Annotated in this window: 42 protein-coding genes; 17 read left to right on the forward strand and 25 right to left on the reverse strand. The window is 67.6% G+C overall.

Annotated features, from left to right (window positions below; genetic code table 11):
- Window positions 1-110 precede the first annotated feature (110 nt).
- Together Aple_RS27530 and thrS are read right to left on the reverse strand one after the other, a co-directional pair.
- Window positions 111-1,343: an aspartate aminotransferase type Ic gene (locus Aple_RS27530; protein WP_155347620.1), complete on the reverse strand. Its 1,233-nt coding sequence runs from the start codon at window positions 1,341-1,343 to the stop codon at window positions 111-113.
- Between the two features lie 31 nt (window positions 1,344-1,374).
- On the reverse strand, window positions 1,375-2,652 hold the full coding sequence (thrS, locus tag Aple_RS27535; RefSeq protein WP_155347621.1) for a threonine--tRNA ligase: 1,278 nt from the start codon (window positions 2,650-2,652) through the stop codon (window positions 1,375-1,377).
- A 235-nt stretch (window positions 2,653-2,887) separates the two neighbouring features.
- On the opposite strand from thrS, the gene Aple_RS27540 reads away from it, so the two are divergent.
- Complete coding sequence (locus Aple_RS27540) at window positions 2,888-3,649, forward strand: SDR family oxidoreductase (protein WP_155347693.1); 762 nt, start codon at window positions 2,888-2,890, stop codon at window positions 3,647-3,649.
- A gap of 1 nt (window position 3,650) precedes the next feature.
- Here the strand turns inward: Aple_RS27540 and Aple_RS27545 are convergent, their stop codons facing one another.
- From Aple_RS27545 to Aple_RS27580, 8 genes are all read right to left on the reverse strand, one after another.
- On the reverse strand, window positions 3,651-4,469 hold the full coding sequence (locus Aple_RS27545) for an ATP-grasp domain-containing protein (protein ID WP_155347622.1): 819 nt from the start codon (window positions 4,467-4,469) through the stop codon (window positions 3,651-3,653).
- A 96-nt stretch (window positions 4,470-4,565) separates the two neighbouring features.
- Window positions 4,566-4,826: a hypothetical protein gene (locus Aple_RS27550; RefSeq protein ID WP_155347623.1), complete on the reverse strand. Its 261-nt coding sequence runs from the start codon at window positions 4,824-4,826 to the stop codon at window positions 4,566-4,568.
- Between the two features lie 58 nt (window positions 4,827-4,884).
- Window positions 4,885-5,142 carry a hypothetical protein gene (locus tag Aple_RS27555; protein WP_155347624.1) on the reverse strand — a complete coding sequence of 86 codons (258 nt, stop codon included), beginning with the start codon at window positions 5,140-5,142 and terminating at the stop codon, window positions 4,885-4,887.
- 175 nt (window positions 5,143-5,317) lie between these two features.
- The gene (locus Aple_RS27560) at window positions 5,318-6,811 is read right to left on the reverse strand and encodes a glycoside hydrolase family 3 protein (RefSeq protein WP_155347625.1); all 1,494 of its coding nucleotides are present in this window, start codon (window positions 6,809-6,811) and stop codon (window positions 5,318-5,320) included.
- Window positions 6,812-6,884: 73 nt separating this feature from the next.
- On the reverse strand, window positions 6,885-8,249 hold the full coding sequence (locus Aple_RS27565) for an alkaline phosphatase D family protein (protein WP_155347626.1): 1,365 nt from the start codon (window positions 8,247-8,249) through the stop codon (window positions 6,885-6,887).
- A 52-nt stretch (window positions 8,250-8,301) separates the two neighbouring features.
- A complete protein-coding gene (locus Aple_RS27570; protein WP_155347627.1) occupies window positions 8,302-9,786 on the reverse strand; it encodes a tripartite tricarboxylate transporter permease in 1,485 nt (494 codons plus the stop codon).
- Window positions 9,787-10,317 (reverse strand): tripartite tricarboxylate transporter TctB family protein, encoded by a 531-nt coding sequence (locus Aple_RS27575; RefSeq protein ID WP_155347628.1) that lies wholly within the window; start codon window positions 10,315-10,317, stop codon window positions 9,787-9,789. It lies immediately after the preceding gene.
- Entirely contained in the window at window positions 10,317-11,285 is a 969-nt protein-coding gene (locus Aple_RS27580) for a Bug family tripartite tricarboxylate transporter substrate binding protein (RefSeq protein ID WP_155347629.1), read from the reverse strand. The genes Aple_RS27575 and Aple_RS27580 overlap by 1 nt, the downstream gene beginning before the upstream one ends.
- Before the next feature lie 196 nt (window positions 11,286-11,481).
- On the opposite strand from Aple_RS27580, the gene Aple_RS27585 reads away from it, so the two are divergent.
- Window positions 11,482-13,053 carry an ATP-binding protein gene (locus tag Aple_RS27585; protein ID WP_246264812.1) on the forward strand — a complete coding sequence of 524 codons (1,572 nt, stop codon included), beginning with the start codon at window positions 11,482-11,484 and terminating at the stop codon, window positions 13,051-13,053.
- A complete protein-coding gene (locus Aple_RS27590; protein WP_155347630.1) occupies window positions 13,050-13,709 on the forward strand; it encodes a response regulator in 660 nt (219 codons plus the stop codon). Before Aple_RS27585 ends, Aple_RS27590 begins: the two co-directional genes overlap by 4 nt.
- On the opposite strand, the gene tmk is transcribed toward Aple_RS27590, so the two are convergent.
- On the reverse strand, window positions 13,691-14,272 hold the full coding sequence (tmk, locus tag Aple_RS27595) for a dTMP kinase (protein ID WP_155347631.1): 582 nt from the start codon (window positions 14,270-14,272) through the stop codon (window positions 13,691-13,693). The two genes, Aple_RS27590 and tmk, sit on opposite strands and share 19 nt — an antisense overlap.
- Before the next feature lie 188 nt (window positions 14,273-14,460).
- Here tmk and Aple_RS27600 point away from each other — a divergent pair, with 188 nt between their 5' ends.
- Window positions 14,461-16,740, forward strand: a complete 2,280-nt coding sequence (locus Aple_RS27600; protein ID WP_155347632.1) for a peroxidase family protein — start codon at window positions 14,461-14,463, stop codon at window positions 16,738-16,740.
- Window positions 16,741-16,752: 12 nt separating this feature from the next.
- On the opposite strand, the gene Aple_RS27605 is transcribed toward Aple_RS27600, so the two are convergent.
- The 3 genes from Aple_RS27605 to Aple_RS27615 form a co-directional block, all read right to left on the reverse strand.
- Window positions 16,753-17,589: a LuxR C-terminal-related transcriptional regulator gene (locus Aple_RS27605; protein ID WP_170321686.1), complete on the reverse strand. Its 837-nt coding sequence runs from the start codon at window positions 17,587-17,589 to the stop codon at window positions 16,753-16,755.
- A 208-nt stretch (window positions 17,590-17,797) separates the two neighbouring features.
- A complete protein-coding gene (locus Aple_RS27610) occupies window positions 17,798-19,345 on the reverse strand; it encodes a glycosyl hydrolase family 18 protein (protein WP_155347634.1) in 1,548 nt (515 codons plus the stop codon).
- A gap of 199 nt (window positions 19,346-19,544) precedes the next feature.
- On the reverse strand, window positions 19,545-19,850 hold the full coding sequence (locus Aple_RS27615; protein ID WP_155347635.1) for a hypothetical protein: 306 nt from the start codon (window positions 19,848-19,850) through the stop codon (window positions 19,545-19,547).
- Between the two features lie 197 nt (window positions 19,851-20,047).
- Here Aple_RS27615 and Aple_RS27620 point away from each other — a divergent pair, with 197 nt between their 5' ends.
- The gene (locus tag Aple_RS27620; protein WP_155347636.1) at window positions 20,048-22,039 is read left to right on the forward strand and encodes a DUF6571 family protein; all 1,992 of its coding nucleotides are present in this window, start codon (window positions 20,048-20,050) and stop codon (window positions 22,037-22,039) included.
- Window positions 22,040-22,061: 22 nt separating this feature from the next.
- On the opposite strand, the gene Aple_RS27625 is transcribed toward Aple_RS27620, so the two are convergent.
- A complete protein-coding gene (locus Aple_RS27625) occupies window positions 22,062-22,520 on the reverse strand; it encodes a hypothetical protein (RefSeq protein ID WP_155347637.1) in 459 nt (152 codons plus the stop codon).
- Between the two features lie 134 nt (window positions 22,521-22,654).
- Window positions 22,655-23,389 (reverse strand): GntR family transcriptional regulator, encoded by a 735-nt coding sequence (locus Aple_RS27630; protein ID WP_246264813.1) that lies wholly within the window; start codon window positions 23,387-23,389, stop codon window positions 22,655-22,657.
- A 135-nt stretch (window positions 23,390-23,524) separates the two neighbouring features.
- Between Aple_RS27630 and Aple_RS27635 the strand changes: the two genes are divergently transcribed.
- The 5 genes from Aple_RS27635 (at window position 23,525) to Aple_RS27655 (ending at window position 29,616) form a co-directional block, all read left to right on the forward strand.
- Window positions 23,525-24,793: an extracellular solute-binding protein gene (locus Aple_RS27635; protein WP_155347638.1), complete on the forward strand. Its 1,269-nt coding sequence runs from the start codon at window positions 23,525-23,527 to the stop codon at window positions 24,791-24,793.
- A 284-nt stretch (window positions 24,794-25,077) separates the two neighbouring features.
- Window positions 25,078-26,046 (forward strand): carbohydrate ABC transporter permease, encoded by a 969-nt coding sequence (locus Aple_RS27640; protein WP_246264814.1) that lies wholly within the window; start codon window positions 25,078-25,080, stop codon window positions 26,044-26,046.
- Window positions 26,043-26,867 (forward strand): carbohydrate ABC transporter permease, encoded by an 825-nt coding sequence (locus tag Aple_RS27645; protein WP_155347639.1) that lies wholly within the window; start codon window positions 26,043-26,045, stop codon window positions 26,865-26,867. The genes Aple_RS27640 and Aple_RS27645 overlap by 4 nt, the downstream gene beginning before the upstream one ends.
- Window positions 26,868-26,885: 18 nt before the next feature.
- Window positions 26,886-28,175 (forward strand): beta-N-acetylhexosaminidase, encoded by a 1,290-nt coding sequence (locus Aple_RS27650; protein ID WP_155347640.1) that lies wholly within the window; start codon window positions 26,886-26,888, stop codon window positions 28,173-28,175.
- Window positions 28,176-28,242: 67 nt separating this feature from the next.
- Window positions 28,243-29,616, forward strand: a complete 1,374-nt coding sequence (locus Aple_RS27655; protein WP_246264815.1) for a cellulose binding domain-containing protein — start codon at window positions 28,243-28,245, stop codon at window positions 29,614-29,616.
- Between the two features lie 45 nt (window positions 29,617-29,661).
- On the opposite strand, the gene Aple_RS27660 is transcribed toward Aple_RS27655, so the two are convergent.
- The 4 genes from Aple_RS27660 to Aple_RS27675 are packed head-to-tail and all read right to left on the reverse strand — an operon-like array spanning window position 29,662 to window position 33,835.
- Window positions 29,662-30,339, reverse strand: a complete 678-nt coding sequence (locus Aple_RS27660) for a DNA alkylation repair protein (protein ID WP_155347642.1) — start codon at window positions 30,337-30,339, stop codon at window positions 29,662-29,664.
- The gene (locus Aple_RS27665; protein WP_246264816.1) at window positions 30,336-31,031 is read right to left on the reverse strand and encodes a TetR/AcrR family transcriptional regulator; all 696 of its coding nucleotides are present in this window, start codon (window positions 31,029-31,031) and stop codon (window positions 30,336-30,338) included. The genes Aple_RS27660 and Aple_RS27665 overlap by 4 nt, the downstream gene beginning before the upstream one ends.
- A gap of 18 nt (window positions 31,032-31,049) precedes the next feature.
- Window positions 31,050-32,447, reverse strand: coding sequence for an aminobutyraldehyde dehydrogenase (locus Aple_RS27670; RefSeq protein WP_155347644.1), 1,398 nt, complete (start codon window positions 32,445-32,447; stop codon window positions 31,050-31,052).
- A gap of 20 nt (window positions 32,448-32,467) precedes the next feature.
- Window positions 32,468-33,835 (reverse strand): NAD(P)/FAD-dependent oxidoreductase, encoded by a 1,368-nt coding sequence (locus Aple_RS27675; RefSeq protein WP_246264817.1) that lies wholly within the window; start codon window positions 33,833-33,835, stop codon window positions 32,468-32,470.
- A 111-nt stretch (window positions 33,836-33,946) separates the two neighbouring features.
- Between Aple_RS27675 and Aple_RS27680 the strand changes: the two genes are divergently transcribed.
- On the forward strand, window positions 33,947-34,612 hold the full coding sequence (locus tag Aple_RS27680) for a TetR/AcrR family transcriptional regulator (protein ID WP_155347646.1): 666 nt from the start codon (window positions 33,947-33,949) through the stop codon (window positions 34,610-34,612).
- A gap of 3 nt (window positions 34,613-34,615) precedes the next feature.
- Here the strand turns inward: Aple_RS27680 and Aple_RS27685 are convergent, their stop codons facing one another.
- Genes Aple_RS27685 through Aple_RS27695 form a run of 3 tightly spaced genes read right to left on the reverse strand, consistent with a single transcriptional unit; the run spans window position 34,616 to window position 37,309 of the window.
- Entirely contained in the window at window positions 34,616-35,650 is a 1,035-nt protein-coding gene (locus Aple_RS27685; RefSeq protein WP_155347647.1) for an ABC transporter ATP-binding protein, read from the reverse strand.
- Window positions 35,647-36,423: an ABC transporter permease gene (locus Aple_RS27690; RefSeq protein ID WP_155347648.1), complete on the reverse strand. Its 777-nt coding sequence runs from the start codon at window positions 36,421-36,423 to the stop codon at window positions 35,647-35,649. Before Aple_RS27690 ends, Aple_RS27685 begins: the two co-directional genes overlap by 4 nt.
- Window positions 36,416-37,309 carry an ABC transporter permease gene (locus Aple_RS27695; protein ID WP_246264818.1) on the reverse strand — a complete coding sequence of 298 codons (894 nt, stop codon included), beginning with the start codon at window positions 37,307-37,309 and terminating at the stop codon, window positions 36,416-36,418. The genes Aple_RS27690 and Aple_RS27695 overlap by 8 nt, the downstream gene beginning before the upstream one ends.
- 286 nt (window positions 37,310-37,595) lie before the next feature.
- Between Aple_RS27695 and Aple_RS27700 the strand changes: the two genes are divergently transcribed.
- From Aple_RS27700 to Aple_RS27720, 5 genes are all read left to right on the forward strand, one after another.
- Window positions 37,596-38,504 carry a hypothetical protein gene (locus Aple_RS27700; RefSeq protein ID WP_155347649.1) on the forward strand — a complete coding sequence of 303 codons (909 nt, stop codon included), beginning with the start codon at window positions 37,596-37,598 and terminating at the stop codon, window positions 38,502-38,504.
- Window positions 38,505-38,521: 17 nt separating this feature from the next.
- Window positions 38,522-39,478 (forward strand): SIS domain-containing protein, encoded by a 957-nt coding sequence (locus Aple_RS27705; protein WP_155347650.1) that lies wholly within the window; start codon window positions 38,522-38,524, stop codon window positions 39,476-39,478.
- 61 nt (window positions 39,479-39,539) lie between these two features.
- Window positions 39,540-40,172 (forward strand): MerR family transcriptional regulator, encoded by a 633-nt coding sequence (locus Aple_RS27710; RefSeq protein WP_155347651.1) that lies wholly within the window; start codon window positions 39,540-39,542, stop codon window positions 40,170-40,172.
- A gap of 67 nt (window positions 40,173-40,239) precedes the next feature.
- On the forward strand, window positions 40,240-41,055 hold the full coding sequence (locus Aple_RS27715) for an SAM-dependent methyltransferase (RefSeq protein ID WP_246264820.1): 816 nt from the start codon (window positions 40,240-40,242) through the stop codon (window positions 41,053-41,055).
- Between the two features lie 8 nt (window positions 41,056-41,063).
- Window positions 41,064-44,396 (forward strand): NACHT domain-containing protein, encoded by a 3,333-nt coding sequence (locus tag Aple_RS27720; RefSeq protein ID WP_155347652.1) that lies wholly within the window; start codon window positions 41,064-41,066, stop codon window positions 44,394-44,396.
- 79 nt (window positions 44,397-44,475) lie between these two features.
- Here the strand turns inward: Aple_RS27720 and Aple_RS27725 are convergent, their stop codons facing one another.
- Both Aple_RS27725 and Aple_RS27730 read right to left on the reverse strand, forming a co-directional pair.
- Window positions 44,476-44,631, reverse strand: coding sequence for a hypothetical protein (locus Aple_RS27725; protein WP_155347653.1), 156 nt, complete (start codon window positions 44,629-44,631; stop codon window positions 44,476-44,478).
- Between the two features lie 21 nt (window positions 44,632-44,652).
- A complete protein-coding gene (locus Aple_RS27730; protein ID WP_246264821.1) occupies window positions 44,653-45,309 on the reverse strand; it encodes a TetR/AcrR family transcriptional regulator in 657 nt (218 codons plus the stop codon).
- Window positions 45,310-45,444: 135 nt separating this feature from the next.
- On the opposite strand from Aple_RS27730, the gene Aple_RS27735 reads away from it, so the two are divergent.
- Window positions 45,445-46,161: a DUF4386 domain-containing protein gene (locus Aple_RS27735; protein ID WP_155347655.1), complete on the forward strand. Its 717-nt coding sequence runs from the start codon at window positions 45,445-45,447 to the stop codon at window positions 46,159-46,161.
- Window positions 46,162-46,308 lie beyond the last annotated feature (147 nt).

Below are 46,308 nucleotides of genomic sequence, written 5' to 3' on the forward strand. Positions count from 1 at the left end.
GGGGCGGTACGTGTCCTGGCGGGTCCCCCACGCCCGCCAGGACACGTGTCCGTTAGAAAGAAAAACGGCTCCCCTCCCGGGCCTGGGAAGGGAGCCGTGTCTTGCTCGGATCAGCCGAGCTTCTCCGCGCCGACCAGGCGCACGCAGGTGGCCAGACCGCTGATGGCCACCTCCAGCTCGTCCAGGTCCGGATAGGTCGGGGCGATCCGGATCGTCCGGTCGGCGGGGTCGTTCCCGTACGGATGTGTGGCCCCGGCGGGAGTAAGCGCGATCCCGGCCTCCGCCGCCTTGCGCACGACCTCCTTGGCGCACCCGTCCGGCACCTCGAGGCTGATGAAGTAGCCGCCCGCCGGGCTCGACCAAGTGGCCAGCCCCGTGCCGCCGAGCTCCTTGCTCAGGATGCGGTCCACGGCCTCGAACTTCGGCCGGATCAGCTCGGCGTGCTTGAGCATGTGCGCGCGCAGCCCGTCCTCGTCCCGCAGGAACATCACGTGCCGCAGCTGGTTGACCTTGTCGGCGCCGATCGTGCCCTTGCCCAGGAAGCCGAGGAACCAGGCCACGTTGGCGGGCGAGGAGCCGAAGAGGGACACCCCGCTCCCGGCCAGCGTCACCTTCGAGGTGGATCCGTAGACGAAGACCCGGTCGGGGTTGCCCGCCTCTGCGGCCAGCGCGAGCACGTCGGCGATCTCCGCCGGATGGTCGGTGAGGTGGTGCACTGCGTACGCGTTGTCCCAGAAGATCCGGAAATCCGGGGCGGCGGTCGGCATCGCGGCCAGCCGGGCCACGGTCTGGGCGCTGTAGCTGACCCCGTCCGGGTTGCTGTACTTGGGCACGCACCAGATCCCCTTGATCCCGGCGTCGGCGGCGACCAGCCGCTCGACCTCGTCCATGTCCGGGCCTTCCGGGGTCATGGGAACCGGGATGAGCTCGATCCCGAACCGCTCGCAGAGGGCGAAATGCCGGTCATATCCGGGCACCGGGCAGAGGAACGCGACGCGCTCCTCGTCCGCCCACCGGCGCTCGCCGCCGACCGGGACGCCGAGCAGACAGTACACGATCGAGTCGTGCATCAGCGCCAGGCTGGAGTTCCCGCCGACGATCAGCTGCCCGGCCGGGACCTGCAGCACCCCGCTGAACAGGGCGCGCAGCTCCGCGAGCCCCTGCAGCCCGCCGTAGTTGCGGGTGTCGCTCCCGTCCGCCGCCGTGTGCGTCTCTCCCGGCAGCCGCAGCAGCTCCGCCGACAGATCCAGCTGCGCCGACGAGGGCTTCCCCCGGGTGAGGTCCAGCTTGAGGCCCTTTCCCCTAAGCTCCTCGTAGTCCCGCCGCGCCCGCTCGATCTCCACCGTTCCGCCTCCGCCCGTTGCCGCTGATTCGCTACGAAAGGATAGACCCGGTTTCCAGATCCCACAGATCGAGGCAGTGGGCGTTGACGAGCGCGGCGACCCTGCCGAGTGCTTCGCCGACGGGAAGCGGGGGGATGGTGCGGGAGTCGCGGAGGCGGAGTGAGACGGTGTCGGCGACGGCTTCGCGAGCGCCGATGATGGCCTGGTACGGGGTCAGGTGGGCGGCGCGGATCCGCGCGGACAGCGATCCTTGTGCGGAAATATCGGCACGTAGGCCGAGTTCGAGGCAGCGGCTGACGACTGCTTCCGCCACTGGGATCTCGTCTTCGGAGATCGGCAGGACGATCAGCTGGCGGGGAGCCAGCCAGGCGGGGAAGGCGCCGCCGTGGACCTCGATGAGGTGCGCGACCGCCCGTTCGATGCTGCCGATGATGCTGCGGTGGACCATGACCGGGCGGTGGTGCGCGCCGTCCTGACCGGTGTACTCCAGGTCGAAGCGTGCCGGTTGGTAGAAATCGATCTGCACAGTGGAAAGGGTGGACTCGCGCCCGGCGTGATCGACGATCTGAACGTCGATCTTGGGTCCGTAGAAGGCGGCCTCGCCCTCCTCCGCCTCGTACGGCACTCCGGCTTCCTTCAGCACCTCCACCAGGAGCGCGCTTGCCCTATCCCAGAGTTCGGGATCCGCGACGTACTTGCCCCCGGCCCCCGGAAGGGACAGGCGGTAGCGAACCGGCTGGATTCCCAGCGCGTCATAGGCGGCGGCGATCAAGTCCAGGGCGGCCCTGGCCTCGTCCAGGGCCTGGTCGGGGGTGCAGAAGATGTGGGCGTCGTTGAGCTGGATCGCGCGCACCCGGGTGAGCCCGCCGAGCACGCCGGACAGCTCGGCGCGGTACATACCGCCGATCTCGGCCATCCGCAGCGGCAACTCGCGGTAACTGTGACCTCGGGAGCGGAACATCAACGCGTGATGCGGACACAGACTCGGCCGCAGCACCACCTGCTCCGCGCCAAGATCCATAGGCGGGAACATGTCCTCGTGATAGTGCGCCCAGTGTCCTGAAATTTCGTACAACTCGCGTTTGCCCAGGACTGGGGAGTACACGTGCCGGTATCCGGCCTTGCGTTCGACGTCGCGGATGTACTCCTCCAGCGCCAGCCGTACAGCCGCGCCATCCGGCAACCAATACGGCAACCCCGACCCGATCAGCGGATCGGTGTCGAACAGATCGAGCTCGCGGCCGAGCTTGCGGTGGTCGTGCACAACGGTCTCCTCGCGGGAATCATGGGGCGAGCGACCGGGAAACACGAAAGCCCGGGGCGTCGCCCCGGGCTTGGCACATCAGGAGTCAGCGCGCCGGGACAACCTCCGGCGTCGTCGTCATGGCGGCACGCTTGATCATGGGCCTCACCTTAGTTCCAACTCCCCCGGCCCGCGAGCGTATTTCCGATAACCGCCACCCCAGGACGGCGACCTGTCGGATCTGCAACGCTTGTACCTGTTCAGCACCCACCCGATCATCGCCGAGCTTGGGGCTGCCCAGATGACACCGTCGTACCCACCTGCGCACGGTCTGCTCAACGGAAAGGTCGCCCTGGTCACGGCCGCCGCCGGCGCCGGAATCGGGTACGCCACGGCCAAACGCTGCGCCGAGGAGGGCGCCACGGTCGTCATCTCCGACCGGCATGCGGAGCGGCTCTCCGAGGCGGCCGACTCGCTGACCGCCATCACCGGGGTCAAACCGCTCGCCGTCTCCTGCGACGTCACCTCCGAGTCCCAGGTGCTCGCCCTGTTCGACGCCTCCCTGGAGGCGTACGGCCGGATCGACATCGTGGTCAACAACGCCGGGCTCGGCGGCGCCGCCGAACTCGCCGAGATGGCCGACGAGCAGTGGTCCGCGGTGCTGGACGTGACCCTGAACGGCACCATGCGCTGCACCCGGGCCGCCCTGCGGCACATGATCCCGCGCCGCTCCGGCGTGATCGTCAACAACGCCTCGGTGCTCGGCTGGCGGGCCCAGCGCGGCCAGTCCCACTACGCCGCCGCGAAGGCCGGGGTGATGGCGCTGACCCGGTGCGTGGCGCTGGAGGCCGCGCCGCACGGCATCCGGGTGAACGCGGTCGCCCCCTCCTCGGCCGGGCACCCGGTCACCACGGGCGACCTGCTCGCCGAGCTGACCGCCCGGGAGGCGTTCGGCCGCCCGGCCGAGCCCTGGGAGGTGGCCAACGTGATCGTCTTCCTGGCCAGCGAGTACGCGACGTACATGACGGGCGAGGTGGTGTCGGTGTCCAGCCAGCACCCTTGATTCAGCGCGCGGCCAGCAGGTCTACCAGGGCCTTGGCGAACATGTCGGGGGCGTCGAACTCGGCCTTCAGGTAGAGGTAGGGCTCGGTCAGCTCCAGCTCGATCAGCACCGGCTGGCCGTCCGGCATGCGGACCAGGTCGACCCGGGCGTAGAGCAGTTCCTCCGCCACCTGCCCGAGCACTCGCTCGGCCAGCTCGAACTGATCGTCGTCGGGGTCACGCAGAGTGAACTTGCCGTTCCCGGCGTCGCGGTCGCCCAGGTCGTGCGCCAGCATCGCGCTGCGCCGCACCGCGTGGCTGAACTGCCCGCCGAAGTAGATCAGCGACAGCTCGCCCTCGTGCTCGACGGTCTCCAGGTAGGGCTGCACCATGATGGTGCGCCCCTGACTTTCGAGTTCGACGGCGAACGCCTCCGCCTGCTGCCGGTCAGCGGTCCTGATCGTGTCCCGGGCCCCGGCGGAGATGGCGGGCTTGACCACGTACTCATCCCAGACCGGGAGATCGATGGAGCTCCAGTGCGTCGGCACGATCGGCACGCCCAGGTCGCGCAAATAGGTCTTGTCGGTGTTCCAGGTGAGCACGGTGGCCGGATTGAGCAGCCGCGTCGCCGCCCCCGCCCGCCGGGCCCAGGCCGTGAACTCGTCCCGGCGATGCACGTAGTCCCAGGTGGAGCGGACCACGGCCGCGTCGAAGGAGGACCAGTCCACATGCGGGTCGTCCCAGCGCACGGGCGCACCCTCGATGTCGGCCCCAAGCCAGGCCGCGAGCATCACCTCCCTCTCGTCGTCCCAGCCGTCCCAGGTGACATACGCGACCTTCATCGTTCTCCTCGTCGTATTCAGGACGTTGAAACACCCATGAATACAACAGCGGCGCGCGCCGGGCCCTTCCGGGTCCCGGCGCGCGCGTTCCTCCGGTTAGCGGAACCGGTAGGAGAGGCCGACGCCGCCCCCGCGGGTCGCGGTGGCCGCGATGCCGTTGATGTTGTTCACGTTGGTCGAGCCGCTGCGGCCGATGTTGGTCGCGGCGATATTGCTGAAGTTGTTGCCCGACTGGGCCGAGTCGACATTCCGGCTGCTGTTCCTGGTCCAGGTGTCGGCCTGGGCAGGGGTCGCCACCATGGCGGCGCCACAGGCGGCGGCGACAACGGCGGTGGTCACGGCGATCTTCTTGAACATGTCGTCTCCTTCGTCAGTGCTGCGGGAGTGGTTCGGCCATGCGTATCGCGTCGGGGACCTAGTAGAAGATGTAGGTGACCGTGACGCTGCCGCCCGAAGCGGTCGCGGCGATGCCGTTGATGTTGTTGACGTTGGTGGAGCCAGTGGAGCCGGCGTTCCGGGCGGCCACCCAGCCGAAGTTGTTGCCCGACTGCGCGGAGTCCCGGTTGGAGCTCCAGTTGGAGGTCCAGGTGTCGGCGTGCGCCGGGGTGGCGATCAAGCTCGCGCCGCAGGCGGCGGTGAGGATGGCGCCGGTCACGGCGATCTTCTTGAACATCTCGCTCCTTGGGGTACGCCAGAGCCGTGAGCACGAGCGAGGACGACGGGCCCAGCCATCCACGCTCTTTGACTCCCGGTTGATCTGGCCGGTCAAAGCAATAGCGAGCATATAGCTGAGCGTGGCCGAATGATAGCTCTACGTAATCAAAATCTTGGAGTCGCGCCGGACCCGGTCAGGAGAACGCCGCCACCTGACCGGTCAGCGTCTCCGCCGCCGCCTGACCGCACACCCGGGCGGCCCCATGGGTGGCGACGTGCACCGCGCCCAGGTCGGTGCGTCCCGGCAGCCCCATCTCCACCACGATCCCGTCGGGACGCCGGGCCAGCAGGTGCGCCAGCGCGTCCATCTGCCAGGCGTGCCGGTGGGCGTCCCGCACCACGATCACCAGCGGCCGGTCCACGGCCTGGGTGAGCACGTCGGCGGGCAGGCCGTCGGCCAGCTCCGGCTCGTGCAGGCGCGTCACGGTGGTCCCGGGCAGCAGCTTGCCCAGCGGCTCCCCCACCCCCCACGGCATGCCCTTGTCGATCGCCAGGTTCATCTCCGGCGAGAGCTCCACCACGTGCGGCGCCACCACGATCGGCAGCACGGAGCCGTCGTCCCTGCTCACCCGGATGGCCCGGCGCGCGGCGGCGAGTCCCACCGGCTCGCGCGTCAGCGGCGCGACCCGGGCGGGACGCCAGGCGGCCAGCGCCAGCACCCGCGCCGCCGCGTCGGCCAGCCGCTCCTCCGGCAGCCATCCCTCGAAGACCGCGTCCACGATCGCGTCCCTGATCAGCTCCACGATGGCCTCGTCGGCGTGCTCGCCGCCCACGCAGATCGCGTCGGCCCCGGCCGCGACGGCCCGCGCGCTCGCCCCGCCGATGCCGAACGGCCCGGAGACCGCCGCCATCTCGATGCCGTCCGTGATGATCATCCCCTCGAAGCCCAGCTCCCGGCGCAGCAGCTCGGTCAGGATGTGCGGGCTCAAGGTGGCGGGCGACTCCCGGTCGTACGCGGAGACGAGCAGGTGCCCGGTCATGATCGAGCGCACGCCCTCCGCGATCGCGGCGCGGAACGGGCGCAGCTCGACCGCGTCCAGGTCCTCGCGGCTCGCGCCCACCACCGGCACGCTGTAGTGCGAGTCCACCGCGGTGTCCCCGTGCCCCGGGAAGTGTTTGGCGCAGGCCGCCACTCCGGCCGACTGCAGCCCGCGCACCCACGCGGCGGTGTGCCGCGCCACCAGCTCGGGATCCGCGCCGAAGGAGCGCAGCCCGATCACCGGATTGTCGGCGTTGGAGTTGACGTCCGCGGCGGGCGCGAAGTCGATCGTGACCCCCGCCGCCGCCAGATCCCAGCCGACGTCCCGCGCGACCGCCTCGGTCAGCGCCTCGTCGTCCACGACGCCCAGCGCGTAGTTGCCGGGCCGGGAGCTGCCGGTCCTGGCTTCGAGGCGGGTCACCTCCCCGGCCTCCTCGTCGATGCCGACGACGACGTCCGGGTTCTCCGCGCGCAGCGCGGCGGTCAGCTCGGCCAGCTGGCTGGGCGTGTCCACGTTGCGGGAGAAGAGGACCGCCCCGGCGAGGCCGTCGCCGAGGCGACGCCGCAGCCAGTCAGGGGGCGTGGTTCCCAGGAAGCCGGGGAACAGGACCGTGTCTGCCAGACGCAACAGCTCCGTGCTTCGCGTCATGCGGCACCGCACTTGGACATGCCCGAAATCTAATAGGAAAGTTTCCTATTCGCTAGGGGGCTGACCTCCTATTTCACAGATCGGTTCGTTGCAGTTTGTTGTCGACGACACGGAAGCCCGCTGCTGTGACCACCGGTGCGCCGGGCTGGTCCACGAACGCGACGGCCCGGTAGTCCACCGTGAAGTCGGACATGCCGGCCGTGACCACCAGGTAGCCGCGCCGGCCGTCGAAGAACTTGAGGTGCGGGTTGAGCGCGAGCATCGCGGTCCCGTCGGTGGCCGGCGGGCGGCTGGTGACCGAACTCGTGACGAACTCCACCCCGCCACCGAGCTCCACCCCGCCGCCGAACTCCCCCGCCCACGCGTTGTGCACGTCCCCGCTCAGCACGACCAGGTCTCCGGTCGCGGCGGCGAGGACCTTCGCGCGCGAGTCCGGGAAGCCGTCCCAGGCGTCCGTGCTCGGCGGTTCCAGCGGGAACTTCCGCGGCGCGAAGAACAGCGCCTGGGCGATCACCTTCCAGCGCGCCGTCGACGCGCGCAGCCGGGCGGTCAGCCACTCCTGCTGCTCGGCCCCCAGCATGTCCTTGCCCTTCCGGTACTGCCGCGCGTCCACGAACATGAAGTCCGCCACCTTGCCGTACGGCCGCCAGCGGTAGAACTGAAGATTGTTGCCCACCGGCCGGACCCGCAGCGGCAGGTGCTCGTAATACGCCTTGTAGGCGGCGTTGCGCCGTTTCAGGAACGCGGACTGGCTGGACCCGTCCCCCGGCAGCAGCCCCGCGTAGTTGTCCCGCACCTCGTGGTCGTCCGGCATCGTGATCCACGGCGCGGCCGCGTGCGCCGCCTGGAGGTCCTTGTCCAGCTGGTAGCGCGCGTACCTGCGGCGGTAGGCGGCCAGCGTCCGGCACTCCTCCGTCGCCTCCAGCGGCCTGATGTACCGCCCCGGCTGCGGATTGGCGGGTTTCCCGTATTCGTAGACGTAGTCCCCCAGGTGGAAGACCACGTCCGGCCGCTCTGCCGCCACGTGTTTGAGCACGGTGAAGAACCCGTGCTCATACCGCTGGCACGAAACCACCGCGACCTTTATCGGCTCGGTGGAATCCGGTCCCGGAGCCGTTTTCGTACGCCCTACGGGACTTGTCTGCCCATCCACGCTGAACCGATAGAAATACTCGGTCCACGCCCGCAGCCCGCTGACGCGCACGTGCACGCTGTGCGCCCAGTCGGGCTGCGCCGGCGCGGTTCCCGACTGGATGACGCGGGTGAATTCCTCGTCTTCCGCCAGCTCCCATTTAACGGAGAACACCTGATTCGGCATGCCGCCAGGCTTACTCCCATGCAGCGGCTCAACCGCCAGCCGCGTCCACAAGATCACCCCATCAGCAGACGGTTCCCCCGAAGCCACCCCAAGAGTGAACGGAAACCCTAATTTCGCCATAGAGGGATCTTCTAGTAGGCCGATGACGTATGCGTACCAATTCGAAAGAGAATCAGGCTTTGAACGCCTTTCTGAGGAGCGGGGTGAGCAGGGCCAGCGCGGCGAGCACCAGCAGGACGACGGCGATCGGGCTGCCGACCAGGGTGGTGACGTCGCCCGCGCCGATGGCGAGCGCACGGCGGAGCTGGATCTCGGCCATCGGGCCCAGGATCAGGCCGATCACGGCGGGGGCAACCGGGAGGCCGAACCTGCGCATCGCGAAGCCGAGCAGGCCGAGCAGGTAGAGCACGATCAGGTCCACCCACGAGTTGTTCAGCGCGTAGACGCCCAGCGCGGCGAAGAGCACGATCCCGGCATACAGGTACGGCCGCGGAACGCGCAGCACCCGGGCCCAGATCGGGGCCAGCGGCAGGTTGAGCACCAGCAGCATGGTGTTGCCGATGAACAGCGAGGCCACCATGCCCCACACCAGGGCGGGGTTGTGGTCGAACAGTTGCGGGCCTGGCTGCAGGCCGTACTGCTGGAAGGCGGCGAGCATGATGGCGGCGGTCGCGGAGGTGGGCAGGCCCAGGGTGAGCAGCGGGACCAGGGTGCCGGCGGCGGAGGCGTTGTTGGCCGCTTCCGGGCCGGCGACGCCCTCGATCGCGCCCTTGCCGTACTCCTCCTTGGCGGGGCCTTTGGCTATCCGCTTCTCCACCGCGTACGACAGGAAGGTGGGGATCTCGGCGCCGCCGCCGGGCAGCGCGCCGAACGGGAAGCCGAGGGCGGTGCCGCGCAGCCAGGGGCGCCAGGATCTGGCCCAGTCGGCGCGGCCCATCCAGGCCCGGCCCACAGGCATCACCTCGGGGGGCGCGTGCCGGAGCCGGGAGGCGACGTAGAGCGCTTCGCCGAGGGCGAACAGGCCGACCGCGACGATCACCACGTCGATGCCGTCGAGGAGTTGCGGGATGCCCAGCGTGAGCCTGGCCTGGCCGGTCTGCTGGTCGATGCCGACCAGGCCGATGGCCAGGCCCAGGCTGAGCGAGGCCAGGCCGCGCACGACCGAGCGTGACAGCACCGACGAGACGGCGGTGAAGGCGAGGATCGCCAGCGCGAAGTAGTCCTCGGGGCCGAAGGAGATCGCGAAGTCCACCACCAGCGGCGCCGCGACCACCAGCAGCGCGGTCGCGATCGTCCCGGCCACGAAGGAGCCGATCGCGGCGGTGGCGAGCGCCTGGGCGGCCCGGCCGCGCCTGGCCATCTTGTTGCCCTCCAGCGCGGTGATCATCGAGGAGCTCTCGCCGGGGGTGTTGAGCAGGATGGAGGTGGTGGAGCCGCCGTACATGCCGCCGTAGTAGATCCCGGCGAACATGATGAACGCGCTGGCCGGGGGCACGTTGAAGGTGATCGGCAGGAGCAGGGCCACGGTCATGGCCGGGCCGATGCCGGGCAGCACGCCGACGAGGGTGCCGAGGGTGACGCCCATGAGGGCGTACAGCAGGTTGACCGGGGTGAGGGCGGTGGCGAAACCGTCGAGCAGCAGGTTCAGGGAGTCCACTCAGATCACCCCGGACAGCAGGCCGCCGGGCAGGGTGACCCCGAGCCCCTTGACGAACGCCAGGTAGGTGGCGACGGCCAGGATGATCGCCACCACGGCGGCTCTGAGGCGGTCCCGCGCGCCGAGCGCCAGGGCCAGGCCGAAGAAGAGCAGCGCCCCCGCGATCACCCAGCCGAGCAGGTCCAGCAGCGCGGCGAAGATCAGGAAGATCACGCTGACCAGGCCGACACCGCGCCAGTCGGCGGGGGCCCGGGCGTCCACGTCCTCGCTCTCCTCCGGGTCGCCGTGCCCGCCGCGGACCACGTCGACGACGTAGCAGACGCCGATGACGATCATCGCGGCGCCCACCAGCAGCGGGAAGAACCGGGGACCGAGGCCGAGCGTGGAGGCCGCCGCCGCCACGTTCGCGGTCCCGGCGATCACGAAGACGCCGAGCCCGAGCACGATCAGGGCGAGGGCCAGTTCGGGCCTTCGCCAGGAAGGAACGACGCCACGCGAGGTGACGTCGTTCCGCTCATCTGGTACGGACATCAGGACACGAGTCCCATTTCCGCGATGATGCCCTTCACCCGGGCCTGCTCCGCGGTGAGGAAGTCCGCGAACGGCTGGCCGGTCTGGAACGAGTCGATCCACCCGTTCTTGGCGACCGCGTCCTTCCACGCCTGCCCGTCGTGCATCTTGGTGACCAGATCGGTGAGGGACTTGACGCCCGCCTCGTCCAGCCCGGGCGCCGCGACGAAGCCGCGCCAGTTGGCCAGCTCGACGTCCAGGCCGCCCTCCTTGAGGGTCGGCGAGTCGAGCGTGGGAATCCGGGCCGGGGCGCTGATCCCGAGCGAGCGCAGCTTGCCCGACTTGACGTGCTCGGCGAACTCGCCGATGCCGGAGACGCCGATCGAGACCTTGTTGCCGAGCAGCGCGTTGAGCGCCTCGCCGCCGCCGGAGTGGGCGATGTAGTTCACCTGCTTGGGGTCGATGCCCGCCGCCTTGGCCATCAGCCCGGCCAGGATGTGGTCGGTGCCGCCCGCGGACCCGCCGGCCACCGAGACCTTCGCCGGGTCGGCCTTCCACGCCGTGACCAGGTCGCCCAGGCTCTGGAACGGCGATTCCGCCGGAACCACCACGATCTCGTACTCCTCGGTGAGCCGGGCGATCGGCGTCACCTGGGCGAGGGTGACCGCGGACTTGTTCTGCTCGACCGCGCCGACCATGACCAGGCCCATGGTCATCAGCATCCCGGCGTCGCCCTTCTCCTCCGCGAGCTGGGCCAGGCCGATGGTGCCGCCCGCCCCCGGCACGTTGAAGACCTCCACCTTCCTCGCGGGGTCGACGGACTTGATCGCCTGCTCGGCCGTACGCGAGGTCTGGTCCCAGCCGCCGCCGGGCGCGGCCGGAGCCATGATGCGCAGGGCGCTCGCCCCGCCGGTCGAATCCGTTCCGGCCCCGCAGGCCGTCAGCGACGCGACCACCGCCGCCAGTAGGGCGAGCCTGGATATCTTCATGATCACTCCAACACCGTGAGTTGCAATGTGGTGAGGATCGTGGGCGCGCCGGTCGCCGCTGTCGATGCTTGGCGTGCTTACCGTCGTATTGGTGGTATTGGTCAAAGCCGCCGCAACCGCGCTGTTATCCGGGCTCCCGTATATTTCGGCCAGATGTCGAGCAGGCCGGAAGAGCAGGTGAGGGACCGTGCGACGCGTGAGCAACCCCTCCCTGGGCACCCAGCTGTTCGTGCTGCAGATGGTCATCGTCCTGCTCGCCGTGGGCGGCACCGCCACCGTCTGGGCCCAGCACACCCGCCGCCAGCTGGACGACCAGTACCGCCAGCGGGCGCTGGCCATCGCCCAGTCCGTGGCCGGGCTGCCGGAGGTGCGCGAGGCGTTCAAGTTCCCCAAGCCCGAGGTGCTGCTCCAGCCGATCGCGGCGGGCGTGCAGCGGGCCACCGGCGCCGACTACGTGGTGATCGCCAACCGGGACCAGATCCGCTACGCGCACCCCAACACCGCGCTGATCGGCCAGCGGCTGTCCACGGACGGGTCCGAGGTGCTGGAGACCGGCCAGACGTGGACCGGCTTCCAGACCGGCACCCTGGGCCGCTCGGTCCGGGGCAAGGCGCCGATCTTCGACGAGGCCGGGCAGGTGATCGGCCTGACCTCGGTCGGCGTGCTGGAGCAGACCGTCGCCGACCAGCTCGGGTCCGCCCTGCCGCCGCTGATCTGGACCGTGCTGGCCGTGCTGGTCGCGGGCTCGCTGGCGGCGGCCCTGATCGCGCAGCGGGTGCGCCGCCAGACCTTCGGCCTGGAGCCCACGGAGATCGCCGCCCTGCTGGAGCAGCGGGAAGGGGTGCTGCACGGGGTCAAGGAGGGCGTGCTCGCGCTCGACCTGACCGGCAGGGTGACGCTGGCCAACGACGCCGCCAGGGAGCTGCTGGACCTGTCCGCCGACGCCGTCGGGCAGGATCTGGCCGAGATGCCGCTCTCCGACCGGGTCCGCGATGTGCTCGGCGGCGACGACCCCGGTGAGGACCGCATCGTGCTGCACCAGGGCCGGGTCCTCGTCCTCAACCGCACCCCGGTCTCGGTGCGCGGCCAGCACCGGGGCTGGGTGGTGACCTTCCGCGACCGCACCGAGCTGGTCCGGCTGTCCAGGGAGCTGGACGACGCGAGCACCACGACGGACGCGCTCCGCGCCCAGGCGCACGAGTTCGCCAATCGTATGCACACCGTCGTCGGGCTGCTCGAACTGGGCGAGCACGAGACCGCCGTGCGCTACATCACCCAGACCACCGAGGCCTACAGCCAGTTCGCCCAGGGCATCCGGGAACGTGTCGCCGACCCCACGCTGGCGGCCCTGCTGCTGGCCAAGTCGGCCGAGGCGGCCGAGCGTGGGGCGTCGCTGGTGGTGGCCGAGGAGTCCCGGGTGGACGATCTGGAGGATCCCCGGGACGCCGTGCTCGTGGTGGGCAATCTGGTCGCCAACGCGATCGACGCGCTGGAGGGCACCGGCGGCGTGGTCGAGGTGCTCGTCCGCACCGACGACGCCGGGCTGCACGTGCGGGTCCGCGACTCGGGCCCGGGCATCACCCCCGACCTGGCCGAGGAGGTCTTCCGCGAAGGCTTCACCACCAAGATCGCGCATTCCGGGGCGCGAGGGCTCGGGCTCGCGCTGACCCGGCAGACCTGCCTGCGCCGGGGCGGCTGGGTGCGCCTGCACAACGCCGACGGCGCCGTCTTCACGGCGCTCCTCCCGGCCGGCGAGGCACGCCGATGAAGGTCCTTGTCGTGGACGACGACTTCATGGTGGCCCGCATCCACGCCGGATATGTCGCCAGAACGCCTGGTTTCACCGTTGTCCGTAGTGCTCATACCGGCCGTGCCGCGCTCACCGCCGTCTCCGAGGACGGGCCCGATCTGGTCCTGCTCGACATCTACCTGCCGGACATGTCCGGTCTTGATGTGCTGCGGGCGATCCGCGGCCTGGCTCAGCCCGTCGACGTGCTCGTCATCACCGCCGCCCGTGACGTCGGCACCGTCCGCGCGGCCCTGCGCGGCGGTGCGGTGAACTACCTGATCAAGCCGTTCACCGCTGGAGCCCTCTCCGACCGTCTGATGCGTTACGCCGAGACCCGGCGCCACCTCACCGGGATCGGCGGCGAGGCCCGCCAGGAGGACGTGGACCGCCTCTTCGGCGCGTCTGCCGTGCATCTGCCCAAGGGCCTGTCCCAGACGACCTGCGCGCTGGTCGCCGAGGCCCTCCGGCGCACCGGAACCGACCTGTCCGCCGCCGAGGCCGCCACGCTCACCGGGCTGTCCCGCGTCAGCGCCCGCCGCTACCTGGAGTACCTCTGCGCCACCGGGCGCGCCGAACTCCGCCCCCGCTACGGCACCGCGGGACGCCCCGAACACCGTTACCGCTGGACTTCCTGAAGGAGCAGCGCCGCGACCGTGTCCGCGTCGCGATCCCGGCAGTCGATTCGGGTCTGCCGCCAGCCGCGTCGCTCCAGGAAACGGTAGACCTCGTCGTACAGGGCGAGTTCCCGCTCGGGCGAGCCGATGCGCTCCAGCCGTGACAGGCTTGCGCGCGCACGCAGTCGCTGTTCCAGCACGTCGGGCCGATGGTGCAGGTAGCAGGACAGGGACGGCGGAGGCACGTGCGCGTTGTATCGCCAGATCTCCTCAAGGGGTAGCTGATCCAGCTGTTGCAGCGCCAGGGACGACTGCACGTAGCGGTCGCTGATCACCACCTGCCCCGCGGCCAGCGCCGGACGGATCTCCTCCTCGACATGAAGCGTGCGGTCGGCGGCCACCGCCAGCGCCAGCGCCCTGCCGGGCCAGGTTTCCTCGCCGTCCCTCGCGAGTCGTCCCAATGGCGTATCCGTCGGTTCCGTCGTGACGTGCACAAGAAAACCGCGTTCCCGCATTCGCGCGGCCAGGCAACCGACGGTGGTGGACTTCCCTACCCCATTGGGCCCTTCCACAACGATAAACATTCGCCCGTCCCCCGACTGAAACTTCCCTTACGTATCTTCGCAGGGATTATATGAAATACCCCTTAGGGGTTTATTTCCCTTAAGGGGTATACGTCTCATCTGCTCCATTGACGGTAATTCGGCCCGGGAAGAGTCTGGCGCCACGCGCCGGACATACACGGCCTTTGATCCGGCGGGTTAGGGAGTAGATGATGTCATTTCATCGTGCCGCGCGGCTGGGCGCCGCGCTCGTGGTCGCCACAGCGGTCACGTTGACCGGGATTCCGGCCGCCCACGCAGTCGTTCCATTCACGGTCTCCAGTCTCAACGGCAGCGGCAACAACGTCGCCAATCCGACGTGGGGGCAGGCGAACACGCCGTACAGCAGGGTGGGGCCCACCCGCTACGTGAACGGGCTGAGCCAGCCGTTCGGCGGGCCGAACGCGCGGAATGTCAGCAACCGCATCCACAACGACGTGAACCAGAACCTGTTCTCCGAGCGCAGGGTCACCCAGTGGGGGTTCACGTGGGGGCAGTTCATCGACCACACCTTCGGCCTGCGCGACGGGCGGGAGCCCGGCGACCCCCAGGGGGAAACCGCGAACATCCCGTTCAGCTCCTCCGATCCGCTGGAGGACTTCACCAACACGCTCGGGTACATCCCGTTCGTCCGGTCGAATCCGGCGCCGGGCACAGGGGTCAGCAATCCCCGCCAGCAGACCAACACCAACAGTTCCTATTTGAACGGCTTCCCGGTGTACGGCCCGGACAACACCCGCCTGGAATGGCTGCGCACCGGTCCCGTGGACGGGAACCTGGCCAACAACAGCGCCTCACTGATGTTGGCCAACGGATACTTACCCCGCAGGGACGCCCGGGGCAACGCCGGAACCGCGCCGGTCATGGAGCTCAACGGCCGCCTGATCGGGCAGCCGGGGCGGGCCATGGTGGCGGGTGACGTACGGGCGAACGAGAACCTGTCCCTCACCGCCACCCAGACCCTGTTCGCCCGCGAGCACAACCGGATCGTCGCGCTGCTGCCCGGCTCGCTGAGCGAGGAGGACAAGTTCCAGATCGCCCGCCGGGTGGTCATGGCCGAGCAGCAGTACATCACCTACAACGAGTTCCTGCCCTCCCTCGGCGTCGCCCTGCCGCGCTACACGGGCTACAACCCGGGCGTCAACGCCAACCTGGGCAACGAGTTCGCGACCGTCGGCTACCGCGCGCACAGCATGATCCACGGCGAGTTCGAGCTGGAGACCAACGCCTCCCGCTACTCGCAGGCGACGCTGAACGCGCTGACCGCGCAAGGCGTCGAGGTCGCGGTGGACGGCGACGACGCCGAGATCGCGATTCCGCTGAACCTGGCCTTCTTCAACCCCGACCTGCTGGAGCAGGTCCAGCTCGGCCCGATGCTGCTCGCGCTCGGCCTGGAGTCGGAGTACAAGAACGACGAGCAGATCGACAACCAGCTGCGCAGCGTGCTGTTCCAGATCCCGGTCTCCGGCAACCCGGAATGCCTGGACGGGCCGGGACTGCCGGAGTGCTTCAACGGCGTCGTGGACCTGGGCGCGATCGACATCGAGCGTGGTCGTGACCATGGCATCCCGACGTACAACCAGCTGCGGCAGGCGTTCGGGCTGCCGGCCAAGACCTCCTTCACTGCGATCACCGGCGAGGCCGCCGACGCCTTCCCCGCGGACCCGCAGCTGACCGCGGGCAACGAGATCAACGACCCGGACAGCCTGGACGTGCTCCAGCTGTTCGACATCGACGGCACCCCCGTCGACCTGAACGACGAGGACGCCGTCGAGGGCACCGCCACCCGCGAGGTCCGCCGCACCACGCTGGCCTCCCGGCTGCGCGCCCTGTACGGCAACGTCAACAACATCGACGCGTTCGTCGGCATGGTCGCCGAGCAGCACGTGCCCGGCAGCGAGTTCGGCGAGCTCCAGCTGGCCATGTGGGCCCGGCAGTTCCAGGCCCTGCGGGACGGCGACCGGTTCTTCTACGGCAACGACCAGGGACTCACGTACATCAGGAACACCTACGGGATCGACTACCGGCGCACGCTCGGCCAGATCATCGACCTCAACACCGACCTGACCGCGGCCGACCTGGCGCCCAACGTGTTCCTGGTGCCCGAAGCCGACCTTCCCCCGGCGACCTGCACGGTCAGCTTCACCCAGACCACCGACTGGCCGGGCAACTTCCAGGTCAACACGACCATCACCAACACCGGCACGACGCCGATCAACGGATGGGCGCTGCGCTGGGAGTGGGCCAACGGTCAGACCATCAGCGAACTCTGGAACGGGGTGGTCAGCCAGAGCGGCCGGAATGTCACGGTGACGAACACCCCCACCAACGGCACGATCGCCCCGGGAGCCAGCCGGGACGGCGTCGGCTTCAACGCCCAGCGCGACAACGTCACTAACGCCAAACCGCCCAACTTCACCCTCAACAACCGCCGCTGCGCGACCGCCTGACCTGAGGACCGGTCACGGGCCTTCCGCCCGTGACCGGTCCACAAGACCGAGCCGATGCGAGATGATCAGGGCCTCCGACCTGGTCCGCGCCCCCAGCCGGAGAAACAGCCGGGCCTGTACGCTCTCGACCGTCTTGGCCGTGATGCCGAGCCGCCGCGCGGTCTGCCCGATGGTGTGCCCGAGCGCGATCGAATCCAGCACGTCCCGCTCCCGGGCGGTCAGCTCGGGCGGATGCGCGGCGATCCCCGCCGTGAACGCGTCCAGGCAGAGCGCGGTCATCGTGAAGTAGCCCCGGCACATGAGCGACAACATCCCGCACAGATCCTCGGGCACGTCCTCCCGCCAGACCAGCGCGCGGGCGCCGTGCCGGACCGCGTCCCCCACGGCCGCCAGATCGGGCGGCACCGAGCAGACCACCAGCGTGGGCGCCCCCAGCCGGGCCGGCAGCTGCCAGTCACCCGGATCCGGGTCGATCAGCACCGCCGCCAGCGTGCCCCGCCGCCACTGCAACCAGTGCGCGCCCGCCGAATCCCGCAGCACCGCGAACGACTGCCCGCAGGCGAGGAGCGTCTCGGCCACCCGGTCCCGGCACGCTCCTGGCCGCGCGTGCACGACCACCACCTCAGGCCGGGTGCGGCCGCTGTCCGGCAGTGGCCGATGATGGTCGAAGAACCCGAGCGAGATGGCCCTCGCCACCGCGTGCGCCTGGCTCACCACGCCGAGTTTGCGGTAGATGCCGCGCTTGCACGCCTCCACCGCGCAGGTCGTGACGCCGAGCGACGCAGCGATCCGTGCCGTGCTCAGCCCTGACCCGAGCAGATTGAGCACCGTCAACTCCGAGGAGGTCATCGCGACCTCATTCCCGGGTCTTTCCACCGTCCTGTCCATGTGCACGTCCCGACCCCTGGGATGCGACCACCCGGAAACTGACGCTCAGGACGACTTGTGTCAAGTCTTGGGGTAATTGTGTGACATCGAACTGGGAAGATCCATGAACGCTTCACGAATGGAACGGGACACCGGGCAGCGGTGCTTCGATCCGCTGCCCGGGTTACCGTCAGCGGCCCTGAAGTGCCTTGACGTTGTCCCCGAAGGTCCAGTTCCGCGAGCCGTCCCAGTTGATCGACCAGGTCATCAGGCCCTTGAGGCTGCCGTTGAAGGCGTTCCAGCTCTGCGAGACCAGCGAGGGCGTCATGTAGCCGCCGCCGGCGCCGGACTGGGCGGGCAGGCCTGGCACCTGCTTGTCGTACGGCACCCGGATCGTGGTGCCCTGGATGACGAGGCCGTTGTTCAGGCAGGTGGTCTGGGCGGTGAATCCCTGAACTGTGCCGGCTGAGTAGGAGTCGCCGGAGCAGCCGTACATGCTGCCGTTGTAGTACTGCATGTTCAGCCACCAGAGGCGGCCGTTGTCGGCGTACTTCTTGATGATCGGCAGGTAGGCGCCCCAGATGGAGCCGTAGACGACGCTGCCGCCGGTGACGTACGCGGTCTCGGGGGCCATGGTCAGGCCGAAGTTGGACGGCATCTGGGCGAGCACGCCGTCGATGATGCGGATGAGGTTGGCCTGAGACGCCGACAGCTGGTTGATGTTGCCGCTGCCGGTCAGGCCGGTTTCAATGTCGATGTCGATGCCGTCGAAGTTGTACGTCCTGAGGATCGGGACGATGGTGGCGATGAAGCGGTCGGCCACCGTGCTGGAGTTGAGGTCGATACCCGCGGTCGCGCCACCGATGGACATCAGGATCGTCGCGCCCGCCGCCTTGGCCGCGCACATCTCGGCCGGGGTGGCGACCTTGACGGTGGCGTCCATGCCGTCCTGCCAGAGCGCGGTGCCGTCAGAGAGGATGACCGGGAACGCGGCGTTGATGACGTTGTAGCCGTGCGCCTTGATCCGAGCGTCCGTGATCGGAATCCACCCGAGCGGCGGGTGCACGCCGTTCGACGCGCCGTCCCAGTTCTCCCAGTAGCCCTGCAGGACCTTCCCGGACGGCTTGGACTTCACCGGGCACGTGCCCCCGGTCGGAGAAGGCGACGGGCTGGGGCTGGGGCTCGGGGAGGGGCTAGGGCTGGGGCTGGGGCTCGGAGACGGGCTCGGGCTCGGGCTCGGGGAGGGGGATGCCGTGCCGCCGGGACCGTCGAAGTTGACGTCGTCGGCGTAGTAGGTGCCCTGGCCGTACCAGCCGTGCAGATAGACCACAGCGGAGGTCTGACCGGCCGCGGTCGTGAAGGAGAGGGTGAGCTGCTGGTAGGCCGCCGACGAGGTCCACGTCGCAGACCCGCCGTTGACACCCAGGTAAACGTAGTTCCCACGCACCCAGGCGGACACCGTGTACGCGGTACTCGGCCGCACACTCACCGTCTGCGAACACTTGGCGTTGTCCGACGCGCTAGCCGCACCCGAGAGCGCCCTAGTGCCGCTGCGAACCGGCGTACTGACGACGGACCCGAGACCGCCGGTACAGGACCAAGGCGACAGCGCACCGGTCTCGAATCCGGGATTCGCCAGCAGGTTGGCCGCATACGCCGACGTCTGCGCGACGACGACGCCCAAAGCAGCCAGGAGTAACGAGACTGCCAGAGTCAGCAGCCGGGGGGTTCGCTTCATGGAGAAACCCTTCTGTCACCCGGAGTAAGGTCACCGGGCATCGACATAGCGATGGGGTTGCGAAGCCATGGTGACTAAGGCTCGCGAGCAACAGTTCTCCGAATTATCTTCCAAGATCATGGTTAATGTCCATAACGAACTCCCACTCGAACATCACCAGACGCGCAGCGACCACGCGGGGGCCCGCACACGTGTGGTGTCACCAGCCCCCGCTAGACGGGGGAATCTTGGTAGAGCGGACCGTGGTCGGCAGGGCTCGCAGTTCGCTCTCCAAATCGGCGATCAAGGCGTGAGCCACCTGCCGCAACCGTGCCCGGCGCGCGCTCAGGTCCTCGGCGAAGCGTCTGGCCACGGGCCCGACCCACACGGGCCGGCCGGCGAACTGGCGGTGCGGCGAATCGAGCGCCGCCTCCAGGTCCGCCACCCGGGTTCTGAGCTCCGCCAAAGTCCGTTCCATGAGTTGGTGCCGGGGGTTGGGGACCATGTGGTCCGCGGAGTGGCTCATATGCCCCTTCGCTAAACGTCGCGATTACTTTCTACGTTATGGGATCTGCCATCGTTTATGCAGGTACGCCAGACCAATCTGTCGCAGGAATATTAGAGTGAAGCGGGGCGGCTACAGGGTGGAGTGAGATCATGGAGCAGGGACCCCCTGGAACGGGACCGTTGTCACCGGATTTCAGTGGCATCGATCCAGGTCTGATGAGCACGTTCATCGCTTCTCTCGCAAGTGGCCGCGATGTCATCAAAGAAGAGATGGAAGCGATCCGCCGCCTGCTGACCAACGCCGACCTGTCGAGCCAGGGCCTGCAGCCGGTCGGGCAAATTCTGGACTGGCTCGAAACCGAATTACCGCAGCTCCGTAGACGCAATCAGGCGATTCAGGCCTCGGACAATATCCGGTCGTGGGCGCCTGGTCTGCTGAGCGGCCTGGTGCCGCTGGACGAAAAAACGATGTTGTCCCAAGCGGAGGCGCGACGGCAGGGGAAGGCGCTGGCGGAACGCTTCGCCGGCACCCAGGCGATCGACTGGGGATGGCCCGGCGGCAAAACCAACGACGACGTACTCGCCGAAATGGCGGCCGAATTGGGCGCACACTGGAATGACGCGGATTTCACCGCCTCCTTCTTCGCAACGCTCGGAGCCGAGGGCACGCTTGCGATTCCCGCCAAGCTCCGGGCGGGCATGAAAGATCCTGATGACACGATCGACCTGGTCAGCCGTGCGTTCGGCACCGCGGTCAGGTTCGGAGCACAGGTGCCAGGCTTCGCCGAGACCCGGTATGAGATAGTGACCGGCCGGAACCCCGGATCCTCATCGCAGACCACGCTCTTCCAGCCGGCGAAAAGCAGCGTGGCAGACTTCACGGAGCTCAGCGACAACGCCGGAACGTACGGCCCGGAGAACGGCAATCAGGCTTTGGGCGACCTGCTCCGGGCCGGCAACTTTCCCGCAGCCTGGCTTTCAACCGTGGTGAGCCGACATGCGCTGAGCGGCAAGAGCACAGTGAACGGCACGAGCCTGGCCGGATATCTCTACGCGCTGGGCAACAATCCCGAAGCCGCAAGAACAGCGATCTCCACCGCGACCAAGGAACACGGGGCCCTGGCAGCGGCGCTCCACCGACTGAACGACAGGGTGAAGGTCTATTCCACCTTCTCCGGGCAGGCGGATTTGCAGGAGAAGGAGAACTCACGCGCTGACGCCTTCGGCCGGATGCTGGCCGCCGCATCCGGCGTCTACGACGAGAAGGATGGGGCGCACTCCAAGGAGGCCGCCCTGAATGCCTTCCAGCTCATGACGACGCTTCCGACGCTGGAGATCCGCGAACCTACCCGTATACATCTCGCCGAGATCGCGGGGGCATATGCCACAGAGATCGTCGAAGGCGCGAACCTGGGTGACGCCAACCGCACCCAGCCAAGCGCCTTCGGGGACGTGAAGACGATCATCTCCGGGCTAGGTCCGGCATTCCGCCTCAGCCCGAAGGACACCTATGAATTCGTCAAGATCTTTGCCGACTCTCCGGAAAACATCAAACCCTTCGAAGAAGGTATGGGGAACGCCGCCGACCGGCTCATCAACGTGGCCGCCGCGAAAGACGGCGGCAAAGGGATCGAACATCTCAACAGCACGATGCGAGCGATGGGATATGTCGCGGGACTGCAGTTAGTGGCCGAGAGCGAGGTCCAGGGAAAGCTCGACGCCATTGATCAGCAGCGGATCAAGGCGCAAGTATTCGTGGCTAGTCTGGCTCTTGGTGTGGGCGGCCTTGCGATACCCGGCTTGGGCGGTCAGGCCCTGTGGCTGGGGATCTCCACTATTACACCTCCGGGCCTGGAGTCCATGTTGACGCCCGACGAGACCCGCGTATCCGCGCTGACCGAGAAGACACGTGCGGCTTCGCTGGCACGGGAAGGCTGGATGGTGAACATGCTGATAGCCAACGGTTTCGAACCAAAGGTCGCGCTGACTGACGCCCGCTTTTCCCGCCCGCCCATCACCGATGGCAACGGGAATCTCCTACCTTTTGCGGAAATAGTCAAGGACAAAGAATCCGTGAACAACTTCGACAATTGGCTGATCGCCAATGGCTCCGGAGGGACCGATAAGAGCGAGCTCGGCGAAGCTCACAAGTGGCTGAAAACCGCCTTCCTGGGAGGGAAGACCGAAATAGTGGACGACTTCCAGTGACTGTGTGAGCGATCCACCTCGGTTATTTCAAGAGCAAGCAATCCGTTTCGCCTCGAGCGGCCATCCGTTCCTTAGCTGGTGAGTAAAGCACGATCCGCGTCCGAAACTTGGCACTCACGGCCACCTTCGCGGTCAAGTGGCTCGCGATCAGTTCGTACTCGGCGTGCTGGGCCACCGAAATCAGCGCCCCGACGAGTATAGTCGCGATTACATCCGAATCACCGGTACCGGCTCCGGCCTCAGCTTCGGCGGCGTAGGTACGCTTGTACTTTCCATTGCCACAGGGGATATCCTTTCCCCCAGGGTCTGTGATCTTTATTTCTACGGCGGACAAATACTTCAAAGTCTGGTCGATATGACTCTTGAGCACCTCGCCGGCTTCGGCCGCGGTCGGCTCCGGAGGGGCGTCATCCCCACATCCGGACAGCACAAATACGATGACAACGGCAATCGACTTGATCCGCCACGCGCGACGCGTCATCTACCCCTCCGGCCATCCGGTCCATGCAGCAGACCCATAATGTCCGGGAACTAGCGCTAGTACGCCCATTTCGCAAAAACAGCAAGAAGCCGGCCTGTGGCGACCTACGCGCCACCATGCGGTCCAGGCGCGGGTCAGCCGGAATCGGCGTCGAAGTTTAGTTCTGAGGTGACTCGGTAGCGGTCGCCGCGGTAGATGGATCGGGTGAACTCGACGATTCTGCTGTTTACGTCTCTGGTGGTGCGCTCCACCATCAGTGCGGGGAAATGTTCGGGCACGTGCAGCAGTTCCGCCTCCGTCTCGTCGGTCACGGTGGCCTCGATTGTCTGGATCGCGCTGCGTACGTCGACGCCGAAACGTTCGCGGAGGAAGCGGTAGAACGAGCCGGATTCCATATCTGTGGGGACCAGGCCGTCGACCAGGGTGTGAGGTAGGTGGAGGCGTTCGATGGCCATGGGTTCGTCGTCGACCAGGCGGAGGCGTACGACGCGGAGGACGGGGGCGGCGGGGGCGAGTTGGAGGCGGCTGGCCAGTTGAGGGCCGGCGGGGGCGGAGCCGAATTCGAGGATGCGGCTGGCCCAGTGGCCCTCGGCGGGTGGGGCGTAGAACGAGCCGCTGGGGGTGGCGGCGAGGGCCTGGGTGACGCGGTGGGGGCCGGTGAAGGTGCCTCGGCCGTGTTCTCTGACGAGTTGGCCGGAGCGGACCAGGTCGTCGATGGCGGCGCGGAGGGTGGGGCGGGAGACGCCGAGTTCCTTGCACAGGTCGCGTTCGGAGGGGATGGCCTCGCCCGGCTTCTTGTCGGCGATGAAGTCGAGCAAGAAGTCGCGCACCCGGTCGCGCTTCAGCCCGGCCCGCATGTTCAGAGTCACAACCTCGACCTTACCAGCTTCTGACCAGTTGGCCAGGTTAACGCTTGATAACAGGCCTTGACGGGACAACTGGTTAAGACCACTCTACTCGCAGCAGGCAGATTGCTTACCAATATCTGACCACTGGGAGTACCAATGAGGTCCCGCTTCCTTACCGCTTCGGCGGTGCTGGCGCTCGCCGCCGGCCTGACCGCGTGCGGATCCACGCCAGAATCCACCACTCCCAGCGCTGACGCGGGGCCGGTCAAACTGACCGTCTGGGTCATGCGGGACAGCTTCACCGACGGGGTCATCAGCCGGTTCAAGTCCGACTTCGAGGCGAGCCATCAGGGGACCACGCTGGACATCCAGATCCAGGAGTGGGACGGCATCGGGCAGAAGGTCACCAGCGCGCTGGCCAGCAACGACGCGCCCGATGTGATCGAGGTCGGGAACACCCAGGTGGCTGAGTACGCGGCCAGCGGCGGCGTCAAGGACCTCACCGACAAGGTCACCGAGCTGGGCGGCGGGGACTGGATTCCCGGGCTCGCCGAGCCGGGCAAGATCGACGGGCGGCAGTTCGGGATCCCGTGGTACGCGGCGAACCGGGTCGTGATCTACAACAAGGACCTGTTCGAGAAGGCCGGGATCGCGACCGCCCCGAAGACGCGGGACGAGTGGATCGAGGTCACCACCAAGCTCAACAAGGGCGGTACGCAGGGCATCTACCTGCCGGGCCAGAACTGGTACACCCTCGCCGGGTTCATCTGGGACGAGGGCGGCGACCTGGCGGTGCGGGAGGGCGACCAGTGGAAGGGCGCGCTGGACACGCCGCAGGCGATCGCCGGGATCGGGTTCTACCAGAAGCTGCAGGCGCTCGGCGAAGGGCCGCGCGACTCCGACGAGGCCAAGCCGCCGCAGGCCGACGTGTTCGCGAAGGGCGACGTGGCGCAGCTGATCTCCTCCCCCGGTGGCGCGACCGCGATCGAGAAGGCCAATCCGGAACTGGCCGGGAAGCTGGGATTCTTCCCGATTCCGGGGAAGACGGCCGACAAGCCGGGCGCGGTGTTCACCGGCGGCTCCGACCTGATCATCCCGGAGGCGTCCAAGAACCCCGACGCCGCGTACGAGGTGGTCAAGGCCCTGGCGGGTGAGAAGTTCCAGCTCGACATGGCCAAGGAGATGTCGTACGTCCCGAACAAGGCGTCCTTCGCCGGCGTGCTGAGCGGCAGCGAGGGCGCGGCGGCGATGGCCATCGGCGCGACCAACGGGCACGCCACCCCGAACTCCCCCAACTGGGCCGCGGTCGAGGCGAAGAACGTCATCAAGGAATACATGACCAAGGTCCTCACCGGCGGCGACCCCGCGACCGAATCCGCCGCGGCGTCCCAGGTCATCACGGACATCCTCAACACCAAGTCGTAGGTGTACGGCTCACGCCCGCGAAACGGAAACCGACCGAACTGCCGGGGTAGGCGTGACGTCGTCGAAGGCCAAGAGCACACAGAATGACCAGGTCACCGAGTCTCTCGCCGTTATCCGGCGCCGTTCACGCTGGTGGTGGTTCTCACCGCACCGGCGCCAAAGAGCAGCAGCGGCATTCCGTCTGGTGTTCTAAGCCCCCACCAAGTCGTAGGAGCGCGGCCCACCCTTCCCAAAGGTGGGCCGACCCTCCCGTCCCTGCTCCCCACGACCTTCTGAGGAAGCCCGTGTCCGCACCGCCCGTGGTCGCCCCCCGCCAGGAAAGTCCCGCGCCGCCGGTCAACCGGCGACGCCAGGGACGATCCCGGATGGCCGGATTGTGGCCGTATCTACTCGTCGCCCCCACCGTGGTCGGGGCCGCGTATCTCCTGCTCTACCCGCTGCTGCGCAGTGTGGTGATCTCATTCCAGCACTTCCGGACCGGCGAGCTGATCCGTGGCGGGGCGGCTTTCGTCGGTCTGGAGAACTACCAGGAGGTCCTCGGCAGCGACGAGTTCTGGTCGGTGGTCTGGCGGACCTTCCTGTGGACGGCCGTGAACGTCGCCGCGATCATGGTGATCTCCACCCTCGTCGCGTTGATGATCGCCCGGCTGCGGAAACGCCTGCGGCTGGCCGTGATGAGTGGCCTGGTGCTCACCTGGGCGACGCCGGTTCTGGCGGCGACCACCATCTTCCAGTGGTTGTTCCAGTCGAGGCTGGGCGTGGTCAACTGGCTGCTGGCCACGCTCGGTCTCGAGTCCTTCCGGGGTTACACCTGGTTCGCGGACGGCACGTCCACGTTCGTCATCCTGGTGGTGCTCGTCGTCTGGCAGTCGGTGCCGTTCGCGGCGCTCACCCTGTACGCGGGACTGACCACGATTCCGGCGGAGCTCTACGAATCCGCGCGGATCGACGGCGCGACCGGATGGCAGATATTCAGAAATGTCACCTTCCCGATCCTGCGCCCGCTGTTCGGGCTGATCACCTCCCTCGAAGTGATCTGGGTGTTCAAGTGTTTCGCCCAGATCTGGGCGATCAGCCGCGGCGGCCCAGACGGCGCGACCACCACCCTCCCCGTGTACGCCTACCAGATCGCCCAATCCCTCCATAAATACGACCTGGGTGCGGCCATCTCCACGCTGACCGTCCTGATCCTGGTCGCCGCCCTGATCACGCACCTGCGGCGGATGCTCCGGCACGAAGGGGACCAGCTGTGAGACTCCGGCGCCTCCCGCTCACCCTGGCCGCTCTGTCTGTCCTGATCGTCTCGGTCTTCCCCGTCTACTGGATGGTTCTGACCGCGTTCAAGCCCACGAAGGACATCCAGGCCGACACCCCGACATTCTGGCCCGCGAACCCCACGCTTGAGCATTTCGCCACCGCCGTGAACGCCGAAGGATTCGGGTTGTTCTGGCGTAACAGCCTGCTGGTGACCGTGAGCGCGGTCCTGGCCGCCCTGGTCGTCGCGCTGCTCGCCGCGTTCGCGGTGGCGCGGATGCGGTGGCGGGGGCGGCGCGGCTTCATCCTGATGGTCTTCATCGCCCAGATGGCGCCCTGGGAGGCGCTGCTGATCTCGATGTTCATCATCGCCCGCGACACCGGCATGCTCGACAAGCTGTCCATGCTCAGCCTGATCTACTTCATGACGACGCTTCCGTTCACGATCGTCACGCTCCGGGGCTTCCTCGCGGCGATCCCGCCGGAGCTGGAGGAAGCCGCCCAGATGGACGGCGCGAGCCGGTTGGTCGCGTTCCGCCGGGTCGTCTTCCCGCTCCTCGCGCCGGGCCTGATGTCCACCTCCCTGTTCGGGTTCATCACCGCGTGGAATGAGTTCGCCTTCGCGAACGCGCTGATCATCAAGAACCAGGACGACCGCACCCTGCCCGTCTGGCTGTCGTCGTTCAGCAACATCTTCGGCACGGACTGGGGCGCCACGATGGCCGCCGCCACCCTCTTCATGCTGCCTGTCCTGCTCATCTTCCTCGTCCTGCAGCGCCGGGTGACCTCCGGGTTCACCGCCGGCGCGATCAAGGGCTGACCTGAAAGGGATCTCCACGTGATAATTCCGCGGCCCAGGAAACTGGCCGTTCTCGGGGGCACTGTCGCGTACGACCCTGAGCGTGTCCGGCTCGCACCACCAGACCCCGCACTCGGACCGGAAGGCTACCGACTGGACATATCCCCCACGGGTGTCGACCTCACGGCCGGAGGCGACGCGGGCCGCTTCTACGCCCGCCAGACCCTCGCCCTGTACGGCGACGCGCTCCCCCACGCCACGATCGAGGACCGCCCCAAGTACCCCTGGCGCGGCCTCATGCTCGACGTCGCCCGGCATTTCATGCCCACGCACTTCATCCGCAGGCTGATCGACCTGCTGGCCCTGCACAAGCTCAACGTGCTCCAGCTGCACCTGAGCGACGATCAAGGCTGGCGCCTGGAGATCAAGCGGCACCCCCGGCTCACCGAGGTGTCCGGCGATCATTACACGCACGACGACATCCGGGAGCTCGTCGCGTACGCGTCGGAGAGGTTTGTCCGGATCGTCCCCGAGATCGGGCTCCCGGGTCATGTCCAGGCCGCGCTCGCCGCGTATCCGCATCTGGGGAACGATCCCTCCCGGCAGCTGCCGGTGTGGGACACCTGGGGAATCAGCCCGCACACGCTCAACCTGGAGGAGTCCACGATTGCCTTCTTCGAGGAGGTGCTGGACGAAGTTATCGAGATATTTCCGGATCAGTACATACACGTGGGCGGGGACGAATGCCGCCCCGGTGAATGGGAGAAAACCCCCCGAGCCCAGGAGCGTATCCGCGAGCTAGGACTTCCCGGCGCGCACGCCGCCCGGAGCTGGATCATGACGAGGATGGCCGAGCACCTCCAGCGAAGGGGACGCCGCCTCGTCTACTGGCACGAAAAAGCCGACGGCCCGCCCGGCGCGACCACGATGACCTGGCTCGACGAGCAGAGCGGCCCGCTCGCCGCCCTTGAAGGCCGCGACGTCATCCTTGCCCCCCATACCCGGACATATCTCGACTACCCCGTCGAATTCCAGCCGGGCCCCTTCGCCCCCGATCGCATCCTCACCCTGTCCGACGCGTACCACTTCGACCCACCCCCCGCCCCGCCCGGCGCGGACGGCCGGATCCTCGGCGTGCAAGCCCAGCTCTGGACCGAATACATGCCCACTCCAGAAGACGTCGAGCGCCAGACCTTCCCCCGCCTGTGCGCCTTCGCCGAAGTGGCCTGGGGCTCCCCCCAGGACTACCCGGACTTCCTTCGGCGGCTCGACCCGCACCTGGCCCGGCTGGCCGCCCAGGGCATCCAGATCGGGCCGCTCATTCCTTAGACCTCGGGGGATTCGTACACGGAAAGGAAGAATGTTGTCCAGAAAGAAGTGGTTAGCCGGCGGACTGGTGTCCGCTCTCGCCCTCATCGGCCTGGTCGCCCTCCCGGCCGACGCCGCGACATCCGTCCGCCTGCAGTACAAGACCAGCGCCTCAGGCGCCACCGCCGACCAGGTCGAACCCTGGTTCAACCTGATCAACAACGGCACCACCGCGATCCCGCTGAGCGGTCTCAAGATCCGCTACTACTTCAAGGCCGACTCCGCCTCGCAGCAGTACCGCTTCGCCTGCTCCTGGGCGGTCGTGTCCTGTTCCACGGTCACCGGCACGTTCGGCACCATCTCGCCCGGCACGGCCACCGCCGACCGCTACCTTGAAGTCGGCTTCACCGCCGGCAACCTGGCCACCGGCGCCCAGTCGGGTGACATGCAGCTGCGTTTCTACCGCGCCGACTGGCAGCGCATCACCCAGAGCGACGACTACTCATTCGGGACGAACACCTCCTACATCGACTGGACGAAGGTGACCGTCTACCAGAACGGCACCCTGCTCTGGGGCACCGCGCCGACCGGCGGCAACCCATCGCCATCGCCGTCCCCGTCCCCGTCCCCATCGCCGTCACCCCCGCCGGGCGGTTCCGGCGTCGTGTTCGACGACTTCAACTACACCGACGCCAACGACACCACCATCAGCGCACACAACTGGACCATCCGCACCAACCAGGGCGGCCCCGGCATCCCCGGAGCGACCTGGCCGAAGGAGAACATCTCCTTCCCCGTCGTCTCGGGCACCAACAAGGCGCTCCAGCTCAAGTCGGTCACCGACGGCACCTCGGCCGGCACCCAGCAGTCCGAAGTGCTGCACCAGCGCAAGTTCCTGGAAGGCACCTACGCGGCCCGCGTCAAATTCTCCGACGCCCCGATCAACGGCCCCGACGGCGACCACATCGTGCAGACCTTCTTCACGATCACACCGCTCAACCAGGACCTCGACCCCAACTACAGCGAGCAGGACTTCGAGTACCTGCCCAACGGCGGCTGGGGCGAGCCCGCCAACATCATGTACGCCACCTCCTGGGAGACCTACCGCAACGAACCCTGGCTGGCGGTCAACGTGCACACCGAGAACCGGATCAGCTACGACGGCTGGCACGACCTGGTCCTCCAGGTCTCCGGCGGCCAGATCAAGTACTACATCGACGGCGCGCTCTTCGCGACGCACGGTGACATCTACTACCCCGAGACGGTCCAGTCGGTGAACTTCAACCTGTGGTTCATCAGCGGCGGCCTGCTCGGCAGCTCGACGCCCCGGACGTACGTCCAGCAGGTCGACTGGTTCTACCACTCCAAGAACGAAGTCGTCGCGCCCACCGAGGTCCTCAACCGGGTCAACTCCTACCGGTCCGCCTCGACGCGCTGGGTGGACACCGTGCCCAGCGTCTGATCATCCGGCACGGCTCGCGCGTATTCGGGGCGCGCGAGCCGTCCCTTACTCCGGCACGTTCTTAAGCGCCTCCCGCCGCGAGAGCCCGCTGATGCCGTGGTTGTTCACGTATCGCACGACCTCCCGCGGATCGGTCTTGGCGTATTCGCGCAACGCCCAGCCGATGGCCTTCCTGGCGAAGAACTCCGTATCCGACAGGCTCGGTTCGATGCACGCGTAGAGCAGCCCCAGGTCGGTCCTGTCCTTGAAGGTGTTCTGGCACAGGATCGAGGTGCGCCGCTTCCACAGATCCGGATCCCGCGCCCACTCCAGCATCGTGACCTTCATCGTGTCCGGGAACAGCCGCAGCAGCGTTCCGATGCGATGCACGGCCAGCTCGTCCACCAGATCCCACCAGGCCCCGGTGACGATCATCTCCTCGTACATGGGCAGCGTGTAGAGCGTCTGCCAGTCGCGGTAGAGCCGCGACCCGGTCAGCTCGATCGCCGCATACCGCTCCTCGCGATACTCGGCCTCCCGCCACAACGTCAGCACGGCCTTGCGCCACTCCGGCGCGGAACCCAGCCGGTGCCCGGCGAACACCTTCTTCAGCGCGGTACGGCGCGGCCCCGACTGCACCCCGAGGAACGGCAGCTCCGACTTCATGTACGCGCGCATCGCGGGCGCCTTGACCGGGTCGGCGACCTCGGCCAGCGCCCCCCGCACGGCCTCGATGATGCTCATGCCTGCTGGCTGGTCCGGTCCCCGGTCGCGAGCCCGTCGAACAGGACCTTGACGTAGTGCTCGGCCAGCCCGGCCGTGTTGAGCCGCCCGCCGGGGCGGAACCAGCGCACGGCCACCCAGATGGTGTCGCGGATCATCCGGTAGGTCAGCTTGGGGTCGACGTCGCCGCGGACCTGCCCGACGGCCTGGCCGCGCTTGATCTGCTCGATCCACATGCGCTCGACCTCGTCCTCGGCCTTCACCAGGTAGTCGAAGCGGTTGTCGGGAAGCGAGCGCAGGTAGCTCCAGTCGTTCTGCATGACAGTGATCGCGGCGCGGTGCAGCTCGAGGGTGCCGAACCCGATCCTGACCATCTCCGACAGGACCGCGCGCGGATCGCCGTCCGTGTGCAGGGCGGCGCGGTAGCGGGCGATGAGGTCTTCGAGGAACGTGCGCAGCACCTCGTCGACGATCGCCTCCTTGGAGTCGAAGTGGTGGTAGAGACTCCCGGACAGGATGCCGGCCTCCTCGGCGATCTGCCGGACGGTGGTCGCTTGGAAGCCCTTGCGCGCGAAGAGCTCCGCGGCGAGTTTCACCAGGTGGTCCCGGCGCTCGGAAACGGCGCTGGCCGTGGTGGTGCCCCGCCTGCCCCCGGTCTGACGCCTGACCGGGGTCGCCGAAGTCGCCGTGCCGGAGTTCTTTCGCTGATTCACGTGCTCCATTATGAGCGGTCAGGCGGGCCTGAAGGAGTCCCGGGCTTCCGGGGCGGCGTGTTTGATCATGAGATGGCGGACCACGGAGTACTCCTGGACGGCCTCCTGGCTCATGTCCTTGCCGAAGCCGCTGCCCTTGACGCCGCCGTGCGGGGCCTCGGAGGCGATGGGCAGGTGATCGTTGACCCACGTGACGCCGACGTCGAGCTGGTGGGCGACACGCAGGGCCCGCGCGACGTCCACCGACCAGATCGAGGAGGCCAGGCCGTAGGGGGTGTCGTTGGCCAGGCGGATGGCCTCCTCCTCGGAGTCGAAGGGCAGCGCCACCAGGACCGGGCCGAAGATCTCGCCCTGGACGATCTCGCTGGACTGGTCGGCGTCGGCGATCAGGGTGGGCGGGTAGTAGAAGCCGGGGCCGTCGATGGGCTTGCCGCCGAGGAGCACACGGCCGGAGGCGCGGGTGACGAAGCCGTTGACGCGGTCGCGGTGGGCGGCCGAGATGAGCGGGCCGATGTCGGTCTCGTCGGACCAGGGATCGCCGGGCCTGACCTGTTCCATGGCCGCGTGCAGGGCCTCCAGCGCCTCGTCGTAGCGGGATCTGGCGATGTAGACGCGGGTGGCGGCGGTGCAGTCCTGCCCGGTGTTGTACGTGGCGCCCATGGTGACCCCGAAGGCCATGTCCGCCAGCGAGGCGTCGTCGAAGACGAGGGCGGGGGCCTTGCCGCCCAGTTCGAGGTGGACCCGCTTGAGGCCGCCGGTGGCGCCGCGCATGACGGCGCGGCCGGTGGCCGTGGATCCTGTGACGCCGACCATGTCCACGCCGGGGTCGGTGACCAGGGCCTGGCCGATGTCGGCGCCGCCGGTGACGACCTGGAGCAGGCCTTCTGGGGCGCCCGCTTCGGCCATCAGGGCGGCGAGGCGGAGCGTGCTGCGCGGGGTCGCGGGGGCCGGTTTGATGACGACGGCGTTGCCGGCGGCGATGGCGGGGCCGATCTTCCAGACGGCCATGATGAACGGGAAGTTCCAGGGGGCGATCGAGCCGATCACGCCGATCGGGCGGCGGATGAGGGCGGAGGTGTAGCCGGCGCTGAGCACGCCCGCGCCGGTGCCGTCCAGGGAGCGGGCCGCGCCGGCGAAGAAGCGCAGGTTGTCGATGGCGAAGGGGAGCTCGCCGTCCCGGAAGACGGCGGCGGGTTTGCCGGTCTCCTCGACCTCCAGGCGGGTCAGCTCCTCGGCGTCGGCTTCCACCAGGTCGGCCAGGCGCAGCAGGAGCCGGGCCCGGTCGGCGGGGGTGGTGTCCCGCCACTGCGTGAAGGCGTCCCGCCCGGCCTGTACGGCCGCGGAGACGTCGGTGGGAGTGCTGTCAGGGACCTCGTCGACGGGTTCTCCGGTGGCGGGGTTGATGAGGAGGGTCATCGGGGTGGTTCCTTACTCGTTCAACTGTCAAAACCGATGCCGAAGCGGTCCAGGGCGCGCAGCCAGGGCCCTCGGCGGCCCTCGTTGGCGTCCGCGCGCGCCAGCGCGCGGCGGGTGAACTCGACCACCGGCCAGCGCAGGGGCTCCGGCGGGAACGGCACGGGGTGCCGCCGGACCATGCGCAGACCCGTCCTGGGGGTGTTCCTGCGGGCGAGCAGGTCCAGGCCGACCAGCGCCCCGAATCGGGACGCGCCGACGCCGAGACCGGTGTAGCCCAGCGCGTACGCCACCCGCCCGCCCATCGCCGTCCCGAAGAACGGCGTGAAACGGCTGGTGGAGTCGATCATGCCGCCCCAGCGATGGGTGAAGCGCAGACCCCGCAACTGGGGAAATGTCGTGAAAAAGTGCCGGGCGAGCAGCTGGTGGGACGCGTGGCGCTGCTCGTTTCCGGTGCCGGCGAAGTTGTAGACGGCGTCGTACCCGCCCCAGAGGATGCGCTGGTCCCGGGTGAGCCGGTAGTAGTGGAACTGGTTGCCCACGTCGGTGATGCCCTGGGCGTCCGGCCAGTTCAGCGCGGCTCGCTGACCGGCGTCCAGCGGTTCGGTGACGAGCACGTAGTCCCAGACGGGCAGCACGAAGTTACGCAACCGCCGCAGCGGCGCGGGGAACGCGTTGGTGGCCAGCAGCACCTGGCGGGCCGTGACGACGCCCCGATCGCAGGTCGCCCGGACGGCCGATCCGGATCGCTCCAGCCCGGTGACCGGCGTGTTCTCATATATCCGGATACCGAGATCGCCCGCGACCCGCAGCATCCCCCACGCCAGCCGGGCCGGATCGACCAGCCCGCCGTTCCCCCGGATCCGCAGCCCCGCCAGATACGTCGGCGAGTTCACGTCGGCGCGCATCTCCTCGGGGCCGAGGAAGGTGACGTCCTCGCCGTACTCGCGGTGCAGTTTCTCGGCGCGGCGGAGATCGTCGACATGGTGCGGCGCGACGGCCACGCTGGTCTTGCCGACCAGGCGGAGGTCGGCGTCGATGGCGTGTTCCTCGACGAACGCCGCGATCTGCGCCAGGTTCTCCCGGCCGAGGGCCAGCAGCAGCGCTATCTCCCCAGGCCAGCGATGCACGCCATGCGCCAGCCCGTGCGTCAGCGAGTCGGAGATGAAGCCGCCGTTCCGCCCGCTCGCCCCGAACCCGACCGTGTGCGCGTCGACCAGCACCACATCGCACGCGGGGTTCTCCCGCTTGGCGAGCACCGCGGCCCACAATCCCGTAAAACCCGCGCCCACGACGAGCAAATCCGCAGTAGTACGCCGCTCCAAAGGTGGGTATGCCGGAAGAGTTTGGCCATCCGTCCAGTAGACCCGGGGAGCCGCATCCTTGAGCACCGCGTCTCCCTTCGCCCCATGTTTGTTGAATCGTGATTCAAATGCCCATCGAGTTCCTACGTCAAGACCTGCGAGACTAGTTGTGAGATCGTTCAGACGGGGACGGGTGTCATGACTCAGCGCAAGAGCAAGGCAGATCGGCGGATCGAGCTGATCGACGCGGCGCGGCGCGCGATGATCCAGCACGGCGCGGAAGGCGTGCATCTGAACCAGATCGCAGAGGAGGCAGGGCTCACCTCGGGCGCCGTCCTCTACCACTATCCCGACCTGCGCGACCTGCTCATCGAGGCGCACCACGCGGGCATGGAGCGCTTCTACGAGCAGCGGATCAAGAAGATCAGCGGCATCGCCGACCCGGCCCAGAAACTCATGGTCACGATCCGCTCCGGCCTCCCCCAGGGCCCCGACGACGCGGGCGTTCGCCTGCTCTGCGAACTCGGCGGCGCCGCCGGCCGCAACCGGGTGTACGGCACGCTCCTCACCACCCTCTACGACCGCCAGGTCTCCATGTACCAGACCATCCTGGAGGTCGGCGCCGCCCAGAACGTCTTCACCCTCGCCCAGGACTCCGAGACCATCGGCCGCAACCTGGTCGCCCTCGAAGACGCGTACGGCTACCGCATCGTGGCCAGGCACCACACGATCGGCGCGGACGAAGCCGCGGAGCTCATCCTCGACTACGCCCGCCTGGCCACCGGCCACCCGCTCAAGGCGAGCATCCCGCACCGCACCACAGCGACCCGCAGGCCGTCCGTGCCACGCACCCAGAGCGCCTGACCGCTACGCGGGCACGAGCACGGCGTCGTCCGGGTTCCAGAACAGCCCGACCGTCGCGCCCGGAGCGATCCGGGCCGAGCCCTGCGTGGCCACCAGCACCTTCCGGTCATGCCCTGGCACGTCCACCGCGATGTGCGAGATACCGCCGAAGAAGCTCACGTCGACCACGGTTCCGTCGGCGGCGCCGCGTCCGGGGTCGCCGAGCCGGACCCGCTCGGGGCGCACGGCCAGGACCGCGATCCCGTTGGGCAGGTCGGTCTTGCAGGGCAGCGGGCCGAGGCCAGGGACTTCGAAGCCGTTGTTGGTGACCGTACCGGTGAAGAGGTTGTTGGCGCCGATGAAGTCGGCGACGAACCGGGTGCGCGGCCGGTCGTAGAGGGCGATGGGGGCGTCGACCTGCTCGATCAGGCCGTTGTCCATGACGGCGATGCGGTCGGCGAGGGACATCGCCTCCTCCTGGTCGTGGGTGACGACCACGAAGGTGATGCCGACCTCGTGCTGCAGCCGCTTGAGCTCCAGCTGCATCTCCGCGCGGACCTTCTTGTCCAGCGCGGACAGCGGCTCGTCCAGCAGCAGCATGCGGGGGCGCTTGACGATCGCCCTGGCCAGCGCGACCCGCTGCTGCTGGCCGCCGGACAGCTGCGCGGGCCGCCGCCCGGCCATCGTGTCCAGGCCGACCTTCTCCAGCACCTCGCCGACCCTGGTCTTGATCTCGGCGCGGGGCAGGCCCTCGCGCTCCAGGCCGTACGCGACGTTCTTGGCGACGGTCATGTGCGGGAACAGGGCGTAGGACTGGAACATCAGGTTGACCGGCCGCCGGTGCGGCGGCTGGCGCAGCAGGTCGGCGCCGTCGAGGCGGACGTCGCCGCGGTCCGGCCACTCGAAGCCGGCCAGGATGCGCAGCAGCGTGGTCTTGCCGCACCCCGACGGCCCGAGCAGGGCGAAGAACTCCCCCGCCCGGATGTCGAGCGTGACATCGGAAAGAGCGACGACGTCCCCGAACTTCCGGGACACTCCCTCGATGGAAAGCAGCGTCATTTGAAGGACTCCGTGAGTCGGGTCATCCGCTGGACGGCGATCACGGCGGTGAAGCTGACCACCAGCAGGATCGTCGCCAGGGCGTTGATGTCGGGGGTCACGCCGAAGCGGATCATGGAGTAGATCACGATCGGCAGCGTCGGTTCGGTCGGCTCGGCGGTGAAGTACGCGAGCACGAACTCGTCGAGGGAGAAGGTGAAGGCCAGCAGCGCCCCGGCGGCCACGCCCGGCATCAGGCCGGGGAGCGTGATCCGCAGGAACGTGGGGATCGGGCCGGCGCCCAGGTCACGGGAGGCCTCTTCGAGGGACATGTCCATGGAAGCCAGGCGGACCCGGACGACGACGGCGACCAGCGGGATGCCGAACGTCAGGTGGGCCAGCAGGATCGAGTGCAGGCCGAGGGTGAACTGCACGGTGGAGTAGAAGATGATCAATCCGACCGCGAGCATGAGCTCCGGCAGGATGGCCGGGAGGGTGGCCAGCGCGTCCAGGATCCTGGACCGGGTGTAGCGGGCCAGGCCGACCGCGAGCATGGTGCCCACGACCGTGGCGATCACGGTCGTGCCCACGGCGACGATCAGGGTGTTGACCAGGCCGTGCAGCACGTTGTCGTTCTCGGCCAGCGCGCCGTACCACTTCAGGCTGAAGCCGTGGAAGCCGAACGGCGAGTCGCTGGAGTTGAACGACATCACCACCATGACCACGATCGGCGTGTAGAAGAACACGTACGTCAGCCAGAGCGGCACGTAGATGCCCAGGTTCCGCCTACGCATTGCGCATCCTCCTGGAGGCCACGGCCTGGGCGATGAGCAGCACGAACGTGAAAACAATCATGACCAGGGCCAGGGTCGCGCCGAACGGCCAGTCGCGGGCCTTCAGGAACTGGTCCCTGATCATGTTGCCCACCATGATCGCCTTTCCGCCGCCGAGCAGTTCTGGCACCACGTAGTTGCCGAAACTCGGCACGAACACCAGCACCGCGCCAATCAGCGCGCTGGGCAGCGTCAGCGGCAGCGTCACGCTGAGGAACGTGCGGAACGGGCTCGCGCCCAGGTTGGCGGACGCCTCACGCAGCCGGGGGTCGATCTTCTCCACAGCCGAGTAAATCGGCAGAATCATGAGCGAAAGGTAGCCGTAGACGAGGCCGAGCACGATCGTGCCCTCGTTGTAGAGGAGCGCCAGCGGCTCGTCGACGAGACCGAGCCCGGTGAGCGCGTCGTTGACCAGGCCGGGCCCGGACAGCAGCACGATCCAGGCGTAGACGCGGATCAGGAAGTTCGTCCAGAACGGCAGCATGATCGCCAGCAGGGCGATGGTCTTCCAGCGTGGCGGCAGCTGCGCGATCGCGTAGGCGGTCGGGTAGCCGATCAGCAGCGCGATCAGGGTGACCAGACCGGCGATGACCAGGGAGTCGCCGATCACGCCCAGGTAGAGGGGGTCGTTGAGGCGGGCGAAGTTCTCCAGGGTGAACTCGTAGACGACCCCGCCGAAGCGTCCTCGTGGGAAGAACATGTAGGTCAGCATCAAGATCATGGGCACGATGGCCAGCACGATCAGGGCGGTCAGTCCAGGTGCCAGGAAGAACACCGCCGCGGCGGCCCTTCCCCAGCCTAGCGGCCTCCGGGAAGTCTCCGAAGCCTTCGTGAGATTTCCGGACAAGCGGCGCTCCCTTCCTGATGATTCGCGAGTGTTGCAGGAGAACTCAACTTAGACAAGACTTTGCTGAGCACGGTGAGCTTTACATTTGTGTTTCTTGTTGAAGCGACGTTCAGGAGTAGGCGTGGACACTCCACGGTGGCGGCTGTCGGCGACGGCCACCCTGATCCCGGGGCTCCCGATCGAACCGGGCCTGTCGGAGACGCTCCTGCGCACGCTTGCGGATCCACCGGATCCTTTCGTCGTACGGAGCATGCGTCCCCTTCCGCCCATCCCGGCCGGAGAACGGGTGATTCCGGCCGACCAGACCAACCACTCGGTGATCGTAGGTGAAACCGTAGTGGTTAAGTGGTTTGCGAGGCCTTCTGGTGATTCGCCCGCGCCTGAGTTGTTCGCGCATCTGGCGGAGGTGGGGTTCCGGGCGATCGCGGAGCCGTATGCGGCGGTGTTCTGCCGGGATGAGTTGCTGGCGCTGGTGACCGCGTACCTGCCTGAGGCCAGGGATGGCTGGGAATGGTGCGTTGACGAAGCCGTTTCTGGGGGTACAGAGTTCGCTGGCGAGTTGGGGCGGATGGCGGCGGAGTTGCATGTGGCGCTGGCGACGCCGTCGAGTGTGTTGCCGGATCCTGTGCGGGTGGTGGAGGCGTCGTGGGCTGGGCGGGCGTTCGAGGCGCTGAGTGAGGCGCTTCGGGTGACCGAGGACGCGGAGGATTCGGCGTGGCTGAGCGCCCATGAAGGGGATCTTCGGCGGGAGTTGGCGCCGCTCGGAGTGGCTGGGGATACGCCGGTGCTGCGGATTCATGGGGATCTGCATGTGGGGCAGGTGCTTCAGTGGCGGGACGGGTTGGCGATCGTAGATTTCGATGGGAATCCGACGGTTTCGGGGGCTTCGCCATACCAGCCGGCGGCGCGGGATCTGGCTCAGCTGACGACCAGCCTTGAACATGTGGCCCAGGTGGCCGTGAAGCGGCGCGGGGCTGATCCCCAGGCGATGGCCGCGTGGGCCTGGATGACCCGCGAAACCCTCGAAACCGCCTATGTCACGACATTGGCGGAGGCTGGACAGTCAGAACTGCTGGATCGCTCGCTGCTGCGCCCCTTCGAGATCGAACAGGAATGCCGCGAACTCCTCTACGCCGCCCACCACCTCCCCCGCTGGCGCTACGCCCCCATGGGCGTCCTCCGCACCTGGTTCTAGATCTCGAAAGGCTCTTGATGGACGCCGCGTTGTATTTGGCTGATTTGGAAGCGAAGCCTGAGGCTCTGGCCGGGCTCGCCGATGCGTGGGAAGCCGGTGATCTCCTGGGCGGAGTGCCGTTGGATGTGCGGCGGGTTGTCTTCTTGGGGATGGGGAGTTCCCGATACGCGGCGGGGGTGGCGGCGCTGCGGTTGCGGGCGGCGGGGGTTGACGCGGTGGCGGAGTATGCCTCGGCGGCTGGGGGGTATCCGGCTGATGCGTCGACCTTGGTTGTGGCGATTTCGGCGTCTGGGGGGAGCCGGGAGACGCTGGACGCGGTGGCGCGGTATCGGGGGCGGTCGCGGGTGGTCGCGGTGACCAACCAGGTTGAATCGGCGGTCGGCGAGGGCGCGGATGTGGTGGTGCCGATGTTGGCCGGGGCGGAGAACGGCGGCGTCGCTTGCCGGACATTTCAGCACACGCTGGTTTTGCTGCTGGGGCTTGTTGATCGGCTGACGGGGGCGGGTGGCGATATTTCGGGACTTGTGCGGCGGACGGCGGAGGCCAGTGCTGATCTGCTCGATCGGCGGGGAGTGTGGCTGGATCAGGCGATCTCGTTGCTGGACGGGCCGCATGGCGTGTACACGATCGCGCCCGCCGAGCGATTGTCCTCCGCACAGCAGTCAGCGCTGATGTTCCGGGAAGGCCCGCGGCGTCAGGCCGATGCCTGCGAGACCGGCGACTGGTCGCATGTGGACGTCTACCTCACCAAGACCTACGACTATCGCGCCCTGTTCTTCCCCGGATCTCGCTACGACGACCAGGCGATGGAGTGGATTCGCCAGCGCGATTCGACGGTCCTGACGGTGGGCGGCGAACTCCCCGGGCAGAAGGCGTCGATCCGCTACCGCCACGACGACGACCCCGACGTGGCCCTGCTCACCGAAACCCTGGTCGCCGAACTGATCGCCGCATCGCTCTGGCAAAGACACTGAGCCGGCCACGATCGGTTCATTGGATAGCATTGCTGTCCAATGACGAGGTACCCTCGTCCGTATGCGGATCTCCCAGCTCAGCGCCGAATCCGGGGTGCCCATCCCGACCATCAAGTACTACCTGCGCGAAGGCCTCCTCCCCCAAGGCGAGCAAACCTCCGCCACCCGCGCCGAATACGGCCAGACCCACCTGCGCCGCCTGCGCCTGATCCGCGCCCTCCTGGAGGTCGGCCGCCTCCCCATCGCCGCCATCCGCGACGTGCTCGACGCCGTCGACGACGAGACCCTCGGCGTGCACAAGATGCTCGGCACCGCCCATTACGCCCTCAGCCCCGGCGTCGAACCCCACGAGGACACCCCCGACTGGCAGGAAGCCCGCGAGATGGTCGACCAGCTCATCACCGACTTCGACTGGCAGATCGAACCCGAGGCCCCCGCCCGCGAAGAACTGGCGCAGACCATCGTCACCCTCCGCCATCTCGACGCCGAACCCACCCTCGCCGACCTCACTCCGTACGCCACCGCCGCCCAAACCCTGGTCCAGACCCACGAAATGCACAAGATCCCCTTCGACGCCCCCCGCGAGATCACCGTGGAAGCCCACATCATCGGCACCGTCATGTACGGCCGGGTCCTGGACACCATCCGCCGCCTCGCCCAGGAATCCGAATCCGCCAGAATCCTCACGACCTAGAGCCATCGCGCCATGGCGTATATATCGCTCTAAGATTGGCTTCCGTCCAGCGGTCGAGGAGCATGCGTTGAGCGAATCGTACGAGCCGCCGCCGGGGCTCAACCCCGCTGTTCCCAGCGTCGCGCGGATGTACGACTACTGGCTCGGCGGCAAGGACAACTTCAGCGCGGACCGTGAGGCGGCCGAGGAGGTCATCCGGCTGGTCCCCGGCGTACGCGAACTCGCTCGCGAGAACCGGGCATTCCTGCGCCGAGCCGTGGAACACCTGACCAAAATCGGGATACGCCAGTTCATCGACATCGGCGCCGGCCTGCCCACCCGGGAGAACACCCACGACGTGGCCCAACGCCTCGCCCCCGACGCCAGGGTCGTATATGTCGACAACGACCCGGTCGTCCTGGCCCACGCCCGCGCCCTCCTGGCCAACAACTCGCGAACCATCGCCGTCGAAGGCGACCTCCGCGAGCCCAAATCCATCTTCGACCACCCCGAGCTGCTCGCCCATCTCGACCTCGAGCTCCCAACAGCCGTCCTGATGCTCTCCGTCCTGCACTTCATCACCGCCGACCGCGACGCCCTCGCGGTGGTCGCCCAGGTGCGGGACTCCCTCCCCACGGGCAGCCACATCGTGATCAGCCACATCTACGCAGGTGACATGCCCCCCGACGAACGCGCCGCAGGCCGCGCCATCTACGCCCGCACCTCCTCCGGCCCCGCCGCCGACCGCTCCCTCACCTGCCTCACCAACTTCTTCACCGGCACCACCCTGCTCGCCCCCGGCCTCGTCCCCGTCCACGACTGGCACCCCGACCACCCGGTTCCTCCGCGTATGGACACCGGCAAGCCCTATGTTCTCGGAGGCGTCGGCACGATCACCCGCTGAGGAGTTCCATGTCACGGTTCAGCTACGCGGAAGCGGTACGGATTCTCGGCGGCGAAACGGCCACACTGCGCGCACTCGACAAACTGCTCGGCGGCGTCCTGCTGGGCGCGTCCGCGGTTCCCGGAGTCGGCGCCACCGCCCTCAGCCTGTTCGACGCCAAATCCGAGGCGGTACGACTCGGCCACCAACTCATCACCGCACTGCGCGAGAAGGTCACCGGCGCCACCCGCTACACAAGATCAGAACGTCTGTACGCAGCCCAATCGATCATTCTGGCGACCGCGTTCTTCGAGTCGCTCGACGATATCGACCTGCCTTTCACGCTTAGCGACCTGGAGCTCCTTGAGACGGAGAAACATGATCTCTTCGCTTTCGCGGAGACGAGGATCTTCACGTCGAACTTCCCGCTCGGGATTACTCACGGGCACGTGGCGCCGGAGAGGCTGAAAGGCTTGATCTCGCAGGATCGGTACAAGATGTACTCGGATGCCGGTGAAGTTCTGCTTCGTTTTGCCCGTGGTCTGGCGATATGGGAGAACTTGACCTCGGCCCAGCAGGCCCAGGCGTCCTTGGAGATCTCCGGCAACCTGCCCACAGCTGCCAGCCGCCGCTATGACGATATGTACCGGCGACTGGCAGTCGAGTTCCCCGAGTTCGCGTTCTGGGCGATCGAACGCGAGCATCATGTCACCCAGGAGCAGCTCCGGCAGGGACTCGCCGGCCTGACCGACTTACTCGCCTCGGTCTCATCCGGCCGGGTGCCACCGCCGAAACTCCGCAGCCTTCTCACGCTCAACCAGGCAGCCCTGACTCGCCCCATCAGCCCCAGCGATGATCTGCCCGATGGCCTGTCCCTGCCAGACCTCTCCGACGGATATGTCAATCCCCGTTTCCGGGTCGCACTCGGGTCGGCGGACCTCAGCCTGGAGAGATCCTGGTCAGACGTGCCGATACGCGACGACCTTCAGGACTTCCTGGCCGGACTGCTGACCTCGTTGTCCTCCAGCGTCAGCCCCCTCCTGGTTCTCGGCCAGCCGGGGGTCGGCAAGTCCGTGCTCACCCAGATGATCGCCGCTCGCCTCCCAGCCGCTGACTTTCTCCCGATCCGCGTCCCTCTTCGCCAGGTACCGGCGGACGCGGGAATCCAGGAGCAGATCGAAACCGCCATCCGCGTTTCCACCGGCGAGTCGATGAGCTGGCCTGATCTCGTCCGTTCCGCTGACGGAGCCCTCCCGGTGGTCCTGTTAGACGGCTTGGACGAGCTACTCCAGGCTACCGGCGTCAATCGGGCCGACTACCTGGTGCGGGCCGCCGAATTCCAGGCACGTGAGGCAGAGCTCGGCCGTCCGGTCGCCGTGATCGTCACCACCCGCACAGCGGTGGCCAACCGCTGCCGCCTGCCCAGGGGAAGCCTCGCCATCCGACTGGAGCCCTTCTCCGACGACCAGGTAAAACTGTGGATCGACACCTGGAACAACACCAACGGCACTCATTTCGCAGGCATCGGCCGAGAGCCGCTTTCCTATGACGACGTGCTCGCTCACAGCGAGCTGGCCGAACAACCGTTGCTTCTCCTGATGCTCGCGCTGTACGACGCCAGCGGACCGAATCCGCAGGGAGCTCTGCGCAACGTCGGCACGCTCAGCTACGGCGAACTGTACGAACGGCTGCTCCATGGATTCGCCGCCCGGGAGATCGACAAACACGAGCCCGGCCTTCCCCCCAACCGACGCGAGCAGGCGCTCGAACGGGAACTGCACCGCCTTTCGGTGGCCGCGTTCGCCATGTTCAACCGAGGTCAGCAATGGGTCACCCACGATGACCTTGATCGCGATCTCACCGCACTGATCCCGGAGCAAACCTCGGCCGGGGTGGGTTTCGATCGTCCCCTGACCGTGGCCCAGACGGTTATCGGCCGCTTCTTCTTCATCCACCAGTCACGGGCTTTACACGACTCCCACGAGCTGAGCACCTATGAATTCCTGCACGCCACCTTCGGTGAATATCTGATCGCGCGTTTGGTCCGGGACCTCCTGCGCGAAGAGGCCCAGCGAGCAGCGGTTTCTCAGGAAGGCATGCTGAGCGGGATGTTCAACCCACGCTCCGATCCAGGGCCATCGGGCGCACTGCTGTCGTTCGCCGTACTGTCGGTCCGCGTCCCTATTCTCGCATTCCTGCACAGGATCTCCGAACCAGGCGAACACCTGAGGCCGTTCTTATTGCGCCGGTTCCAGGAGACCTACTTCGGCGCGGAGTCGGCACGCTCGAACTACGAGCCCGTAGCGTTGTCGGCGACTCAGCGCATCGCCCGGCAAACCGCCAACCTTGTGCTGCTGACCACCGTGCTAACGGGGCCGGTCACCGCCGCGGAGCTGTTCGGCGCGGATTCGGACTGGGTGCGGCATTGGCAATCCGTCGTCGATCTCTGGCGGGCGGGTACGCATCAGGATGAATGGCCCAGCCTGGCGTCCTCGCTGCGAATCGCCCGTTCCTGGGAGGGACAGGAGAGAGTTCTGGCCGTGTACTGGGAAGGTTCGTGGTCGCTCCCCATGGACGGTGTGAGATTCAGCGCGGACGCGGCCAAGCTCCTGCGGACAACCGAGGACACGCTCGCCTGGGCGCACAACGTGCACCCGGCAACTGGCCTTCGACAGTGGCAGGCTTCCGGCGCTGATACCTCGCTGGACACCGGCGCTGACCGATCCGTGAACTCAGAAATCTTCGACTCGCTCTATTTTCATATGAGGCACGCTGTGACGTCGATCGGCAGCGTCAGCGGCGAGACCTCCACCTCGGTGTTTACCGCTCTCAATGAGGTATCGATCGCCAGGGAGCGGTACTACATCGGTCAGGGCGTGCTTACGGCGATCTACGATCGCGCATTCAAGATGATCTCTCTGTTCCCAGAGGAATCTTCATTGCACCTGAAACAAACGCTGATCCACCTTGCCCGTGACCTGCCGATCATGACCACGACCGAGGGGGCTGCCCTTCTGGCCCAGGCATTACCACTGGTGAACCCCAGCTCCATGCCCGAAACCCACCAAATGGTCGCATGCCTCCTGAACCTGGTGGCACGCGATCGTGAGCAATTGGAATTCCTCGGTCAGGTGCTTTACGACCTCGATCTGCCGGATTGGTCATACTTAGAGGCGGCTGTAACGCTCATGGAGTTGGACGTCGACCCGTCCGAAGTTCCCGTGACCGCCTTCGATGTGGTCCGCCGCATGCGCCCGGATCAGCTAATCGACATCGAACGCGACCACCCGCATCTGTTCCACCGCGCCCGCCGCATCATCCGCGCCGACGGCGGACGCTACCGCCTTGTCTGGCCGACCTGATCAACGCCATCCCGATCAATCTGATGAGGCGTGCTCGGAGCGAAAAGCCCTACCAGAACGTGCACGAAGTTGGAGCACTTCAACCAGGAACGCGAGGTCCGCCCGCCACGACGAACTCGCCCGCCTGCAACCTGGCCTGCTGAGCTCGGGCGTGGCAGGGAGCCTCCGGGCCTCCCGCGATCGCGTCGCGGCAGAGCACACATCCGGCGTCGGGGCAGCGGGTGATGTCCTGCACCAGCGCACCCCGGTAGCGAGATCAGGAAAGCAGCTGGTCACCGTCGCCGGGGAGCGATCGCGCGAGGGCGTCGAGGATCGCGTTGAGGCCGAACTCGAACTCGTCGCCGAACTCGTAGCCGGGCTGGAGGATGTGCTCGGTCGCCATCTCCACAAGATGGGGGTAGGCGTCGGCGGCGAACTGCTCCATGATCGATTCGGTTACCTCGGTGGCCGCGCCGGGGCCGCGGAAGGGCAGCGAGACTTCCTGCAGCGCGAAGCCGTAGGTGTAGCTGTCGAGCAGGGCGGACGCGTGCGCGGTCATCGCCACCGAGAAGCCGGCCGCGCGCAGCGTGGCGATGGTCGCGTCGAGGTGCCGCAGTTTCGCGGGGCCGGGGGTGACTCGCGACTCCAGCAGGCCGATGGCCCAGGGGTGACATCTGAGCACACGCCGGGTCGAATCGGCTCGCCGCCACATCTCCGCGCGCCAGTCGCCGCCGGGCGACGGTAGTTGGATCTCGCTGGAGACGAGGTCGACGATGCCGTCGAGGATCTCGTCCTTGTTGGCGACGTGGTAATAGACCGACATCGGCTTGACGCCGAGCGCCTTGGCCAGCGAGCGGATCGTCAGCGATCCGATTCCGCCGGCGTCGGCAACGTCGATGGCCGCCCGCAGCACTCGCTCCCGGGTGAGCGGCATGCGCGGCGCGGGTCTCCCGCTATTTGGCTTTGACATCTCTCTTCGAGACTCTAGCACTTTCGTACTTAGTACGTTACGGTCGCCGTACTAAGTATGAAGTACTAAGTACGAAGAGTCGGAAGAAGGGGAAAGGTCATGTCAGCACGCACCATCGGCCGGATCGTCGGGGCCTGTTACCTGCTCGCGTTCGTCTTCTACCTCGCGGGCGGCGCCTTGGTCGGCGCCGCCTCGGGGAGCGCCGACATGCTGTCAGGCGTCCTCGACGCCACGATGCCGCTGTCGGCGGGAGCCCTGCTGATGCTGGTCAACTCCGTCATCGCCGGCGTCAACGGCGTGCTGGTCTTCAGCCTGCTGAGATCGCGCCGCCCGGTCTCCGCCAGCGCGTACCTGACGGCCAGGACGATCGAGGTGGTGGTACTGGCCGTCGGGATCCTCTTCCTGCTGCTGCTGATACCGCTCGCGCAGGAGTACGCCGCCGCCGGCGATCGCGCCTCGGTCTTCCCGGCGCTGGCGCGGGTCGCCGAGCAGGGGAACTACTACGCGTTCCACCTCGGGATGCTCGGAGTCTGCGCCGCCATGCTGGTGTTCTGCCACGCGATGCTACGCGAGCGGCTGGTGCCCGCGTTCCTGGCGGTGTGGGGGCTGGGCGCCTACGTGCTCTTCCTGGTCGGCACGGTCGCCGAACTCCTCGGCTACAAGGTAGCCCTGGCGACGTCGATCCCCGGCGGTCTCTTCGAGGTCGCCCTCGGGATTCTGCTCATCGTGAAGGGATTTCCCGCCAGGCCGGAGACCGGTCAGGGCATGGAAAGCGCTTCGGCGGGCGCGAGGCGGGACGCGCGCCAGGCGGGGTAAAGGCCAGCGATCACGCCGATGACCGTCGTCGCCAGCACACCCGATCCAGCACCACGATCTCGTAACCGTTGACATCCAGTTCGGCAAGCCGGTGGGGTTAGAGGAGGCCGACGCCGCTGTAGCCGTCGGCGCCAGGGAGGAGAGGGA

It is taken from the genome of Acrocarpospora pleiomorpha, from assembly GCF_009687885.1.
GTDB classification, from domain to species: Bacteria; Actinomycetota; Actinomycetes; order Streptosporangiales; family Streptosporangiaceae; genus Acrocarpospora; species Acrocarpospora pleiomorpha.

Excerpts from the sequence above, each read along its gene's own strand:
- Aple_RS27635 (WP_155347638.1), top strand. The coding sequence starts at position 23,525 with ATGAGGTCCCGCTTCCTTACCGCTTCGGCGGTGCTGGCGCTCGCCGCC.
- Aple_RS27615 (WP_155347635.1), bottom strand. The coding sequence starts at position 19,850 with ATGAGCCACTCCGCGGACCACATGGTCCCCAACCCCCGGCACCAACTC.
- Aple_RS27735 (WP_155347655.1), top strand. The coding sequence starts at position 45,445 with ATGTCAGCACGCACCATCGGCCGGATCGTCGGGGCCTGTTACCTGCTC.
- Aple_RS27555 (WP_155347624.1), bottom strand. The coding sequence starts at position 5,142 with ATGTTCAAGAAGATCGCCGTGACCGGCGCCATCCTCACCGCCGCCTGC.
- Aple_RS27565 (WP_155347626.1), bottom strand. The coding sequence starts at position 8,249 with ATGGCGAAATTAGGGTTTCCGTTCACTCTTGGGGTGGCTTCGGGGGAA.
- Aple_RS27730 (WP_246264821.1), bottom strand. The coding sequence starts at position 45,309 with ATGCCGCTCACCCGGGAGCGAGTGCTGCGGGCGGCCATCGACGTTGCC.
- Aple_RS27720 (WP_155347652.1), top strand. The coding sequence starts at position 41,064 with ATGTCACGGTTCAGCTACGCGGAAGCGGTACGGATTCTCGGCGGCGAA.
- Aple_RS27710 (WP_155347651.1), top strand. The coding sequence starts at position 39,540 with ATGCGGATCTCCCAGCTCAGCGCCGAATCCGGGGTGCCCATCCCGACC.
- Aple_RS27545 (WP_155347622.1), bottom strand. The coding sequence starts at position 4,469 with ATGAAGGTCGCGTATGTCACCTGGGACGGCTGGGACGACGAGAGGGAG.
- Aple_RS27605 (WP_170321686.1), bottom strand. The coding sequence starts at position 17,589 with ATGACCTCCTCGGAGTTGACGGTGCTCAATCTGCTCGGGTCAGGGCTG.
- Aple_RS27680 (WP_155347646.1), top strand. The coding sequence starts at position 33,947 with ATGACTCAGCGCAAGAGCAAGGCAGATCGGCGGATCGAGCTGATCGAC.
- Aple_RS27660 (WP_155347642.1), bottom strand. The coding sequence starts at position 30,339 with ATGAGCATCATCGAGGCCGTGCGGGGGGCGCTGGCCGAGGTCGCCGAC.
- Aple_RS27690 (WP_155347648.1), bottom strand. The coding sequence starts at position 36,423 with ATGCGTAGGCGGAACCTGGGCATCTACGTGCCGCTCTGGCTGACGTAC.
- Aple_RS27670 (WP_155347644.1), bottom strand. The coding sequence starts at position 32,447 with ATGACCCTCCTCATCAACCCCGCCACCGGAGAACCCGTCGACGAGGTC.
- Aple_RS27610 (WP_155347634.1), bottom strand. The coding sequence starts at position 19,345 with ATGAAGCGAACCCCCCGGCTGCTGACTCTGGCAGTCTCGTTACTCCTG.
- Aple_RS27575 (WP_155347628.1), bottom strand. The coding sequence starts at position 10,317 with ATGTCCGTACCAGATGAGCGGAACGACGTCACCTCGCGTGGCGTCGTT.
- Aple_RS27600 (WP_155347632.1), top strand. The coding sequence starts at position 14,461 with ATGATGTCATTTCATCGTGCCGCGCGGCTGGGCGCCGCGCTCGTGGTC.
- Aple_RS27560 (WP_155347625.1), bottom strand. The coding sequence starts at position 6,811 with ATGACGCGAAGCACGGAGCTGTTGCGTCTGGCAGACACGGTCCTGTTC.
- Aple_RS27620 (WP_155347636.1), top strand. The coding sequence starts at position 20,048 with ATGAGCACGTTCATCGCTTCTCTCGCAAGTGGCCGCGATGTCATCAAA.
- Aple_RS27590 (WP_155347630.1), top strand. The coding sequence starts at position 13,050 with ATGAAGGTCCTTGTCGTGGACGACGACTTCATGGTGGCCCGCATCCAC.
- Aple_RS27580 (WP_155347629.1), bottom strand. The coding sequence starts at position 11,285 with ATGAAGATATCCAGGCTCGCCCTACTGGCGGCGGTGGTCGCGTCGCTG.
- Aple_RS27705 (WP_155347650.1), top strand. The coding sequence starts at position 38,522 with ATGGACGCCGCGTTGTATTTGGCTGATTTGGAAGCGAAGCCTGAGGCT.
- Aple_RS27625 (WP_155347637.1), bottom strand. The coding sequence starts at position 22,520 with ATGACGCGTCGCGCGTGGCGGATCAAGTCGATTGCCGTTGTCATCGTA.
- Aple_RS27550 (WP_155347623.1), bottom strand. The coding sequence starts at position 4,826 with ATGTTCAAGAAGATCGCCGTGACCACCGCCGTTGTCGCCGCCGCCTGT.
- tmk (WP_155347631.1), bottom strand. The coding sequence starts at position 14,272 with ATGTTTATCGTTGTGGAAGGGCCCAATGGGGTAGGGAAGTCCACCACC.
- Aple_RS27540 (WP_155347693.1), top strand. The coding sequence starts at position 2,888 with ATGACACCGTCGTACCCACCTGCGCACGGTCTGCTCAACGGAAAGGTC.
- Aple_RS27685 (WP_155347647.1), bottom strand. The coding sequence starts at position 35,650 with ATGACGCTGCTTTCCATCGAGGGAGTGTCCCGGAAGTTCGGGGACGTC.